27 protein-coding genes (1 of these 27 running past the window's edge) are annotated in these 45,794 nt (G+C 74.5%); 12 read left to right on the top strand and 15 right to left on the bottom strand.

Translation table 11 applies throughout. From position 1 onward, the window contains the following. Together IH50_RS43335 and IH50_RS0122480 are read left to right on the top strand one after the other, a co-directional pair. A partial coding sequence (locus IH50_RS43335) for an acyl carrier protein (protein WP_030865151.1) occupies nucleotides 1-375 on the top strand: 375 nt, incomplete at its 5' end. Further along, nucleotides 375-6,176 (top strand): type I polyketide synthase, encoded by a 5,802-nt coding sequence (locus tag IH50_RS0122480; protein ID WP_324617148.1) that lies wholly within the window; start codon nucleotides 375-377, stop codon nucleotides 6,174-6,176. The genes IH50_RS43335 and IH50_RS0122480, both read left to right, overlap by 1 nt. Before the next feature lie 692 nt (nucleotides 6,177-6,868). On the opposite strand, the gene IH50_RS0122475 is transcribed toward IH50_RS0122480, so the two are convergent. The 9 genes from IH50_RS0122475 to IH50_RS0122435 all read right to left on the bottom strand — a co-directional run bounded on the left by IH50_RS0122475 (nucleotide 6,869) and on the right by IH50_RS0122435 (nucleotide 22,125). After that, nucleotides 6,869-7,720 carry an ABC transporter permease gene (locus IH50_RS0122475; RefSeq protein ID WP_051767414.1) on the bottom strand — a complete coding sequence of 284 codons (852 nt, stop codon included), beginning with the start codon at nucleotides 7,718-7,720 and terminating at the stop codon, nucleotides 6,869-6,871. 31 nt (nucleotides 7,721-7,751) lie between these two features. Continuing rightward, the gene (locus tag IH50_RS0122470) at nucleotides 7,752-8,777 is read right to left on the bottom strand and encodes an ATP-binding cassette domain-containing protein (protein WP_030865143.1); all 1,026 of its coding nucleotides are present in this window, start codon (nucleotides 8,775-8,777) and stop codon (nucleotides 7,752-7,754) included. A 124-nt stretch (nucleotides 8,778-8,901) separates the two neighbouring features. Next, a complete protein-coding gene (locus IH50_RS0122465) occupies nucleotides 8,902-14,172 on the bottom strand; it encodes a type I polyketide synthase (RefSeq protein ID WP_030865138.1) in 5,271 nt (1,756 codons plus the stop codon). 208 nt (nucleotides 14,173-14,380) lie between these two features. After that, nucleotides 14,381-16,705: an aminodeoxychorismate synthase component I gene (gene pabB, locus IH50_RS0122460; RefSeq protein WP_078914065.1), complete on the bottom strand. Its 2,325-nt coding sequence runs from the start codon at nucleotides 16,703-16,705 to the stop codon at nucleotides 14,381-14,383. 157 nt (nucleotides 16,706-16,862) lie between these two features. Next, nucleotides 16,863-17,633: a thioesterase II family protein gene (locus IH50_RS0122455; protein WP_030865130.1), complete on the bottom strand. Its 771-nt coding sequence runs from the start codon at nucleotides 17,631-17,633 to the stop codon at nucleotides 16,863-16,865. A 407-nt stretch (nucleotides 17,634-18,040) separates the two neighbouring features. After that, entirely contained in the window at nucleotides 18,041-18,235 is a 195-nt protein-coding gene (locus IH50_RS0122450; RefSeq protein WP_030865127.1) for a ferredoxin, read from the bottom strand. 89 nt (nucleotides 18,236-18,324) lie between these two features. Continuing rightward, nucleotides 18,325-19,506: a cytochrome P450 gene (locus tag IH50_RS0122445; RefSeq protein WP_030865125.1), complete on the bottom strand. Its 1,182-nt coding sequence runs from the start codon at nucleotides 19,504-19,506 to the stop codon at nucleotides 18,325-18,327. Nucleotides 19,507-19,609: 103 nt separating this feature from the next. Next, nucleotides 19,610-20,668, bottom strand: a complete 1,059-nt coding sequence (locus tag IH50_RS0122440; RefSeq protein ID WP_030865122.1) for a DegT/DnrJ/EryC1/StrS family aminotransferase — start codon at nucleotides 20,666-20,668, stop codon at nucleotides 19,610-19,612. 80 nt (nucleotides 20,669-20,748) lie between these two features. Further along, nucleotides 20,749-22,125, bottom strand: a complete 1,377-nt coding sequence (locus tag IH50_RS0122435; RefSeq protein ID WP_030865119.1) for a glycosyltransferase — start codon at nucleotides 22,123-22,125, stop codon at nucleotides 20,749-20,751. A 343-nt stretch (nucleotides 22,126-22,468) separates the two neighbouring features. On the opposite strand from IH50_RS0122435, the gene IH50_RS0122430 reads away from it, so the two are divergent. From IH50_RS0122430 to IH50_RS0122405, 6 genes are all read left to right on the top strand, one after another. Beyond that, nucleotides 22,469-25,378 (top strand): ATP-binding protein, encoded by a 2,910-nt coding sequence (locus IH50_RS0122430; protein WP_051767411.1) that lies wholly within the window; start codon nucleotides 22,469-22,471, stop codon nucleotides 25,376-25,378. Then, nucleotides 25,365-28,259 carry a helix-turn-helix transcriptional regulator gene (locus tag IH50_RS0122425; protein ID WP_078914069.1) on the top strand — a complete coding sequence of 965 codons (2,895 nt, stop codon included), beginning with the start codon at nucleotides 25,365-25,367 and terminating at the stop codon, nucleotides 28,257-28,259. Before IH50_RS0122430 ends, IH50_RS0122425 begins: the two co-directional genes overlap by 14 nt. A gap of 4 nt (nucleotides 28,260-28,263) precedes the next feature. Then, the gene (locus IH50_RS0122420; RefSeq protein ID WP_030865111.1) at nucleotides 28,264-31,071 is read left to right on the top strand and encodes an ATP-binding protein; all 2,808 of its coding nucleotides are present in this window, start codon (nucleotides 28,264-28,266) and stop codon (nucleotides 31,069-31,071) included. 507 nt (nucleotides 31,072-31,578) lie between these two features. Continuing rightward, nucleotides 31,579-32,262 (top strand): PAS domain-containing protein, encoded by a 684-nt coding sequence (locus IH50_RS0122415; RefSeq protein ID WP_107062109.1) that lies wholly within the window; start codon nucleotides 31,579-31,581, stop codon nucleotides 32,260-32,262. An 85-nt stretch (nucleotides 32,263-32,347) separates the two neighbouring features. Next, nucleotides 32,348-33,121, top strand: a complete 774-nt coding sequence (locus IH50_RS0122410) for an aminotransferase class IV (protein WP_030865105.1) — start codon at nucleotides 32,348-32,350, stop codon at nucleotides 33,119-33,121. A gap of 124 nt (nucleotides 33,122-33,245) precedes the next feature. Beyond that, nucleotides 33,246-34,451 carry a glycoside hydrolase family 64 protein gene (locus tag IH50_RS0122405; protein ID WP_030865104.1) on the top strand — a complete coding sequence of 402 codons (1,206 nt, stop codon included), beginning with the start codon at nucleotides 33,246-33,248 and terminating at the stop codon, nucleotides 34,449-34,451. Nucleotides 34,452-34,511: 60 nt separating this feature from the next. Here IH50_RS0122405 and IH50_RS0122400 read toward each other — a convergent pair whose 3' ends face one another. Next, nucleotides 34,512-37,133, bottom strand: a complete 2,622-nt coding sequence (locus IH50_RS0122400) for a SpoIIE family protein phosphatase (protein ID WP_078914068.1) — start codon at nucleotides 37,131-37,133, stop codon at nucleotides 34,512-34,514. 122 nt (nucleotides 37,134-37,255) lie between these two features. On the opposite strand from IH50_RS0122400, the gene IH50_RS0122395 reads away from it, so the two are divergent. Together IH50_RS0122395 and IH50_RS0122390 are read left to right on the top strand one after the other, a co-directional pair. Beyond that, on the top strand, nucleotides 37,256-38,353 hold the full coding sequence (locus IH50_RS0122395; RefSeq protein ID WP_030865100.1) for an AI-2E family transporter: 1,098 nt from the start codon (nucleotides 37,256-37,258) through the stop codon (nucleotides 38,351-38,353). A 35-nt stretch (nucleotides 38,354-38,388) separates the two neighbouring features. Next, entirely contained in the window at nucleotides 38,389-39,612 is a 1,224-nt protein-coding gene (locus tag IH50_RS0122390; RefSeq protein ID WP_030865098.1) for a cysteine desulfurase-like protein, read from the top strand. Between the two features lie 133 nt (nucleotides 39,613-39,745). Here IH50_RS0122390 and IH50_RS0122385 read toward each other — a convergent pair whose 3' ends face one another. From IH50_RS0122385 to IH50_RS0122375, 3 genes are all read right to left on the bottom strand, one after another. Then, a complete protein-coding gene (locus tag IH50_RS0122385; protein WP_030865096.1) occupies nucleotides 39,746-41,662 on the bottom strand; it encodes an AMP-dependent synthetase/ligase in 1,917 nt (638 codons plus the stop codon). An 88-nt stretch (nucleotides 41,663-41,750) separates the two neighbouring features. Continuing rightward, nucleotides 41,751-43,307, bottom strand: coding sequence for a vWA domain-containing protein (locus tag IH50_RS0122380; RefSeq protein ID WP_030865094.1), 1,557 nt, complete (start codon nucleotides 43,305-43,307; stop codon nucleotides 41,751-41,753). A gap of 284 nt (nucleotides 43,308-43,591) precedes the next feature. Beyond that, nucleotides 43,592-44,242 carry an FMN-dependent NADH-azoreductase gene (locus IH50_RS0122375; protein ID WP_030865093.1) on the bottom strand — a complete coding sequence of 217 codons (651 nt, stop codon included), beginning with the start codon at nucleotides 44,240-44,242 and terminating at the stop codon, nucleotides 43,592-43,594. 130 nt (nucleotides 44,243-44,372) lie between these two features. Here IH50_RS0122375 and IH50_RS0122370 point away from each other — a divergent pair, with 130 nt between their 5' ends. Next, nucleotides 44,373-44,744: a winged helix-turn-helix transcriptional regulator gene (locus IH50_RS0122370; RefSeq protein ID WP_030865090.1), complete on the top strand. Its 372-nt coding sequence runs from the start codon at nucleotides 44,373-44,375 to the stop codon at nucleotides 44,742-44,744. Between the two features lie 18 nt (nucleotides 44,745-44,762). On the opposite strand, the gene IH50_RS0122365 is transcribed toward IH50_RS0122370, so the two are convergent. Beyond that, entirely contained in the window at nucleotides 44,763-45,308 is a 546-nt protein-coding gene (locus tag IH50_RS0122365) for a DoxX family protein (RefSeq protein ID WP_030865087.1), read from the bottom strand. Between the two features lie 127 nt (nucleotides 45,309-45,435). Here IH50_RS0122365 and IH50_RS0122360 point away from each other — a divergent pair, with 127 nt between their 5' ends. Further along, nucleotides 45,436-45,762, top strand: coding sequence for a hypothetical protein (locus IH50_RS0122360; protein ID WP_030865086.1), 327 nt, complete (start codon nucleotides 45,436-45,438; stop codon nucleotides 45,760-45,762). Nucleotides 45,763-45,772: 10 nt separating this feature from the next. Here the strand turns inward: IH50_RS0122360 and IH50_RS0122355 are convergent, their stop codons facing one another. Continuing rightward, nucleotides 45,773-45,794: the final stretch of a winged helix-turn-helix transcriptional regulator gene (locus IH50_RS0122355; protein WP_030865083.1), read on the bottom strand. It continues 371 nt past the right edge of the window; the window shows 22 of its 393 coding nt (coding positions 372-393); its start codon lies off the right edge, out of view — the gene reads right to left on this strand; the stop codon is at nucleotides 45,773-45,775.

Below are 45,794 nucleotides of genomic sequence, written 5' to 3'. Positions count from 1 at the left end.
GACCGGCCGGAGGCCACGGTCGTCCCGCTGCGGGTCGACACCGTCGCCCTGCGCACCCGTACCGACGAGGTGCCCGCCCTCCTGCGCGCCCTCACCCCGGCGACACGACGGCAGGCGGCCGCCGCGGTGACCGCCGGCCCGGCGGAGGAGGAGGCCCCCGCCCGGCGGCTGGCCGCCCTCCCGGCCGCCGAGCGGCACCGCACCGTCCTGCGGCTGGTGCGTTCGCAGGTGGCGGCGGTGCTGGGACACGGTTCGGCCGAGGCGATCGGACCCGACCGTGCCTTCCAGGAGCTGGGTTTCGACTCGCTCGCCGCCACCGAATCCGCCGCGCGCTCCGGTCGATCCCGACCCGGCGTCTGCGGGACGCGGGCCTGATGGACGTACTCCTCGAACTCGCCGACGACGACGGCGCGGTGCCGGCGCACGCGGAGGCCCTCGCGGACCCGGAGGAGCGGGACACCGACCCGTACGACGCACCGGACGGTCCCGTCGACACCGGTCAGCGCACCCAGGACGTCCCGCTCACCGAGGCGTCCGAGGCCCCCGGCAACGCCACGGCCCCCGACGCCCTGCGCGCCGCACGCGCGGAGACCGCGCGGCTGCGCCGGGACAACCGGCGGCTCACCGCCGCCCGGCACGAACCGATCGCGATCGTCGGCATGGCCTGCCGCTACCCGGGCGGAGTGACCTCGCCCGAGGACCTGTGGCGGCTGGTCACGGACGGCGCGGACGCCATCACCCCGTTCCCCGAGGACCGGGGATGGGACCTGTCGATGCTGCGCGACCCGGAGTCCGAGCGACCCGACGGCTACTACGCACGCGAAGGAGGCTTCCTCGACGGGGCGGCCGACTTCGACCCCGGGTTCTTCGGCATCTCGCCCCGCGAGGCCCTCGCGATGGACCCGCAGCAGCGGCTCGCGCTGGAACTGTCCTGGGAGGCACTGGAGCGGGCGGGCATCGACCCCGGCTCGCTCAAGGGCAGCCGCACCGGTGTCTTCGCCGGCGTGATGTACCACGACTACCCCGGCAGCGACGGCAACGGCAGCGTCGTCACCGGCCGCATCTCCTACAAGCTCGGCCTGGAGGGCCCGGCGGTCTCCGTCGACACCGCCTGCTCGTCCTCCCTCGTCGCCCTGCACCTCGCGGTCCAGGCGCTGCGGCAGGGCGACTGCTCGCTCGCCGTCACCGGCGGTGTCACCGTGCTCGCCACGCCCGGTGTGTTCGTCGAGTTCGGCCGGCAGGGCGGGCTCGCGCCCGACGGACGGTGCAAGTCGTTCGCCGCGGCGGCCGACGGCACCGGCTTCTCCGAGGGCGCCGGCTTCCTCGTGGTCGAGCGGCTGTCCGACGCGCTGCGCAACGGGCACGAGGTGCTGGCCGTGGTCCGGGGCTCCGCCGTCAACCAGGACGGCGCGAGCAACGGGCTCACCGCCCCCAACGGCCCCTCCCAGCGCCGAGTGATCCGGCAGGCCCTCGCCAACGCACGGCTCGCCGCCGACCAGATCGACGCGGTCGAGGCGCACGGCACGGGCACCACGCTCGGCGACCCGATCGAGGCGCAGGCGCTGCTGGCCACCTACGGCCAGGACCGGCCCGGGGAACGCCCCCTGTGGCTCGGCTCGGTGAAGTCCAACATCGGCCACACGCAGGCCGCCGCCGGCGTCGCGGGCGTCATCAAAATGGTGATGGCGATGCGGCACGGCGTACTGCCCGCCACCCTCAACGTGGACGCGCCCAGCGACCAGGTCGACTGGACCGCCGGCTCCGTCGCGCTCCTGACCGAGCAGCGGGAATGGACCGCCACCGGCCGCCCGCGCCGCGCCGGCGTCTCCTCCTTCGGCATCAGCGGCACCAACGCCCACGTCATCGTCGAGCAGGCACCCGCCACCGCGCCCACGGCCCCCGCCGTCCCCGACGGGGCGGACGACGCGGGTCCGGTGCCCGCCCCGGTCGTCGTACCGTGGCTGCTGTCGGCGCGCGACCAGGACGCCCTGCGCGCCCAGGCCGGACGCCTGCTGGCGCACGTCGAGGAGGCCGGCGCGGACGCGCCGCGCCCGCTCGACGTCGCCTACTCGCTGGCGACCACCCGCACGGCGTTCGAACATCGCGTCGCGGTCGTCGGAGCGGACCGCGACGGGCTGCTGGCCGCCCTGGGCGCGGTCGCACGCGGAGAGGAACCGGCCACCACGGCCCGCGAGGGACTGCTCGCCGTCCTCTTCCCGGGCCAGGGATCGCAGCGGCCCGGCATGGGACGCGACCTGTACGAGCGGTTCCCGGTCTTCGCCGAGGCCTTCGACGCGGTCTGCGCCGGGCTGGACGAGCACCTGGAACGGCCCCTGCGCGAGGTCGTCTGGGGCGACGACGAGGACGCCCTGAACGCCACCGCCTACGCTCAGGCCGCCCTCTTCGCCCTCGGAACGGCGCTGTACCGGCTCGCCGAGTCGTTCGGCGTCGTCCCCGAGTACGTGGCGGGACACTCCGTCGGAGAGATCACCGCGGCCCACGTCGCCGGGGTCTTCACCCTGGAGGAGGCCTGCGCGCTGGTCGCCGCCCGCGGCAGCCTGATGCAGGCGCTGCCCGCCGGCGGCGCCATGGCGGCGATCCAGGCCACCGAGGCCGAGGTGCTGCCCCACCTCACCGACGGCGTCGGCGTCGCGGCCGTCAACGGCCCGGCCTCCGTCGTGGTGTCGGGTTCCGGGCCGGACGTCGAGAAGGTGACCGCGGTCTTCCGCGAACAGGGCCGCCGCACCACCGCCCTGCGGGTGTCGCACGCCTTCCACTCCCCGCTGATGGAACCGATGCTGGACGACTTCCGCGCCGTGCTGGAGCGGCTGTCGCCCCGGCCGCCCGCCCTGCCCGTGGTCTCCAACCTCACCGGGGCCCTCGCCACCGCGGAGGAACTGTGCTCCGCCGACTACTGGGTACGGCACGTCCGTGAGGCCGTACGCTTTGCCGACGGGGTGAACACCCTGCACGAGCAGGGCGTCACCAGGTTCCTCGAACTCGGACCCGACGGCGTCGCCTGCGCCATGGCCCGCGAGACCCTGCCCGACACCGCCGTGACCGTCGCCGCCCAGCGGCGCACCGCCCCCGGCGAGACCGCCCTGGTCGACGCCCTCGCCCGGCTCCACGGACACGGCGTGACCGTCGACTGGGCCCGGTTCTTCGCCGGCCTGGGCGCCCGCCGGACCGCCCTGCCCACCTACGCCTTCCAGCGGCGCCGCTTCTGGCCCGCGGAGATGCGCCAGGGCGCCGGGGCGGAAGCCGCCGGGCTGACGCCCGCGGACCACCCGCTGCTCGGCGGGGCCGTGGAACTCGCCGGATCCGACGGCCACCTGTTCACCGGACGGCTCTCGGTCGCCACCCACGGCTGGCTCGCCGACCACGTCGTCATGGGCGCCGTCCTCGTCCCCGGCACCGCCCTGCTGGAGCTGGCGGTGCACGCCGGCACCTCCCTGGGCTGTGAACTGGTGGAGGAACTCACCCTCGCCGCACCGCTGGTCCTGCCCGCCCGCGGCACGGTCCGGCTCCAGGTCGGCGTCGGCGCCCCCGACGACACGGGCCGCCGCACGCTCGGCATCCACTCCCGGCCCGCCGACGACCCCGCCGCCACCTGGACGACCCACGCCGAGGGCGTCCTCGTGACCGGCCCCGCGGCCCCGGCCGCCACGGACTTCGACGCCTCCGTCTGGCCGCCCGAGAAGGCCGAACCGCTCGACACGGACGGCCTGTACGAGCGCTTCGAGGACGCCGGGTTCGTCTACGGGCCGGTGTTCCGGGGCCTGCGGGCCGCCTGGCGGCGCGACGGCGAGGTGTTCGCCGAGGTCGCCCTGCCCGACGGCGCCGACGGCGGCGCGTACGGTCTGCACCCGGCGCTCTTCGACGCCGCCCTGCACGCCACCGCGCTGGCCGGCCCGGCCGCCGACGGCGACGCGACGCGGGACGGCGACGAGCCGCAGGGCGGAGGGGTGCCGTTCGCCTGGAACGGCGTGTCCCTGCACGCCGTCGGCGCGTCCGCCGTCCGTATCCGGCTCTCCCGGGCCGACGACGGCACCCTCGCCGTCGCCGTCGCCGACACCACCGGCGCACCGGTGGCCACCGTCGGCTCCTTGGTGACCCGCCCGATCTCCGCCGCGCAGCTCGGCACCACGGCGGGCCCCGACCGGGACTCCCTGTTCGCCCTGGACTGGGTCCCGGCGCCGGAACACGTCCCGGGCACGCCGTCCGCCGCGCCCGAGGCGCGGACCGCGCGGATCGCCGTGATCGACCCCGACGGCACCCCGGACGGCACCTCGGACCCGGCACTCAAGGACCTCACCGCCGACCGGTACGCCGACCTGGCGGACCTCGCCGCGGGCGCCGACGGGCCGGTACCCCCGGTCGTCCTCCTGCCCGTCCGTACCGGCACCGGCAGCGGCAGTGTCGGTCACGGCGGCACCGGCGACGGACGGACCGCGGGAACGGCCGACCCGGCGCGCGCCGCGCACACCGCGACGGCCCAGGTGCTCGCCACGGTGCGGACCTGGCTCGACGACGACCGGTTCGCCGCCTCCCGCCTGGTCGTCCTCACCCGAGGCGCCACCGACGGAGCCGACCCGGCCGCGGCCGCCGTATGGGGCCTGATGCGCGCGGCCCAGGCGGAACACCCCGGCCGCTTCACGCTGCTGGACCTGGACGCGGACCTCACCGGCACGGGCGACGCGGACCACACGGGTGCGGCCCTTCCGCCCGCCGTGCTCGACCCCACCTCCGACGAGCCGCAACTCGCGGTGCGCGAAGGCCGCGTGCTCGTGCCCCGGCTGGTCCGGGTCCCGGCACCCGAACCGCGGGAAACGGACGACCGGGACACCGACGGCACGATCCTCGTCACCGGGGGCACCGGCGGTCTCGGTGCCGCCGTCGCCCGCCACCTGGTGGCCGAACACGGCGCGCGGAGCCTGCTCCTGGTGAGCCGGCGCGGCCCGGCCGCCGACGGCGCCGGCGAACTCGCCGCCGACCTCGAGGCGTCGGGCGCCCACGTCACCGTCGCCGCCTGTGACGTGACGGACCGCGCCGCACTCGACCGGCTGCTGGCCGGGATCCCCGCCGACCGGCCGCTGCGCGCCGTGATCCACGCGGCGGGCGTGCTGGACGACGGAATGGTCGGCTCCCTCACCCCCGAGCGGCTCGCCACCGTCCTGCGCCCCAAGGCGGACGCCGCCTGGCACCTCCACGAGGCCACCGCGGGGCTCCCGCTCGACGCCTTCGTGCTGTTCTCGTCGGTGGCCGGCACGCTCGGCAACGCCGGACAGGCCAACTACGCGGCGGGCAACGCCTTCCTGGACGCCCTCGCCCGGTACCGCCGCGACCTCGGACTGCCCGCCCTCTCCCTCGGCTGGGGCCCCTGGACCCGGGGCAGCGGCATGACCGGCGAGCTCAGCGAGGCCGACATCGCGCGCATGACCGGCGCGGGCATGCCGCCCATGTCCCCGGAGCAGGGCCTGGCCCTGTTCGACGCTCTCAGCGCCGCGGACACGGGAGCGGCGGTCCTGCCCGTACGGCTGGACCTGGGGGCCCTGCGGGCCCTCGGCGAGGTCCCGCCGCTGTTCCGGTCGCTGATCAGGGCGACGTCCCGCCGCGCCGCCCCGGCAGCGGGAGCGCAGGCCGCGGACCTCACCCGGAGGCTGTCCGGACTCACCCCGGCGGAGGGCCGGGAGGCGCTCCTGGAGCTGGTGCGCGGCCAGATCGCCACGGTCCTCGGACACGTGGACCCGGCCGACGTCGAACCGGACCGGCCCTTCCAGGACCTCGGCTTCGACTCGCTGACCTCCGTCGAGCTGCGCAACCGGCTCGGCGCGCTCACCGGCACCCGCCTCCCGGCCACCCTCCTGTTCGACCACCCGACGCCCGGCGAACTCGTCGCCCACCTGTACGCACGCATCGCCCCGGCCCCGGCCGGCGGACCGGAGGCGGTTCTGGCGGAGCTGGACAGGCTGGAGAAGAGCATCGCGGGTGTCGAAGTCGGCGCCGAACTGTTCGAACAGGTCGCGGGCCGGCTGGAGGTGCTCCGCAGCAAGTGGCAGTCCCTGCGCACGGAGTCGTCCGCGGCGTCCGGTGAGGAGGACGACGGGTTCGACTTCGAATCGGCCACGGACGAGGAGGTGTTCGACATGCTCGACAACGAACTCGGGCTGTCGTAACGCCGCCCCGCCCGGTTCCACCCACCCGCCCGCCCGGCCTTCAGCCGGGCGGGCGGTGTCGTTCCGGGCAGCCGGCCCGCGCGTCGGACCGGCGCGTCCGACGCCGTCCCGCTCACCGGTCCTGCCGGGGATCCGGCCCGTTTCCCCCTCGGCGGATGCCCGTCCGGAGGCGGTACGGGCAGCCGCCTCACCCGCTGTTCAGCGGTTTTCCGGCCACGGCGACCTCCCGCCTGGCCTGTTTCGCCCTACCGGATGACCGAAGCGGGCACCGGGGCGGGCGGCGGGCGGACACGCGTCCCGAGGGCGCCGGCCCGGTGCCGTACGGGCCGAATGCCCGGCGGATTCCCGGACGGAAGCGGACATGCCCAGGGTCCCTGACGGTCACCGCCGGCCTCGTCCGGCACCTCGAACCGCCCCGCACCGCCCCGTACCGCCTCCGACCGCTCCGCGCCGCCGAAGAACGCTCCGGACGTGCCCGTTCGGGCGCCGTGCTCTGCCCGCTCCCACATGTCCGCAGCTCATCGGCTCACACCGGACCGGGGCCCCGGCGCTTCGCACACCCCCCGGTGTCCGCGGGACACCCCGGCACCTCGGCCACCCCGGAACCCCGCAGCACCGGACGCGAAAGGCCCGTGAGCGCCGGAAGGCGCCCACGGGCCGGTTCCCCGCACCCGGGGGAGTGGTGCGGGGGTTCAGAGGGGCCGGCGGAAACCGGCCAGCGCGGCGAACGCGCCCGCCGCGCTGATCACCGCGCCGATGACCAGCGCGGGAATCGCGTGGTCGAGGCCCGGCACGTCCAGTGCGAGGGCGCGGGTGGCGTCGATGGCGTAGGTCAGGGGGTTCACGTGGGCGACGGCCGCCAGCCAGCCCGGCAGGTCGGCGACCGGCACGTACGCGCTGGACGCGAACATCAGCGGGAAGATCACGATCAGGGCGAGGTTCTGCAGCGGCTCGGCCCGCCGCAGCCAGGCACCGGCCGCGATGAAGGCCCAGCCCAGCGAGAAACTGATGAAGAGCGTGAGCCCGGCGGACAGGGCGATCTCGGCGACGCCCCCGTTGGGGGAGTAACCCATGACCGTCATCGCCAACACCATGATCACGAGGATCTGCACGGCGCTGCGCACGAGCCCCACGAGGCTGCGCGCGACCAGCAGGGCCCCGGGGTGCACCGGCAGCGAACGCAGCCGAGCCACCACGCCGTTGCGGAGGTCCTCCACCAGCCCCACCCCGGACTGCATCGCCGACTGGGCGGCGTTGTCCACCAGGACGGCCGGCAGCACGAAGTCGAGGTAGCTGACACCGTCCGGGAAGTGCGGGGGCATGCCCATCTTGCTGAACACCTGGGTCAGCACGAACAGGATGACCACCGGCTGGATGAGGCCGAAGAGGACGATGCCCGGGTCGGTCACCATCGCCCGCAGCGACCGTCCGGTCAGCACCCACACCTGAGCGGCGAACGAACTCCCGCCGAAGTCGGGTGCCTGGAGGACGACGGCCGGGGGAGGAGCGTCCGGGCGCGCGGCGGGAGTGAGGTGCTTGGTCAAGAGGTCCTCCACGGAGGGCGTCGGGCGGCGGTCACGCCGGGGTCCTGGCGTGCTGCTCGGCGAGGGTCAGATACACGTCGTCCAGGCTCGGCTCGCCGAACGTCAGCTCCGTGGCCTCGACACCCGCGTGGTCCAGCGCGCGGACGACGTCGGCGATCTCCCGGGTGGTGTCGATGGGGACGACGAGGCTGCGGGTGCCCTCCTCGCCGCCGACCGGGGCGAACCCGGCGCCGCGCAGCGAGGCCCCCGCTCTCCCGGGGGCGTCGTCACCGTCCAGCGTCAGGGTCACGGTACGGCGGCCGACGGTGGCCTTGAGCTCCTCGGGCGTGCCGGAGGCGACGACCCGGCCGGCGGAGAGCACCGCGATCGTGTCGGCGAGGCGGTCCGCCTCCTCCAGGTACTGCGTCGTCAGCAGGACGGTGGCGCCCTGCCGCACCAGGCCCTCGACGATCTCCCACAGCTTCAGCCGGCTCGACGGGTCCAGACCGGTCGTGGGTTCATCGAGGAAGATCACCTGAGGACCGCCGACCAGGGACACCGCGAGGTCCAGCCGGCGCCGCAGACCGCCCGAGTAGCCGTCGGCGCGCCGGTCGGCGACCGTCGTCAGCTCGAACAGCTGCAGGAGCTCGTCGGCGCGGGAGCGCGCGGCCCGGCGACCCGCCCCGAGCAGCCGGGCGATCAGGACGAGGTTGTCCCGTCCGCTGAGCCGGCCGTCCACGGACGCGAACTGGCCCGTGAGGCCGATGCGGCGGCGGATCTCGAAGGGGTCCCGGGCCACGTCGTACCCGGCGACCGACGCCCGGCCGGAGGAGAGCGGCAGGGCGGTGGTGAGGATGTTGACCAGAGTGGTCTTGCCGGCTCCGTTGTGGCCGAGGAGGGCCAGGACGGTGCCCCGGCGGGCACTGACGCTGACCGAGTTCAGTGCGTGGACCGTGCCGTACGACTTGCTGACGGCGTCCGCCTCGATCATCAGATCGCCGGAGCCGGAGCCGGAGCCGGAGCCGGAGCCGGAACCGGAACCGGGCTGGGGAACGGGGGGCATGACGAGCCCGCTCATGAGGTGATCTCCCGCTGGTGGATGTATGGATGCGCGCGAAGTGGAGGACCGGCCTCCGGCCCGTCCGCAGGTGCCGCCGCCCGCCGGTGCGGGCGGCGCGGCGCGGACGCGTGCCGTACCCCGCCTACCGGTCGTCGCCCCCGTCCATGAGGCGGAACAGGTCCTCGTCCGAGGCGTCCTCCAGGTCCAGCGGCCCGTCGGCCGGTTCCGTGACACCGGCGCGGGTCTGGGGCCGGCGCGCGGCCAGCGTCCTCAGCCGGGCCGCCGTCCCGGAGTCGAGGCCGGCACCCGACGTGAGCAGCGCCTCCAGCGCGTCGACCAGGGCGCCCACGTCCCGGACGCCGGACGGCCCGGAGCGCCGGAGCGTGTCGCACACCAGCCGGGCCACCGCGGCGGGGGAGGGATGGTCGAAGACCAGGGTCGGCGGCAGCCGGACCCCGGTGACGGCGGTGAGCCGGTTGCGCAGTTCGACGGCGGTCACGGAGGTGACGCCCAGTTCGGTGAAGGCCAGCCCGGGACCGGCGTCCGGCGGCAGCTCCCCGCCGATCACGGCCGCCAGCTCGCCGCGCACCAGGTCCGTCACCAGGGCCTCGCCCTCCGCCTCGGTCAGACCCGCCAGCCGTTCGGCCAGCGCCGGCGCCGCGTCCGCCGCCGGCACGGCCTCGGGGCTCGCCACGGTCACCGTCCCGGCGGGCACCGGGGCCAGCCAGTACGACTCGTGCTGGAAGGCGTACGTGGGCAGCGGCACCGCCCGGGCGCCGGGCAGCACCGCCCGCCAGTCGACCGGCAGCCCGTGCGCGTGCAGCCGTACGGCGGCGGCGAGCAGGGACCCCTCCTCGTCCTCCCCGCCCCGCAGCAGCGGCTCCACCACCGGCCGGACGCCCGGCTCCCGCGGTCCGGGCCGCGCCTCGAGGCACTCGTCGACCATGGGGGTGAGCGCGGCCTCCGGGCCCAGCTCCACGTAGACGCCGGTGCGCGCGTCGGCGAGCACCCCGACCGCGTCCGCGAACCGGACCGCCTCCCGGGCGTGCCGCACCCAGTGGCCGGGGTCGCGGGCCTCCTCGGCGGTCAGCGGGCGGCCGGTGACGCCGGAGACCAGCGGCAGGCGGGGGCCGGCGAAGGACAGGCCCGCCACGGTCTCCCGGAACTCGGCGAGCACCGGGTCCATCAGCGGCGAGTGGAAGGCGTGGCTGACCATCAGCCGGCGCGTCTTGTGCCCGGCGGCGGTCAGCTCGGCGGCCAGCTCGTTCAGCGGATCCTCCGCGCCCGACAGCACCACCGACCGCGGGCCGTTCACCGCGGCGACGGCGATGGCCTCGGAACGGCCCTCCAGCCACGGCAGCACGTCGTCCTCGGAGCAGCGGACGGCCACCATCGCGCCGCCCGGCGGCAGCGACCCCATCAGCCGGCCGCGCGCGGCGACCAGGGCGCAGGCGTCCGGCAGGTCCAGCACGCCCGCCACGTGCGCGGCGGCGATCTCGCCCACCGAGTGGCCCACCACCCGCGCGGGCGTCACCCCCCAGGAGACAAGCAGCCGGTACAGGGCGACCTGGAAGGCGAACAGGGCGGGCTGCGCACAACCGGTGCCGTGCAGCAGCGCGGCCTCCTCGCTGTCCGGCCCGGCCCACATCACCGAGGTCAGGGGGCGCTCCAGCAGGGGATCGAGCTCCGCGCACACCTCCCGCAGCGCGGCGTCGAACACCGGGAACGCGGCGGCGAGCGCGCGGCCCATGCCGGGCCGCTGACTGCCCTGCCCGGTGAACACGAACGCGGGCTCGGGCTCCGGGGAACCGCCCGCGCCCCGGCCCGCCGCCCCGGCGGCCCCGTCCCGTGCGAACCCGGCGGCGGCCGCCGTGAGCGCGGCCCGGTCGGCGCCGGTGAGCACCGCCGTACGGCCGTGCAGGGAGCGGGTGGTGAGGAGGGAGTAGGCGATGTCGCGGGCCGGCACCTCCGGATGCGCCTCGGCGTACCCGGCCAGCCGCCGGGCCTGGCCCCGCAGGGCCGCGGTGTCCCGCGCCGACACCAGCCACGGCACGACGGCCCCGCCGGCCTCCGGGACGTCCCGCCCGTCCTCGCCCGCGTCCGCCGGCCCGCCGTCCCGCCCGGCCTCGGCCGGGGCCTCCTCCAGGACGAGGTGGGCGTTGGTGCCGCTGATGCCGAACGACGAGACGGCCGCCCGGCGGGTCCTGCCCGCCCCGGCCGGCCACTCCCGTGCCTCGTTCAGCAGCCGGACGGCGCCGGAGGACCAGTCCACCCGGGAGCTGGGGGTGTCCGCGTGCAGGGTGCGCGGCAGCACTCCGTGCTCCAGCGCGAGGACCATCTTCATCACCCCGGCCACGCCGGCCGCCGCCTGGGTGTGGCCCAGGTTCGACTTGACCGAGCCCAGCCACAGCGGCCGCCCCTCGGGACGCTCCCGCCCGTAGGTGTCGAGCAGCGCCTGCGCCTCGATCGGGTCGCCGAGCGGCGTACCGGTGCCGTGCGCCTCCACCGCGTCCACGTCCGCCGCGGTCAGCCCCGCGTCGGCCAGCGCCCTCCGGATGACCCGGCGCTGGGCGGGACCGTTGGGCGCGGTCAGGCCGTTGGAGGCGCCGTCCTGGTTGACCGCCGAGCCGCGGATCACCGCGAGCACGGGATGACCGTTGCGCCGGGCGTCGGACAGCCGCTCCAGGAGCAGCAGACCGGCGCCCTCCGACCAGGCGGCCCCGTCGGCGCCCTCGCCGAAGGACTTGCAGCGGCCGTCCGGGGACAGGCCCCGCAGCCGGGAGAAGCCCACGAACGGCGCCGGTGTCGCCATCACCGCCACGCCCCCGGCGAGCGCCAGCTCCGACTCCCCGGACCGCAGCGACCGGCACGCCAGGTGCAGCGCGACCAGCGACGAGGAGCAGGCCGTGTCCACCGTCAGGGCGGGACCGCCGAGGCCCAGGGTGTACGAGATCCGCCCGGACAGCGCACCGGCGGAGGTGCCCACCGGGAGCAGCCCCTCCAGTTCGCCGGAGGGGTCGGTCGCGCCCGTCGCGTAGTCGTGGTACATGGCACCGGCGAACACACCGGTACGGCTGCCGCGCAGCGTCAGCGGATCGATCCGGGCCCGCTCCACGGCCTCCCAGGCGAGCTCCAGCAGCAGCCGCTGCTGCGGGTCGGTGGCGAGCGCCTCCCGTGCCGACATGCCGAAGAAACCGGCGTCGAAGTGGGCGGCGTCGCGCAGGAACCCGCCCTCGCGGGCGTAGGAGGTGCCCGGGTGCTCCGGGTCGTCGTCGAAGAGGGTGTCCAGAGGCCACCCGCGGTCGGTGGGGAACCCGGACACGGCGTCCACGCCGTCGGCCAGCAGCTCCCACAGCGCCTCGGGGGAGGCGATGTCCCCGGGCAGCCGGCAGGCCATGCCCACGATCGCCACGGGCTCGTCGCCGGGCACCGGGCCGGGCGGCGGTTCCTCCTCCCGGCCGTTCAGCCCGGCCAGTTCCCGGGCGAGGGCGGCCGGGGTCGGGAAGTCGAAGGCCACCGCGGCGGGCAGCCGGAGCCCCGTGGTCTCGGCGAGCGCGTTGCGCAGCCGCACCGAGGCCACCGAATCGAGGCCGTGCGCGCGGAACGTGACGTCCGGTCCGATGGGTTCCGTGCCGTCCGCGCCCCCCGCGCCGAGCACTTCGGCGACCGCGGCGACGACCAGGTCGAGGGCCGTGCGTAGGTCCGGGCGGGGCGCGTCGGCGGGAACCGGCACGGGGTGCGCCGCGTCGTCGGCCAGGATCCGCTCCAGCGCCAGCCGGTTGATCTTCCCGGCGGGGGTGCGCGGCAGGGCCGGCAGGACGACGAGCTCGAGCGGGATCTTGTACTCGGCGACGCCGCGTTCCCTCAGGAACGCCGTCACCTCACGCAGGCCGACCGGGCTCACGGGGACGCTCCCGGCGTCCGGCGACGCGTCCGATGAGACATCCGGCGAGGCGTCCGGCGACGCGGTCACCACCAGGCAGGGGTACTCCCCGAGCCGCGGATCGGGCTTGGCGACCACCGCCAGCGGACCGATGCCGGGCAGGTCCGCCAGCAGGCCCTGGATCTCCACGGCGTTGAACTTCCGCCCGCCCACGTTGATCAGTTCGGCGGAGCGGCCGTGGAACACCACGAGACCGTCCGCGCCGATCGAGGCGAGGTCACCGGTGCGCAGCCAGCCGTCCTCGGACACCACCGACCGGGTCAGCTCCGGCTCGCCGTGGTAACCGCGGAACATGCTGGGACTGCGGTAGTACAGCTCCCCGGCCTCACCGGGGGCACACGGCCGTCCGTCCTCGCCGAGGACGCGCAGCTGCGCGCCCCGCACCGGCCGCCCCACACTGCGCGCGGCGACCTCCGGCGGGTCCCCGGCCAGACTGCTGGTGCCGTTCCCGGCCTCCGACATGCCCCACACCACGACCAGCGCGGTGTCCAGGGTCTCCCGCACCTCGCGCACCAGGGCGGCGGGCAGGGCGGCGCCGGCGGTCAGCACCCGATCCGGGCGGAACCCCGCCCCCGACTCCGACTCCCGGACCCGCGCCACCACGTCGTGCAGCTGCGCCGGCACGGCGACCACCACGCTCGGCCGCTCCGACCGCGCCAGCTCCAGGAAACGGTCCACGTCCCACGAACCCAGCAGCACCTGACGGCCGGAACGGAACAGCGCCGAGTACATCGACTGCAGCCCGAAGCAGTGGGTCAGCGGGCACGCCGTGATCAGGGTGCCGCCGAACGGCCCGGCGCTGTCCTCGGTCGCCGCGCGGGAGTTGGTGAGCAGCGAGTCGTGGGTGTGCAGACAGATTTTGGGCCGCGCGGAGGTGGTGCCGGAGGAGGGGAACAGCAGGAACGGCGCGTCGGGCCGCACCTGAACCGGCCGGGGCCGCTCACCCGCGCAGCGCGCCAGCAGGCCCCCGACCGTCTCCGCGCCGTCCGCCGCGTCGTCGCCGGCGACCAGGACGGCGCGCAGCGACGGCAACGCCTCCCGCAGCACCGCCGTGCCGAGCGGGCCGTCGGCGTCCTGGACGCCCGGCGGCAGCGCGAGCACCGTCGGGCCGACCCGCTCCAGCAGGGCCCGTACGTCGGCGGGGGTGTTGCCCCGGTGGACGGGCAGGGTGACGGCGCCCACCGACGCGGCCGCCAGGTGCAGCGTGACGTACTCCCAGCAGTTGGGCAGGTGCAGGGCGACCACGTCGCCGGGGCCGACACCGGCCTCCTGGAGGCCGTGGGCCAGCGCGTCCACCTCGGCCCGCCACTGCGGCCAGGTCCGGGTGCGTTCGCCGTCCACCAGCGCCACCGCGTCACCCCCGTCGCGCACGGCCGCGGCGAACACGTCGGGCAGGGTGAGGCCGTCCAGCCCGCCGTCGGCGGCACCGGGCGGCTGGATCACGTAGTCGTCAGCGTGGACGGGCACCATCACTCCCGGGGGTGTCGAGCGTTTCCGGCGAAGGGGAACCCGTCCAGGCTGCTGCCCGGCACCCCGGATTTTCCCTAGACATGGCCTGCCGCGCGCATACGGGAGCCGGGAGAGGGGGACAGCTCATCAGCCCGCCGACCCGCCGACCCGCGGGCACAGCAACGTCCCGGCGGAGCCACGGGGCTCCGCCGGGACGCTCCGTCAGGGGTCAGCCGGTCCGGGGGGCCATCCGTCCGTCCCGCGACGTCCCCGGGGCGGCGGGGGCCGCCGTACCGGCCCCGGCCGCCGCGCCGCCCGCGCCGTCCGCGTCGTCGTCCGCGAGGTCCACGCGTCCGGGGAACGCGGTGCCGAGCAGCCGCAGCAGCGGCGCCGCCTTCACCGCCGTCTCCTCGAACTCCGCCGCGGGGTCCGACAGCGCGATGACGGCGCCGCCGACGCCGTAGCGCAGCCGGTTCCCGCTGAGCACCACCGTGCGGATGACGATGCTCAGGTCCACCGCCCCGGTGAGCGAGAAGTAACCGATGGCCCCCGAGTACACGCCGCGCGGACCGCCCTCCAGCCGGTCGATGATCTGCATGGTGCGGATCTTCGGCGCCCCCGTCATCGAACCGCCGGGGAACGCGGCGCGCACGGCGGCGACCGGGCTCAGGTGCGGGCGCAGTTGTGCCCGTACCGTGCTCACCAGCTGGTGCACCGTCTCGTACGTCTCCACCTGGAACACCGGGTCCGCGACGACCGAGCCGACCTCCGCGCACCGGCCGAGGTCGTGCCGGACCAGGTCGACGATCATCAGGTTCTCGGCGCGGTCCTTCTCGCAGGCCGCCAGGTCCTCCGCGAACCACGCGTCCTCCCGCGGGGTGGCGCCGCGCGGCCGGGTGCCCTTGATGGGTTTGGACTCCATCACGCCGTGCCGGTCGATGCGCAGGAACCGCTCGGGCGACGTGCTGAGCACCGCCATCGGCCCGAAGTGCAGGAACGCGGCGAACGGCGCCCGGCTCACCCGGCGCAGACAGCGGTACGCCTGCCACGGGTCCAGGTCGGTGTCCGCCTCGGCCATGTTGGTCAGGCACACCTCGTACGTCTCACCGGCCGCGATCTCCTGCTGGCAGGCGTCGATCAGCTTGAGGTAGGCGTCACGGTCGTGGCGCAGCACCACCGGCCCGGTGCCGCCGGCCGCGGGGGGCTCGCAGGGCTCCGGTTCCCAGCCCGCGACCGTCTCCAGGGCGGCGGCGGACGAGGCGAGCCAGGACCGCGCGGCCTCCTCGTCGCCGTCCTCGGCCAGGGCCAGCAGATAGGTCGTGTCGGTACGGTGGTCGAGCACCAGGGCGCGGTCGGCGAAGACGAGGACGGCGTCGGGGTCGGGGGAACGGTGCGCCGCCTCCCCGTCGCACTCCGCCTTCAGTTCGTAGCCGAGGCAGCCGACCCAGCCGAGGGCGAAGTCGAAGGGCAGCTCGGGCACGTCGGTGCTCAGCGCGGCGAGGTCCCGCTCCAGCCAGGACAGGAAGGCCGACCGTTCGACGCGGGTGGTGCCGCCCCCGGTGACGGTCACGGTGCCGGCCTCCACGTCCGCCGTGGCGACCCGGGCCAGCGGACCGGAGGCGTCCCCCATCACGGACAGCTGTCCGAGGCGTCCGCCCGGCCGGCTGCTGTCCAGCCAGAACGGATGGTCGCCGGTGCGGAACAGCCAGTCGAAGGCGACCTCCGCGTCCCAGCGGGTGCGCAGCCGCTCGGCGAGGACCCGCAGCCGCCGGGGCGAACCGCCCTCCGCGGCCCGGTCACCGGCCGAACCGCCCTCCGGGGCCCGGTCACCGGCCCCGGTACCGGCCGTCACCGCCGCCCGCCCGCCGCCCGCGCCCGTCGTCGTGCCTCCGGCCGCGCCCGTGGGGTCGGGGGAGCGCCGTTGTTCCGGAACGCTCCGCGGGCCGGCCGGCCCGCTCGCGCCGGGGCGAGAGCGGCCGTGCCGCTCGGTCAGCCGTCGGAAGTTCTCCAGCAGCCGGTGGCCCTCCTGGGTGCCGATGGACTCAGGATGGAACTGAACGCCCCACAGCGGCAGACTCCGGTGGCGCAACGCCATCAGCACCCCGTCCGGCGACCACGCCGTGGCCTCGAGCTCCGGCGGCAGCTCCGTCACCGCGAGGGAGTGGTAGCGGACCACCTCCAGCGGCTGCGGCAGCCCCTCGAACAGCCCGGTGCCGTCGTGCCGCACGGCGCAGGTCCTGCCGTGACGCGGCTCGGGCGCGCGCCCCACCGAGGCGCCGTGGGCCAGCGCCATGCCCTGGTGGCCCAGGCACACCCCGAGCACGGGCAGCCGGCCCTCCTCGGCGATGCCCGCGCACAGTCCGAAGTCGGCCGGCCGGTGCGGTGTGCCGGGGCCGGGGGAGAGCACCACGTTGTCGAAGGAGCCGAGGAGCCCTGGCCGCCACGCCGGGTCGTCGTTGCGGATCACCTCGGGCTCCCGCCCGTTGACCCGGGACAGGTAGTGGAACAGGTTGTAGGTGAACGAGTCGTAGTTGTCGACGAGCAGTGTGCGCATGAGCGTTTCCTTGTCCAGGAGGCGCGTGAGCGGAAAGTGACGGGGAACGTGACGGACGCGGGTGACGGTCCGGCCGTGTGCGGGCTCTCCGGTGGTGGGTCGACCACGACTCCTGCGCCGGCCCGGGTGGCGCCGTCCGGCGGCACCCGGGCGGACGTCAGGACGCCGGGGCGGACCGCGCCAGGCCGAGGGCGTCGGCGATCTCGCCGTTGACCGCGGTCAGGTGCTGGGTGAGGAAGAAGTGGCCGCCGGTGAACACCCGCAGCCGGAACGGACCTTCGGTGTGGTCCCGCCACCGCTCGGCCTCCTCGACCGTGGTGAGCGGGTCGCCGTCGCCGGTGAGCACGGTGATCCCGCAGCGCACCGTGCGCTCCGGCGGGCAGGAGTACGTCTCGATGGCGCGGTAGTCGCCGCGCAGCGCCGGCAGGGCCATGCGCAGGATCTCCTCGTCGCCGAGGACACCCGCCGCGGTGCCGTTCAGCCGCTTCATCTCGGCGACGATCCCGTCGTCGTCCCGCAGGTGCACCTCCTCGGCGCGCGTGGTCGACGGACCGCGCCGGCCGGAGGCGATGACGGTGCGCGGCCCGGCGTCCTTCTGCTCCAGCCGCCACGCCGTCTCGAACGCCAGCGCCGCGCCCATGCTGTGCCCGAAGAACACGCACGGCCGGTCGTCCAGCGCCAGCAACCGCTCGGCGATCAGGTCGGCCAGCCGGCCGAGGTCCTCCACGCAGGGCTCCTTGCGCCGGTCCTGACGGCCGGGGTACTGCAGCGACAGGACCTCGGCGGCCGGGGCGAACCGAGCCGAGACCGGGTGGTAGAAGCTGGCCGAACCGCCCGCGTGCGGGAAGCAGACCAGCCGTACCGCGTCGGCGTCGGCCGGGTGGTAGCGCCGCAGCCACAGGGCCCCGGTGTCGTCAGCGGTGGTCACGGTGTGAGTCCCTTCGGTGATGCCGTGGCCGGCGGTGTTCCGCCGGCCGGGCGGGTCCGCGGCGGTCCGCACGGGCGCACCTCCCGTTCGCGGACCGCCGCGGCCCGCTGCGCCCCGGCGGGAGGCCCGGGCCTCTGGCCCCGGACCTCCCGCACGGGAGCCCCGTGCCGGGACCGGCCCCAAGGGCCCGTCCCGGCACGGAAGTCCTTCCGACCTCCACCACCACACGTGCGTCTGCCACATGTGTGCCTGCTACATGTGTGCCTGCTACATGTGTGCCTGCCACATGTGTGTCTGTCACACGTGCGACAGACACACGTGCGGCGGACGCACGCCGTGCCGTCCGCACGGCTCGGACCGAGGACACCGCGTGTCCCGCCGGGCCGCGCGTGCCCGTCCGGGGGCGGTCAGTCCTCATGGACGGTGATCGAGCCGGACGGACACAGGTCGCCCGCGGCACGGACCCCGTCCGTGTCCACCTCCCCGGGCTCCTTCACCAGCAGGGTGACGATCCCGTCCTCGTCCTGGTCGAAGACCTCCGGCGCGTTCAGCGCGCACTGGCCCGCTCCGACGCACCGCTCGCTGTCGACGGTGACGCGCATGCTCGTTGCTCCTCGTGGGGGTGGGTACTCGGGCGACGGTGGGACCGGGTGCCGCCGGGACCGTCCGGCGGCACCCGGAGCCGGTGGCCTTACCAGCGCACCGGCAGCTCGTGGAGTCCGAACAGGATCCCGTCGTACTTGAAGGCCAGCTCCTCCTGCGGAACGGCCAGCTCGAGCGTCGGGATGCGTTCGAACAGCTTGCGGTAGGCGATCTCCATCTCGACCCGGACCAGGTTCTGGCCGAGGCACTGGTGGACGCCGTAGCCGAACGCCACGTGCCGGCGCTCGGAGCGGTCCGGGTCGAAGGCGTGCGGGCAGCCGAACACCTCGGTGTCGTGGTTGGCGGCCGCCAGCAGCGGGACGATGCCCTCGCCCTTGCGGATGAGCTGCCCGGCGATCTCCACGTCGTCGACGGCGACCCGCAGCGCCACCATGTCGGCCACCGAGTGCAGCCGCAGCAGCTCCTCCACCAGCCGCTCGTTGCCGATCCACCGCGGGTTCGTGAGCAGGGTGACCACACCGAGGCCGATGTTGTTGGCGGTGGTCTCGTGCCCCGCGATCAGCAGGAGCAGCAGCACGCCCGACAGCTCCACGCTGGTGAGCTGCCCGGTGGCCAGCAGCCGGCTGATCAGGTCGTCGCCGGGCCACTTCTCCTTGATGGCGATCAACCGGTTGATGTAGCGCAGCAGTTCCCGGGTGGCGGTGGCCCGCTCCTCGTCGGTGGAGGTGCGGATGGCGACCAGGGTGCGGGTGCGGGACTCGAAGAAGTCACGGTCCGCCGGCGGCACCCCGAGCAGCGAGGAGATCACCAGGGACGGCACCGGCAGCGCGAAGTCGGCGATCAGGTCGGCGTGGTCGCCCGCGGCGAGCATCGCGTCGATGCGCTCGTCCACGGTGCGCTCGATCGCCGGGCGCAGCTCGCGGACGCGCCGCACGGTGAACTCCGGGATGAGGACCTTGCGGAACCGGTCGTGCTCGGGGGAGTCCAGCCCGACGAACCAGCCCGGGATCTGGTCCTGCTTGGGCACCCCCATCGTCTCGCCGACGTTGGGGAAGCCCTCGTTCTCCGGGTTGGCGCTGATCTTCGGGTGGGTCAGCACCGCGCGCACGTCCTCGTGCCGCGTCACCAGCCAGACCGGCACCCCGTTCGGCAGGTGGGACAGGACCAGACCGTTCTGCTCGCGGTGGCTCGCGTACTGGGACAGGGGCAGCGGTTCCTCCGGTGTGCGCCGGGGGAAGCCGACCACCGTGGGGCCGGTGCTGGTCGTCATGTCCGTTCCTTCTTCCTCTTCCTGAGGTGTCCAGGTGTGTCCAGGGGTGCCGCGCGGTGCCGCGGCGCGTACGGGCGGCCGGTCCGCGGACGCGTACGGGCGGTCAGTCCGCGGAGTAGAACTCCCGGACGGCACCGATCACGTACTCCTGGTCGGCGGCGGTCAGTCCGGTGTGGGTGGGCAGGTACAGGCCGTCCTCGCTGAAGCGGTGCGCGTTCAGGGACGGCCACACCGGGTCGAGGTAACCGGGCTGCCTGCTCATGGGCTTGAAGAACAGCCGGGTCTCGATGCCCCGTCCGGCCAGGTGGGCCCGGAGCTCCTCGCGGCGCTCGGCACGCAGGTCGTACATCCACAGCACGTCCCGCGGCGGCATCGACGTGATCCCCGGAACGTCCTTGAGTCCCGCGTCGTAGCGGGCCTCGATCTCCCGGCGGGCGGCCAGGATCTCGTCCAGCCGCTCCACCTGGGCCAGCGCCACGGCGGCCTGCATGGCCGTCATGCGGAAGTTGTAGGCCAGCTTCTTGTGCAGGAAGCTGTGGTCGCGGGTGAACGCCATGGCCCGCAGGTGCGCGAGCTGTCCGGCCAGCCGCGGGTCGTCGGTGAGGCAGATCCCGCCTTCGCCCGCCGTGATGATCTTGTTGGCGAAGAGCGAGAAGCACGCGATGTCCCCGACCGGCCGCACCCCGTGTGCCTCCGCCGAGTCCTCGACCACCCGCAGGTTGTACTGGTGCGCGATGTCCATCACCGCGTCCATGTCGCAGCGGCGCCCGTAGACGTGCACCGGCATCAGCGCCTTGGTGCGCGGGGTGATCTTCTCCTCGATCAGGGAGACGTCGATGTTCAGGTCGTCGCCGCAGTCCACGAAGACGGGCGTCGCCCCGGTGTACGTCACCGCCCAGGCGGAGGCCACCATGGTGAACTCCGGCACGATCACCTCGTCGCCGGGACCGATGCCCAGCGCGCGCAGCGCCAGGGTCAGCGCGGCCGTGCCGGAGGAACAGGCGACGCCGTGCGCCACGCCGTTCCACTCGGCGAACGCCTCCTCGAAGCGCCGTACGTAGGGGCCCTGCGAGGAGATCCAGCCGCCGGTGACGGCGTCGGTGACGTACTCCAGTTCGCGCCCGCCCAGAGTGGGCCGGGAGACGGGATGGGTGAAAGACATGCGTCCTCGCTGCGGTGGTGCGTGCGATGGCTGGAAGAAGGGGGCGGACGGTCCGGCACCGGCCGGCGGGCGGCCTGGCGTCATGGTGTCGGCAGCAGGCCCAGGATCAGGTCGGCCGCGGCCTTGCGCCCGCCGGCCGCCCGCTGGAGAGCGCCCAGCCGCTCCGCCCGCTCACGGAAGGACGGGTCCTCGACGACCCGGGTCAGCTTGTCGACGACGTCGTCCGGGTCGACGGTCCCCGGCCGGTCCAGGGTGAGGCTGATGCCGAAGTCGCGGCCGCGCACCGCCTGGTCGAAGCAGTCCACCCACAGCGGCCGCACCACCTGCGGCTTACCGAAGTAGACGCCCTCGTGGTAGGCGTTGCCGCCGCCGTGCGAGAAGAACACCGACACCTTCGGGTGGGCCAGCACGTCCAGTTGGGACGGCACCCAGCTCTCCACCCGCAGATTGCCGGGCAGTGAGGCGGCCGGCGGCAGCAGGTGCTGCTGCTCCTTCGGCAGCTTCCACAGGAACTGGTGGCGGTCCGACATCCGGCGGGCCACCTCCACCAGCGCCGCGACCTCCTCGCGGGTCAGCCGGGTGATGGTGCCGAAGCCCATGTAGACCACCGACGACTGCCGGTCCAGCCAGCCGCCGAGGTCCTCGTCGTCCGGGCACTCCGGCAGCGGCGGCAGCAGGGCGCCCACCAGACGGAGCTTCTCCGGGACGTCGAAGGGGTAGTCCAGCTCCGGAATGGAGGAGCACAGCACCATCTCGGCCGCGTCCACCCGGGTCATGGAGTTGGGCGGGGCGATGCCGAGCTCCTTGCGGATCGCGGCGTCCTCCTTGAGCACCTTGCCCATCGACGGGTGCAGGAACATGAGGAGCGTCCGCCACTTGAACAGGGTGTTCGCCAGCTTCTGCCGGGGAGTCATCTCCAGCGGCAGACCGGAGTTGGGGACCGGGAAGTTCTTCGGGGTGTAGGACGCGCCGAACGGGTTGTGCGAGGTCAGCACGTTGCTCGGGACGAACGGCACCGACAGCACGTACGGAATGCGGTGGGTGAGCGCCAGGTCGACACCGAAGCCGCTCACGCAGTCGATCACCATCAGCGCCGGCCGCACCTCCTCGACCACCTTCTCCAGGGCGCGGTACTTGCGCGCCTGGAGCGCCGGCCGGTACGACTGCCGGACCACGGCGCGGTGCGCCTTGAACCGCGAGGACTGCGTGACCTCCCGGTACACGGCGTCGTCCCAGGTCACCGCCGACAGCTCGGACACCACCTCGCCCAGCGAGGCGAACGACACCGCGGACTCGGCGGCCAGTGCCGCCACGTCGTCCCGGCGGTGCTCGTCGGTGGCGAACCACAGGTCGGGCACACCACGCCGGGCCAGTTCCCCGGCCAGCACCAGCAACGGGTTGAGCAGTCCGCTCTCGGGGAGACCGACGAAGAGGATCGGCCGTGCGGCGGAGTCCATGAGGGCCCTTTCACGAGGTGACTGCCGAAGTCGCCGGCCGGCCGCGCGGGCACGGCCGGCAGGCGGACAGGCAGGACGGAGTTGTCCGTGTGCGGCCCGTCGGCCGGGGCCCGAGTCGGGCGGCGCCGACCGCACCCCATCTTGATCTCACGGCCGTAACCAGGAAATCCTTAGACTTGCCCCGCGAGCCGGACGGAACACCGGGCGCGGGGCACGGGGCCGACCCGCGCCGGGGCGACCGGAGTTGCCTGTACGGTGGGCGCACCGAGCGTTCCGTATGTGCCGACGGGGGGCTGTCCAGCGGAGCGTTGCCCCGGCCTCAGCACCACGCAAGGGAGACCACGTGACGAACCGGGAACGGGGGACCGGCCCGTCCCTTCCCCTGGTCGGCCGTGAGGCCCTCCTGCGGACGCTCGCCGCCGAAGCCGCCGCCGCCCGTGCCGGTCAGCCCCGGCTGATCGTCCTCGACGGGCCGGCGGGGGTCGGCAAGACCTCACTGCTGAGGGCCGCCCTCGGCGCCGGCGGGGCCTGCGACGGCATGACCGTGCTGTACGGGTCCTGCAGGGCGATCGACTCCGGCAACGGATACAGCGGTGTACGCGCCCTGTTCGGGCCGCTCGGCCTCACCGCCCGCCGCGGCCGTGCCACGGCGCTGCTCGAAGGAAGCGCCCGTCACGCCCTGCCCGCCCTCACCCCCGGCCGCGTCGACGGGGACACCGCACCCGGCGCCACCTATCCCGCGCTGAACGGCCTGTACTGGCTCGCCGCCAACCTCATGGCGGACCGCCCCCTGGTGCTGGCCCTCGACGACGTCCACTGGTGCGACGAACGGTCCCTGCGCTGGCTCGACTTCCTCCTGCGCCGCGCCGACGGAATGCCACTGCTCGTCGCGCTCGCCCAGCGCACCGCGTCCGAGCGTACGGCCGGCCCGGCCCTGACCGACCTGGTGGCCCACCACCGGCCCCTGACGCTGCACGTGCCGGCACTGTCGGCCCGCGACGTCGAGACGCTCGTCCGCCGGACCTTCCCCGAGGTCCCGCCGCGGCCGTCCTTCGTGGACACCCTCACCGCCGTGACCGGCGGCAGCCCGCTGGAACTCCAGCGGATCCTGCACAAGTTGCGCACCGGCGGGGTGAGTCCCGACGACACGGGCGTCCGGCGGATCACCGAGCTGGGCGGACGGGTCGTCGCCGGCTCCGTGCACGAGGCACTGCACGGTCAGCCGGCCGGAGTGCGCGAGGTGGCCCGGGCCCTGGCCGTGCTCGGTCCCGAACGGACCGAACACCTCGCCGCCCTCGCCGGGGTGTCCGCCGTGCAGGCCGAGGAGGCCGTGGACCTCCTGCGCCGCTTCGCCCTCGTCCAGTCCGACCGGAGCGAACTGGTGCACGACATGGTGCGTGCGGCGATCCTCTCCACGCTCGGTCCCACGGCCCTGGCCGATCTGCGCACCCGGGCCGCGCAACTGCTCAGCGACGTCGGACGCTCCCCCGAGCAGATCGCCGGCCAGCTGCTGCTCCTCCCGAGGGCCGACCAGCCGTGGATGACCGCCGTCTTCCTGGACGCCGCCACGCAGGCGGAGCAGCGGGGAGCCCCGGAGGCCGCCGCGCGCTACCTGGAGCGCGTCCTGGAGGCCGGGCCCGACACTCCGGAGATCCGGATGCGGCTCGCCGAAGTCCTCTCCGAGACGGACCCGGCCCGCTCCCTGGCACTGCTGCACGAGGCACTGGCCCTCGCCGGCGACGTCCGCACCCGCGCGACGGTCGCGGTCCGGCTCGCCCTGATCTGCCTGCGCGTCCAGCGGTCACCCGAAGGCGCCCGCGTACTGACCGAGGCCCTGGACGCCCTCCACACCGCACTCGGCACCGACCCCGAACCCGCCGACCGCGAACTCCTCACCACGGCCGAAGCCACCCTGCTGATCGTCGGTGCCGACGAGAAGAGCACCCTGCCCGCGGTGCGCGAACGGGCCGCCCTGCTGACCCCGCCGCCGGGGGACACGCCCGCCCAGCGCCAGCAGCTCGCCATGCTCACCGTGCTCACCGCGATGGACGGCCGTTCCGCCGCCGAGTCGGTCCGCCAGGCCCGGCGTGCCCTGCGCTCCCCGGGCGCGGCCCCCGGCGCGTGGTCGCTGCTGCCCGCCTCCCTCGCGCTCTCCCTCGCCGACGAGACCGGCGAGGCACTCGACGCGCTGGAGACGGTGCTGCGCGACAGCCGGCGGACCGCGGCGGTGTGGACGTACGTCCTCGCGCTCTCCACCCGCGCCTTCGTCCACCTGGACCGGGGCGGCGTCCTCCAGGCCCTGGCGGACGCCCAGACCGCCCTCGACCTGCTGGAGGAGGAGAGGAACTGGGGCGAGGGCGCCGTCCAGCCGCAGATCGCCTGCGCGCTCGCCCTCGTCGAACGCGGTGAGCCCGGCTGGGCCGAGGAGATGCTCGGCACCATCAAACGCCCGCGGATCGAGGACTTCGCGTGGGAGTACCACTGGTACCTCATGGCGCGGGCGCGCGCACGGTACGCGCACGGTGACTCGGAGAGCGCTCTCGAACTGCTGCGTGCCTGCGGGGACTCCCTGGCCCGGACGGGACTCGCCAATCCGGTCCTGGCCCCCTGGTGGTTGGACGCCGCCTGTCTGCTGGCCGAGTCGGGCCGCTTCGAGGAGGCCAGGGCGGCGGCCGACCACGGTGCCGGACCCGCCGAACGCTGGGGAACCCCGCGTGCCCTGGGCTACGCCGCCCTGGCCCGCGGTGTCGCCACACCCGGCCCGGAAGGAATCGTCGGGCTCCGGGAGGCGGTACGCCGGCTGGCGGACTCGCCGGCCCGCGCCGACCACGCCCGCGCGCTGCTGCTGCTGGGGCGGGCCCTGCTGGCGGACGGCGCACCGGGTGAGGCACGCGAACACCTGCGGGACGCGGTCGCGCTCGCCCGCCGCTGCGGCTGCGTGGCGCTCGCCCGGCGGGCCCGCGAGGAACTGGTCGGGGCCGGCGGCAGGATGCGGGAGGTCACGGTGTCACCGCTGGACATGCTGACCGGCACGGAACGCACGGTGGCCGCGCTGGTCGCCTCGGGAGTGACCAACCGGGAGGCCGCGGAGTCCTTGTTCGTGACGGTGCGCACGGTGGAGCTCCACCTCACGAGCGTCTACCGCAAACTCGGGATCACCCGCCGTGCCGAACTCGCGGGCGCCCTGCACGAGGACACCCCGCTCCCTCCCGGCCTCCGCGAGGGGCACACCGGACCCGATGCGACCCGGTGAGGCCACGCCGGCACAAGGCGATCCGACGAACGTCCCGGGCCGGGCGGACGAGGAAGGACACGGGCGTCCCCACGGCGACCAGCCGGCACTCGCCGATCTCCTCCTCCTGGAACGCGACCGTGAACAGGCCGTGCTGTCCGCCGTGATCGGGGAGCTGCGGTCGGGCCGCCCGGCCCTGGTCACGGTGACGGGCGAACCCGGGGCGGGACAAGGCGAGTTGCTGCGCTGGGCGGCCCGGCACGCCGCCGAGCGGGGACTGTGCGTCCTCACGGCGCGCGCGACACCCGCGGAACGGGACCTGCGCTACGGCGTGGTCGGCCAACTGCTGTCGGGGCACCAGAGGTTCGCCGACCAACTGCCGCATCTCCTCCTCGACCAGGGGGGACCCGGCCGGTTCCCCGGGCTCACCCGTCTGCTCACCGTGGCCCGTGAGCGGCCCACCCTCCTGGTGGTGGAGGACATCCACCAGCTCGACCCCGATTCGCTGCGCTGGCTGGAGGCCCTGATACGCCGGCTGCCCCGCGCGCCGCTGGCCGTGCTCACCGGCAGCATCCGCACGGCGGACATCGGTCTCGACTGGTGCGCGGGCAACCCGCTCACCGGCTCGGCCACCACCGTCGAACTGGCGCTGCCCGGCCTCACCCGCACCGGGACGGCCGACGCCGTACGGGCCTTCTGCGGCGCCCTCGGCGACCGTTCCTTCGTCGCCGCCGTCGCCGACGCGACCGGGGGCAACCCCGCCGTCGTACGGGACACCCTGCGCCGCTTCTCCCGAGCGGGGCACCCGCCGGACGCCGGCCACGTGGGGCACGTCCGTGCCCTCGCGGCCGAGGTGACCGGCGAGCACGCCGCCGCGGCGCTCGACGGGGTGCGGGACCCCGTCGCCCTCGACGTCCTGCGCGCCCTCGCGGTCTGTGACGACCTCCTCGACTTCCCACTGGTCCTGACCCTGGGCGAGCGGGGTGCCCTGTCCGAGACCCGGCTCCGCGCCGCCCTGCTGGACAGCGGCCTGGTCACCGTGCGCGACGGCCGGTTCCGGGTGCGCGGTCCGGTCGTGCGCGCCCGCGTCATCGAGGGGATGTCCATCGCCGAGCGCGCCGACCTGCACGCACGCGCCGCCGAACTGGCCCACCGGGCGGCCGCGGACGACCAGGGCATCGGCGACCTGCTGCTGCCGGCCCGCCCGGTCGGCGCCCCGTGGGTGGTGGACACGCTGTGCCGGGCGGCGGCCGCGGCGCTCCGCGGTGGCCGCCGCGACCGTGCCGCCGCCTACCTCTCCCGCGCCCTGGCCGAACCACTGTCCGAGGAGACCCGCATCCGTGTCCTGCTCCGACTGGCCCGCGTGGAACTGGTGATCGCGCCCGTCGCCGCCGGGCGCCGCATGGGCGGCATCATCCGCGAACCGGGAGAGGCGGCCGCGGACTTCCGGGCGCGGGCCGGCGACCTGTGTCTCCTCGGCGGAGACACGGACACCGCCCGGCGCGCCCTCGCCGAGTTCCTCGCCGGCCGCCGGCCGGACGAGGCGCGGGGGACACCGCCCGGCCCGGAGGCGGCGGAAGAGGCCACCGCCCGGCACGAGGAACTCACCGCCCTGTTCCGGGTGACGCAGCCGTTGCGCCGGACGCCCGGCGAGGTCGCCTTCCCGCCCGCACCGGAGCTGCCCCGTACCTCGCGGAACCCGGCCGTGAACGGCGTGCGGGCGTGGGAGACCGCCGTACGGGGTGTTGACTGCGAGGAGGCCCGACGGCAGGCCCGCACGGCCCTGGCCCCCGATCCCTCAGGCCGGCTCCCGCTCACCGTGCCCAGGCTGCTGGCCTGCCGTACGCTCCTGCTCACCGAGGACGGGGAGGAGGCCGAGACGCACCTGTGCGCCCTGCTGGCCGAGGCCCACCGAGCACACTGCTCCGTGTCCGTCGCCCGGGTGCTCGCCCTCCGCGCCGAACTCCACCTGAGGCACGGCCGTCCCGACCTCGCTGCCCGCGACCTGGCCGCCGCCGACCGCGAACTGCCCCCGGACAGCAGGCACCCGCTGTCCTACCCCTACTGGACGGCGCTCGGCATCCTCACCGACCTCGCCGACGGCCGGCCGGACCGGGCGCGGGCCGCCGCCGGGCGCCCCGTGCCGCCCCCCGCCGAGGAGTCCGTGAGCGGTGCCCGACTGCTGTTCGCCCGCGGCCTGCTGGCCCAGGCCGACGACGACCCCCACCAGGCCCGGTCGCTCTTCCGGACCTGCGGGCGCTGGCTCCTGCAGTACGGCTGGACCAACCCGGCGCTCCTTCCCTGGCGTTCCGGGGCCGCCGAGGCGGCCCACGCCCTCGGCGACACCGCACAGGCCCTGAGGCTCGCGCGGGAGGAACTCGAACTCGCCGAACGCTGGGGCACGCCCGGCTCCATCGGCGCGGCCCAGCTCTGCCTCGCCACGATGAGCGGTGAGGACCGCGTCCAGCGGCTCCGGTGGGCCGTCGACAGTCTCGGCCGGGCCCCCTCCCGGACCGCCTACACCCGCGCGGTCGTGGCCCTGGCCTCCGCCGAGAGCGGCGAGCCCGACCGCGCGACGGCCGTCGCCGCACCGGCGGCCGACGGGGCCGGTAACGGAGGCGCCGGACCGTACGGCGTCGTGGCACGGCGTCCCGGTGTCTCCGCGCCCCCGCCCACGGGGGCCCTCGCCGACGCACCGCCGTCCGCGTGGCGGAGCCTCTCGCCGGGGGAGCGGGCCGCCGCCGCGCTCGCCGCCCAGGGGCTCGTCAACCGGGAGATAGCCGCCGCGCTGTCGGTGACCACCCGCACCGTGGAGCTGCGCCTCAGCGGTGTCTACCGCAAGCTTCGCATCCGGGGGCGCGACGAACTGCGCGCCCTGGTCCAAGGCACGCAGGAGGACTGACCGCATGCTGCTGGAGCGCACCACCGAAACGTCCCTGGTCGACGCGGCGCTGACCGCGGCCGGCCGGGGCAGGTCCTCCCTGATCCTGGTCACCGGCCCGCTCGGCATCGGGCGGTCGGCCCTGCTGAGGTCCCTGCCCGCCCTGGCCGACGGCCACGACGACATCCGGGTGCTGCGGGCCAACGCGGCGCCCATGGAACAGGACTTCGCCTTCGGAGTCGTACGGCAGCTCTTCGAGAGCCTGCTGTCCGGCTCGTCCGAGGACACCCGCGCCCGCTGGATGGACGCCCACGCCTCCTTCGCCCGGCACGTCTTCGCCGACGACAGCGCCTCGCCCGGAGCGGACCAGGCCGCCGCGGCCACCGAGGCGGTCCTGCACGGTCTGCTGTCCCTCCTGGCCAACGTCAGCGCCGACGGCAGACTCCTCGTCCTCGTCGACGACCTCCAGTGGTCCGACGTGCCCTCCCTGCGCTGGCTCACCTACCTGGCCAAACGGCTGCACGGCCTGCGGGCCGTCGTCGTGTGCACCCTGCGCGACGGGGACCCCCGCACCCATCACACCCTGGTGCGGGAGGTCAGGGAGGCCGCCACCCAGTCCCTGCGGCCCGCGTCGCTCAGCCTCGCCGCCACCCGTGAGCTGGTGCGCGCACACTTCGGTGAGCCCGGCGACGACACCTTCGTCCACGCCTGTCACGAGACGGCCGCGGGCAACCCGCTGTTCCTGATGTCCATCCTGCTCGGCATGGAACACGCCGGCCTGCGGCCGCTCGCCGAACACGCCGACCGGGCACGCTCGCTGCGCCCCTCGCAGCTGCGGAAGCGCCTCGCCGGGATCCTGCGCACCCAGGCCCAGCCGGTCCGCGACCTCGCGGCCGCCATCGCGGTACTCGGCGACCACGTCGACCCTGACAACGTTGCCCGTCTGGCGTGCCTCGACCCCGTGGGCTACACGGCGGCGCTGCGCACCCTGGCGGCCCTCGGGCTCGTCGCCGCGCCCGGCGAGCCGCGCTTCGTCCACCGGGTCGTACGGGACGCCGTGGAGTCGACCCTGACCATGGTCCGGCGCGAGCAGCTCCACGACGAGGCGGCCGCGCTGCTCTACGCCTCGGGCCGCCCCGCCGAGCAGGTCGCCGCGCAGCTCATGGCCGTCGTCACCCGTCACCAGCCGTGGACCGTGGACGTCCTGCGGTCCGCCGCGGACACCGCCCTGCGCCGCGGCGCCCCCGACGCCGCGGTCCGCTACCTGCGGCGCGCCCTTCTCGACAGCGCCGCGCAGGGCGTCGACCGGGCCCGCCTGCTCGTCGAACTCGGCACCGCCGAGCGCGTCTTCGACCCATCGGCCTGTGAACGGCACATCGCTCAGGCGATCGGTCTGCTGCCCGAGGCGCGGGACCGTGCCGCGGCGGTGCTGCGCATCGCGCCCACCCCCCTCGGGCCCGCCCCGTCCGGCGTGGTCGACCTGCTGCGCCAAGCCGCGGAAGGACTCGGGCCGGCCGCCGCGCTCACCGGGACCGATCGCGACCTGGCCCTGCGCCTGGAGGCCCGGCTGCGCCACTGCGCCTACGAGAACCCCTACGAACTCGCCGACGCCACCGAGCGCCTGCGGCGGCTCGGCTCCGCACCGCCGCTGGACACCGGCGGCGAGCGGGAGCTGACGATCGCGCTGCTCCTCGCCGCCACCTTCGGCGCCGGCCTGCCGGCCGCGGACGTGGTCCGCCGGGCGGAACACGTCCTGGACCGGGAGCCGGCGACCTCCGCCCGCGTCCAGTCCACCCTTCCCCTGGTGGTCATCACCATGGTCGCCGCCGACTCCGTGGAGGCGCTCGACTCCTGGCTCGCCGTCGAGTACCGGGCCCGGGAACGGCACACCACGCCGACCGACGCGCTGGTGCACATCGAAAGGGCCCTGATCCACATCGCCCGGGGCCGGCTCGACCAGGCCCGCGAACAGTCCGAGACCGCCCTGCGCATGACCGAGGCGGACCGGCACGGTCTCGGTACGGTCGCCACCCTCGCGCACGCGATGGTGGCGCTGGAGACCCGGGACCCCGCCCTGGCACGGCGCGTGGTCCGGCGCGCCGAACGGATCCGCGGCGAGGAGCTGACCGTCACCGCGATGCTGCGTCTGCTGCAGGCCGCCGGTGAGGTGGCGGCCGGCGACCTCACCGGAGCGCTGGACTCCCTGCGGTCCTGCGGCCGCCGCCTGGACGCCGCCGGCTGGCAGAACCCGGTGCTGTTCCCCTGGCGGCCCTGGGCCATCGGGGTCCATCGCCGCCTCGGAGACCTCCGTGCCGCGCGTTCCCTCGCGGAGGAGGAGCACGCCCGGGCCGAACGGTGGGGGGCACCGGTGGGTCTGGGCCGGGCGCTGCGCCTGCGGGGCCGGCTGGAGGAGGGCGGCCGGGGAACGGCCCTGCTGCGTCAGGCGGTCACCGTACTGCGCGGCTCCGCCCATCAGCTGGAACTGGCCCGCGCCCTGCTCGCGCTCGCCGAACGCCTGGGCGGGGGAGTGGAGTCGGAGGCCCTGGCCCGGGAGGCCGCCACGCTGGCCACCGCGTGCGGTGCGCCGTGGCTGGTGGAGCGCGCCGCCGTCGGCGGCGGGCCGCCGCTCTCCGCCGTCCCCGCCCCGCAGGCCGTTCTCACCCGCACCGAACGCCGGGTCGCCGCCTTCGCGTGCGAGGGGCTGACGAACCAGGAGATCGCCGAGACCATGGGAGTCAGCTCCCGGGCGGTGGAGAAGCACCTCACCCATTCCTACCGGAAACTCGGCATCGCCGGCCGACGGGAACTGATCGCCCTGATTTCCGGAACATAAAAGGTATCCGACTTCAGAGAGCAAGCCCTTTCCGAACGCCCGGAAACGGTGTGTGGAATTCCCTCACCGTGCCCGGGCGTTTCCGTGTGCCGGGCTCACGGTGTGGCGGAGCCCCGCCCGCGGACCGCCCGCCCGCCCACGGCGGGCCCGGCCGCCCCCTGTGGGACCGCTCCCATCGACCCAGAGCGCCGACCGCGCTCCTCTGCATGCTCCCACCAGGGGTTTTCTCGCGGCATGAGTGACCTGCCCGCTCGCGGACGCCACGGGCACACCGAACCCCGGGCACCGGACTCCTTCGGTGCGGGACCGTACCTACCGAAGGGTCGACCACAGTATTGGCGGGCCGGCCCCGCTCCACATTGACCCGCGGATACCCGTCTCCGTAATCTCCGCATCATTCACTCACCGGCACGGCTTTCCAGAGGGATCGGGCACTTCCGAGCCCTCTCCGAAAGACGTCCGTGTTCTTGGTTCCCTCGCCGCACCACGCAGAAGGGTCTGAGTCCCTTGACGCTCTCCCCCCACGACCTCGTCATGGATCGTCCGCTCGCCGCCGACGGGCCCGAAGGGCTGGACGCCGCGGCCGCCGGCGTCCACGGTTCCCCCACCTCGGTGGCCTGTCTGGACCCCGCCCTGACCATCCAGCAGGTCAATCAGGAGTTCGACCGCCGGTTCGGCGGTCCCGCGGAGGAGCTCTGCGGCCGGCCCTTCTGCGACCTGGTGCACCCCAGCGTCCGTCAGCCCCTGATGCGGCAGTTCTCACGCGTGCTGGAGGGCAAGGGGCACCGGTTCGCCACCGAGGTCATCACCGTGGGCCAGGACACCGCGCACACGCTCCCGATGACCGCGATGGCGGTGCGCGGCAGCCACATCCCGGACGTCGCCGCGATCCTGGTGATGCTGCCCGCGGCGGACGAGGAGAGCCCGGACTCCGGGGTCGTGGTGCCCCGGAAGAAGCTTCTCAGCGAGGTGGACGCCCGCATCCTCGAAGGCATAGCCGCCGGTGTCTCCACCGTGCCGCTCGCCTCCCGCCTCTACCTCAGCCGCCAGGGAGTCGAGTACCACGTCTCCGGTCTGCTCCGGAAGCTCAAGGTGCCGAACCGGGCCGCCCTGGTGTCCCGGGCCTACTCCATGGGCGTGCTCAAGGTCGGCACCTGGCCGCCGAAGGTCGTCGAGGACTTCATCAAGTGACCCCGGTACCCGTCGGCCGGGACACGTTCCGCCGGGGCGGCGACCGGTGACCTCTCTCTCCCCGGCGGGTGGCACGGTGGACTCCATGACCGAACTGAACGGCTCGCCCGCCGACCCGGAGGCGCTGCGGGCCCTGGCCCTGACCAACTACGGCCACTTCACCACCATGGCGGTCGAGGACGGCCGGGTCCGCGGACCGGAACTGCACCTCGACCGTCTGGCCCGGGACTGCCGTGTCCTCTTCGACGCGCCGCTCGACCTCGCACGGGTGCGGGCCTGGGCGCGCCGGGCGGTGCCGGCCACGGGCCGGCGCACCGTACGGATCACCGTCTTCGATCCGGCCCTCCACCTCGGCACCATCGCGCAGGACGCGGACCCGCGGGTGCTGGTGACGGCCAGGCCCGCGCCCGCCGCCGGGGCGGAGCCGCTGCGGGTGCGGTCCGCCGTCCACCTCCGGGACCTGCCGGAGGTGAAGGGCGTCGGACTGTTCGGCGTGCTGCGGCTGCGGCGCGAGGCGCGGCGGGCCGGCTTCGACGACGTCCTGTTCACGGACGGCGACTCGACGGTGCTGGAGGGCAGTACCTGGAACGTCGGCGTCGTCCGTGAGGGCCGGGTGGTCTGGCCCGACGGCCCGGCGCTGGCGGGCACCGCCCGCGAGCTCCTGCGCCGCGCCGGTGCCGGGACGAGCGCCCGCGTCACCTTGCCCGAACTCGCCGAGTGCGAGGCCGTGTTCGCGACCAACGCCGCCGTCGGGGTGGTCCCCGTCACCCAGGTGGACGACCTCGTGTTCCCCGCCGACCACCCGGTGGTGACCGGCCTCGCCGAACGCTACGCGTCGCTCCCGGCCGAGAGGCTGTAGTCCGCACGCGCCCCGGCACGGGGCGCGTGCGCGCCACATGGTTGACAGGTGTACATCAAAGCGGAACGCTTGAGAGCGCTCTCATTCCCTTCCCCCCACCGACGAAGTCGAACGGAGGCAGAGCATGCTCCGATTGCTCGGACGCCGCGTCCTCACCGCGGGGACGGCCATCGCCGCGGTGATCGCCGGCTCACTGCTCACCGCGGGGACGGCCGCCCCCGCCCACGCGGCGGTCCCGGACACCATCCCCCTCAAGATCACCAACAACTCGGGCCGCGGCGACCAGGTGTACATCTACAACCTCGGCACCCAGCTCTCGACCGGCAGACAGGGCTGGGCCGACGCGAGCGGCACCTTCCACCCCTGGCCGGCCGGCGGCAACCCGCCCACTCCCGCGCCCGACGCCTCGATCACGGGCCCGGCGGCGGGACGGTCCACGACCATCCGCGTCCCCAAGTTCTCCGGCCGCATCTACTTCTCCTACGGTCAGAAACTCGTGTTCAAGCTGACCACCGGCGGACTGGTGCAGCCCGCCGTGCAGAACCCGTCGGACCCCAACCGGAACATCCTCTTCAACTGGTCCGAGTACACGCTCAACGACGCGGGCCTGTGGCTCAACAGCACCCAGGTCGACATGTTCTCCGCGCCCTACTCGGTGGGTGTGCGGCGCGCCGACGGCAGCACGACGAGCACCGGCAGGCTCAAGCCCGGCGGCTACAACGCGGTCCTCAACACCCTCAGGGGGCAGTCCGGAGGCTGGGGCAACCTGGTCCAGACCCGCTCCGACGGCACCGTACTGCGCGCGCTGTCCCCGCTGTACGGACTGGAGACGGGCGCCCTGCCGGCGTCGGTCATGGACGACTACATCAACCGGGTCTGGCGGAAGTACTCCGGCTCCACCCTCACGGTCACGCCCTTCACCGACCAGCCCGGCGTCAAGTACTACGGCCGGGTCTCGGGTGACGTCATGAACTTCACCAACGCCTCGGGCGCCGTCGTCACCAGCTTCCAGAAGCCGGACGCCTCCTCCGTCTTCGGCTGCCACCGCAGGCTCGACGCCCCGAACGACCAGGTACGCGGCCCCATTTCGCGCACCCTCTGCGCGGGCTTCAACCGCTCCACGCTCCTGACCAACCCCAACCAGCCCGACTCCGGCTCCGGCGGCTTCTACCAGGACTCCGTCACCAACCACTACGCCCGCGCCGTCCACGCGCAGATGGCCGACGGCAAGGCGTACGCCTTCGCCTTCGACGACGTCGGCAACCACGAGTCGCTCGTCCACGACGGCAACCCGAGCGAGGCGTCCCTGACCCTCGACTCCTTCAACTGACCGGGCCGGTGGCGGCGCCCGGACCGGAAGCGCCGCCACCGGGCCACCGCGGGACACCGGTCAGCGCGCCGGTACGGGCCGCACGGCCAGGACGGCGATGTCGTCGTCGCTGTCGGCGCCCAGCCCGATGAGCAACTCGTCGCAGAACACGTCGAGCGGCTCCCGGGCCAGCGCCGCGGCATGCCGGCGGAGCCGCTCCATGGCGTCGTCCAGGTGTTCTCCCCGGCGTTCGATCAGTCCGTCGGTGTACAGCAGCACCGTCGCGTGCGCCGGGATCGCGTCCCGGGCCCGGGGACGGGACACCCGGGGATCCACCCCGAGCAGCAGCCCCGAGCCGCCCTCCAGATAGCGGGTGCGGCCGTCCGGTTCGACGAGCAGCGGCGGCGGATGCCCGGCGGAGGAGTGCATCAGTTCCCAGGGGCCGTCCTCACGGCCCTTGACCAGGGCATAGATACAGGTGGCGGTGGACTCGGGATAGAGGCTGTGGCTCGCCATGTCCAGGCGGCGCAGAACGGTCTCGGGCGGCTCCTGACGGTCCACGGCGATGCCCCGCAGCATGCTGCGCAGCTGGCTCATGGCGATGGCCGCGTCCAGGTCGTGCCCGGTGACGTCGCCGATGACCAGCGCCGTGTCCCCGCCGGGCAGGAGGAAGCCGTCGTACCAGTCACCGCCGACCTGCGCGGTGGCGGAGGAGGAGGCGTAGCGGGCGGCCAGCCGCAGATGACCGACCTCCGGCAGCCTCGGCAGCAGCGACCGCTGGAGACGTTCGGCGATGTTGCGCGTCTCCTGGTGGAGACGGAGGTTGTCCACGCCCAGGGCGAGACCGCGCACCAGGTCGTGGACCAGCGGCAGATCCTCTTCCGTGAACGGCGTCCCGGGTCCGCGGCGGGCCACCGTGAGGGCGCCGATGATCTGCCTGCGGGCCCGCAGCGGGGCGACGACCGCGCTGTCCGCGCCCATGATCCGGAACAGCCCCAGGTAATGGGCGTCCAGAGGGCTCGCGACCTGGCTGGACGGCGGCGGCCCGGTGAGCAGCAGCGGGCCCGCCCCGCGCAGCGCACGGGCCAGGGGACCGCGGGCGGCGTCGGACACCGGCGGGAGCCGGCCCTCGTACTCCTCGGGCCGGGGGCCGCGGGGCGAGCGGTGGGTGAGGGCGACCCGCTCCACCTGGCCGCTCTCCGTGAACAGGTCCACCGCGCACCAGTCGGCCAGCCGCCGGGTGATGATCCGGCCCACCCGCTCCAGCCCCTCTTCCAGGTGCGGGGCGTTGCTCAGCGCGGCCGATGTCTCGGCCAGCAGCGACAGCCGCTCCAGCGTGGGCCGGTCCGCGTCCCGGCCGGGGTCGCCGGCGGCCGGCGGGGGCAGCCGCTCCGGTTCCTCCTGTGCCGGGGACCGGACGCGGCCGGGCAGGTCCGTGGCGGGGCCGGGAACGGCCGCCCGCGGGGCGAGCTGGGCGACGAAGACGGTACGGCCGTCGGCCGTCTCCTGCGGCTGGATGAACAGCCGTACGGGGATCAGCCGGCCGTCGCGGTGCAGCGCGGGCAGCGGCACCGAGCGGCCCAGGATCCGGGGCTGCCCGCTGAGCAGCAGGGACGTGAACGCCGCGACGTGCCGTCTGCGGAGGTGTTCCGGGACGAGGGTGGTGAGCGGACGCCCGACGAGGTCGTCCACGTGCCAGCCGAGCAGGTCCGCCGCCGGCCCGTTCGCCGCGATGATCCGGTTCCGCTCGTCGGCGGCGATCGTCGGAGTCCTGCTCGCCTGCACCTGCCCGGCGTCCCACGCCACCAGCTCCGAGGGGCTGGTGCCCGGATCCCCGGGCATCACCGTCCACGCCGTAGGGGGCGCCCCCGCCAGCTGGCCGACGATCTGGTCGAACAGCCACTGGTGGAAGAGACGCTGCCGCGGCAGCGCCGGGAGCGTCAGCAGGAGCTCCTCACGGGCGCTCTCCTCGACCAGGTCGAGCACCGCGCGCAGGGTCTGCACCGACGGCTCGGCGTCCGGCGGCACCGACAGGGGCAGTGAGCGGATCGCCTGCCCGGCGGGCTCCCGCCGCAACACGGCCGTCAGGGACGCGGTGATCAGCTGGCTCGTGTCCAGCGCGACGGCCAGGTCCTTCGGGGGCACACCGAGATCGTGGCCGGCGGCGACGGCCAGGGTCACCTCGCGCAGCAGGGCGTGCCGGTGCTGCTGAGCCGCCGCGTAGAGTGCCGCCGGCACGTCGAGCAGCGTCACCGTCGGTCCCGGCACGGAGGGTGCCTCGGCGGGCTCCCAGCCGTCCGGACGCCGGGGCGGCCCCTCGGGCCGCAGCTCGAACCAGACCGTCTTGCCCCCGGCACCGGTCTCGACGCCCCGCCGGGACGACAGTCCGGCGATCAGCGGCAGACCCTGCCCCGTACCGGCGTAGGGCGGGCATCCGTGCCGCACGAGCCCGCGGTCCGGCCGGCGGTCGCCGACCCGCACATGGACCGTGCCGTCGTCGACACGGACCGTCACCTCGGCCTCGGTACGGGCATGCAGGACGACATTGGTGACCAGCTCACTGACCAGCAGCTGAGCCGTGTCCACCAGGTCCGGTGCGGCACCGTCGAGGGCGGCCCGCACGAACCGCCGGGCCTCCGCCACGCTCTGCGGCGCCGGAGGGAACCGACGCGACGGTGTCCCGCGGGCATCGAGGTCGGCCATGACCTCAGTCTGCCTCACCGGCCCCGGCCGTCCCCCGGCCGACACGGTGGAACCCCGCCGGACGTCCTCCCGGGCGGATCCCGGGGGATCACCGTGCCCGGCGGGCCCCATAAGGTGCCCTCATGTCTGCCACGTTGAACGCGGGGAGAACCCGCGCCGCGCTGCGCACGTCGGCGCGCGTCTCCGGTGAGCTGCTGCTGGTCCTGGTGGCGGCGGCGGTGGTGCTGTGGGTGCTGGGCCGGATGTGGTCGGTGGTCTGGCCGCTGATAGTCGGTCTCCTCCTCACCACGCTCACCTGGCCCCCGACCCGTTTCCTGCGCCGGCTCGGCCTGGCCCCCGCGCTCGCCGCCTCCCTGGTGACCGTGCTGTTCCTGGCGGTGGCCGCGGGCACCGCGGCCCTGATCGCGGTACCCGTGGCATCGGAGGCCGGCGAGCTGACCGACGGGGTCGTCGAGGGCGTCCAGAAGCTGCGCGAATGGGCCGCGGGGCCGCCGCTGAACATCGACGACGCCCAGATCGCGGATGCCTTCGACACCGCGACCGCCCGCATCCAGGACAGCGCCGGGGCCATCGCCACCACCGCCGTCACCGGCGTGAGCACCCTCTTCAGCGGTGTGGTCACGGCCGTCCTCGCGCTCTTCCTGATGTTCTTCTTCCTCAAGGACGGCCCGCGCTTCCTGCCCTGGCTCGGCCGGCAGCTCCCCGGCCGGCTCGCCGCGGACGTGCCCGCCGTCGCCGAGCGGTGCTGGCTCACCCTGGGCTCGTTCGTACGGTCCCAGGCGCTCGTCGGCCTGATCGACGCCGTACTGATCGGCCTGGGCCTGTGGATCCTGGACGTCCCCCTGGTGCTGCCGCTGTCGGTGCTGACCTTCGTGTCCGCGTTCGTGCCCATCGTGGGCGCCCTGTTCGCCGGCTTCGTCGCGGTGCTGATCGCGCTGGTGTCCAACGGCCTGACGGACGCGCTGCTCGTGCTGGCCGTCATCGTCGTGGTGCAGCAGCTCGAGGGCAACGTGTTCCAGCCCATGATCCAGAGCCGTGGTCTCGGACTGCACGCGGCGGTCGTCCTGCTGGCGGTGACGCTCGGCGGCAGCCTCTCCGGCATCGTCGGCAGCCTGCTCGCCGTACCGGTGGCCGCGCTGATCGCGGTCGTCTGGAACTATCTGCGCGAACAGCTCTCCGACCCGCCGCCCGCACCGCCGGCCGACGGCTCGTCCGCCTGACCGGCACGCCCCCTTCCGCACCGACAGGAGCCCCCGTGACGTACGACCTCACCGCACTGCGCGCCCAGGTGCCCGCGCTGGCCGCCGGCACCGCGCACTTCGACGGCCCCGGCGGCACCCAGACGCCGCTGCCCGTCATCGAGGCGATCGCCGCCGCGCTGTCCCGGCCGCTCTCGATCCGCGGCGACGGCCTGCCCGGCGAGCGCAACGCCGAGACCGTCGTCGTCGAGGCCCGGCGCGCCATGGCCGACCTGCTGGGCGCCGACCCGGCGGGCGTCGTCTTCGGCCGCAGCGCCACCCAGCTCACCTACGACTTCTCCCGCACCCTCGCCGCGACCTGGTCACCGGGCGACGATGTGGTCGTCACCCGGCTGGACCACGACGCCAACATCCGCCCCTGGACGCAGGCGGCCGAACGGGCCGGCTGCACCGTCCGGTGGGCGGACTTCGACCCGGCCACCGGAGAACTGACCGCCGACGACATCCGCGACCGACTCTCCGGCCGCACCCGGCTGGTGGCCGTCACCGCGGCCTCCAACCTGATCGGCACGATGCCCCCGATCGCCGAGATCGCGCGGATCACGCACGAGGCGGGCGCCCTGCTGTACGTCGACGGCGTGCACTACGCCGCACACGCCCCGGTCGACGTCGAGGCGCTCGGCGCGGACTTCTTCGTCTGCTCCCCGTACAAGTTCCTCGGCCCTCACCACGGCGTCCTGGCCGCCCGCCCCGCACTTCTGGAGACACTGCGCCCGGACAAACTGCTGCCCTCCACGGACGTGGTGCCCGAGCGCTTCGAACTGGGCACGCTGCCCTACGAGTTCCTCGCGGGCACCCGTGCGGCGGTCGACTTCCTGGCCGGGCTGGGCGACGGGCCGGGCGGCAGCCGCCGGGAACGGCTCGCCTCGGCGTTCGAGAGGATCGAGGAACACGAGGGCGTCCTGCGCGACCGGCTGGAGAAGGGGCTGGCGGCCCTGCCCCGGGTCACCGTCCACTCCCGGGCGGCCCGGCGCACCCCGACCCTGCTGCTCACCCTCGGCGGCCACCGCACCGAGGACGCCTACCGCTTCCTCGCCGGGCGCGGCGTCCACGCGCCCTCCGGCAGCTTCTACGCGCTGGAGGCGTCCCGCCGCCTCGGCCTCGGCGACGCCGGCGGCCTCCGCGTCGGTCTGGCCCCCTACACCAGCGGCGAGGACGTCGACCGACTGCTGACGGGCCTGTCCGACTTCCTGGAGCGGGGGACGGACGCGCGGGGGTGAGGGCGGCGGCCTCACCCACGGCCTCCGCGGCGCCACTGCCCCGTGGGCCCCGGTCCGGCCGGCGTCCCCGCCCTCCCGCCGGCGCGGCCCCACGTCCGCGGGTGCCCCCTCCGTGTCCCGCGGGACGCGGAGGTCAGGAGTACAGGGCCGCGATCTCGTCCGCGTAGGCCTCCTGCGCGGCCTGCCGTCTGACCTTGAGGGACGGCGTCAGGAGCCCGTTCTCCTCGGTGAACTCGCCCTCGATCAGGGTGAAGGCGCGGATGGACTCCGCGCGGGAGACGGCCTCGTTGGCGTAGTCGACGGCCTTCTGCACGTCGGCGCGCATCCGCGGGTCGCGGACGACCTCGGACATCGGGGTGCCGGCGGGCAGCCTGCGCACCGCCAGCCAGTGGGCGACCGTCTCGGGGTCGAGGGTGATCAGCGCGGCCACGAAGGGGCGGTTGTCGCCGACGACGAGGCACTGGCCGACGGGCGGGCGGCTGCGCAGCCGGTCCTCCAGGACGGCCGGGGAGACGTTCTTGCCCCCGGAGGTGACGAGGATGTCCTTCTTGCGGCCGGTGATGGTCAGATAGCCGTCCTCGTCGAGGGAACCGAGATCGCCGGTGGCGAACCAGCCGTCGTCGAGCGCCTCGTCGGTGGCGGCCGGGTCGTTCCAGTACGACCCGAAGACGATGCCGCCCTTGATCCGCACCTCGCCGTCGTCGGCGATGCGGACCGCGGTGCCGGGGACCGGGAGGCCGACCGTGCCGGGGCGGGGGCCCAGCGGCGGGACGACGGTGGCGGCGGCGGTGGTCTCGGTCAGGCCGTAGCCCTCGTAGATCATGATGCCGGCCGCGTAGAAGAAGAGGTTGAGGTCCCGCTCCAGCGGGGAGCCGCCGCTGATGGCGTACCGCACCCGGCCGCCGAGTTCCTTGCGGACCCGGCGGTAGACCAGCAGGTCGTACAGGGCCCAGGCGGCGTACAGCCCCGGGCCGGGCCCCTTGCCGCGGCCCAGGAACCTGTCGAGGCGGGCCGCGCCGAAGCGGACGGCGACGCGGTGGGCGCGTTCGAAGGAGGCGCCCCGGCCGATCTTCTCGGCGGTGGCCCGGCCGGTGTCGTGGATCTTCTCGAAGAGGTAGGGCACGCCGACCAGGAACGTCGGGCGGAACGACTTGAGGGCGGGCCGGAGTTCGGCGGGCCTGATGCTCGGGAAGTGGCCGGTCTCGATGCGGGCGAGCAGACAGGCGATCTGGATGGTGCGGCCGAGGATGTGGGCGAGCGGGAGGAAGAGCAGGGTCGAGGCGGCCTGGCCGGTGACCTCCTCGAAGACCGGGTGCAGCAGCTCGACCGTGTTGGCGGCCTCGGCGTACAGGTTGGCGTGGGTGAGGACGCAGCCCTTGGGACGCCCGGTGGTGCCGGAGGTGTAGCAGACGGTCGCGACGGTGTCGGGGGTCAGGGCCGTACGGCGCTCGGTGACCTCCTCGTCGGGGACGTCCCGGCCGAGCGCGGTGAGGTCGGCGAGGGCGCCCGTGTCCAGCTCCCACACGCGCGGGGGCTCCGGGTGGGCGGCGGTCCCGGCGGCGACGGCGGCCGTGTTCCGCGCGGTCTCCGTGACGACGTACCGGGCACCGGAGTCACGGACGATCCACTCCACCTGCTCCGCCGAGGAGGTGGGGTAGACCGGCACGACCCGGCCGCCGGCGGACCAGACCGCGAAGTCCAGGACCGTCCACTCGTAGCGCGTACGGGACATCACGGCGACCCGGTCGCCCGGTTCAAGGCCGGCGGCGATCAGCCCCTTGGCCACGGCGGTGACCTCCCGGGCGAAGGCCGCCGCCGTCACCGGGCGCCAGGTGCCGTGCTCCTCGCGCCGCAGCACCACCGCGTCGGGGGCCTCGGCCGCGTTGGCGAACGGGATGTCGGCCGTGCTGCCGGTGGTCCGCCGCGGGGCCAGGGCCGCCGTACGAGCCTCACGGACGACGCCGTGTCCGTCCCTGACAGTCTCGGCCCCGGTCCGGTTCGCCGGACCCGTGCGTCGTGTCGCCCGTTTCAGATCCCTGTGTACGCCCATGACGGCTCCCGGTCGCGGCTGGTGCTGCCGTGCTTACTTACTCGGCAGTAAACTTACCCGCGCGTAGGAATCAGTCAATGGGCGGGGGTCAGTCCAGCCGGTTCGCCGTGCGGATCGCCTCCGCCAGCCCGCGGACGTCCTCGTCCTCCGTCCGGTCCGCCAGGTCACCGGCCCGCTCGGAGAGTTCGCCGAGGCCGGGGGCGCCCGGCAGTGCGCTGTAGCGGTGGTCGTACGAGCGCAGGGCGTCGGCGAAGTAGGCCGCAGTCGCGGTGACCGTCAGACCGCGCCGCGCGCTCCATACGGAGTCGGCGAGACCGTCGGCCTCCAGGTCGCCCGTCTCCTCGTGCGGGGTGCGGCTGCCGGGGTCGAGCCAGCGCACGGTGGCCGTGGCGAGGTGCCCGTCGGCCCCGGGCCGGGTGCGTACGGCGTACAGGGCGGTCACGGTGTGGCCGGGTCCGACCTCGCCGCCGTCCACGCGGTCGTCGCGGAAGTCCTCGTCGGCGACCCGCCGGTTGTCGTAGCCGACGAGCCGGAACTCGGCGACCGTCTCCGGGTCGAAGGCGACCTGCGCCTTGGCGTCACGGGCCGTCAGCCCGATGTTGCGGGGGAGCTGCTCGCAGAACACCTCGCGGGCGTCCTCCTCACCGGACACGTACACCGTGTGGCCGTCGCCCTCGTCGGCGAGCCTCTCCATGAGCGCGTCGCCGTAGTCGCTGCCGACACCGACGCCGAACAGGGTGATGCCGTGCTCGCGGCGGGACTCCGCGATGCGTTCGAGGATCGCGTCGGCGTCCGCGTCACCGGTGTTCGCGAGCGCGTCGGAGACGAGCACGACCCGGTTGGTCGCGCCCTCGCGCAGCCCCTCGACGGCGGTCTCGTACCCGGTCTCCACGCCCGCGCCGAGGTTGGTGGAGTCGGTCGGCTCCAGGCTGTCGACGGCGTCGTGCACCTCACCCCGGTTGCCGCCGAGCCGGGTCATCGGCAGGACGGTCTCGGCCTCGTCGCTGAAGGTGACGACGGCCACCGAGTCGTCGTCGCGCAGCCGGTCCGTCATGGTCGCGAGGGCCTCCCGCGCGAGGTCGAGGCGGCCCGGTTCCGCCATCGACCCCGAGACGTCGATGACGAACGTCAGGGCGACGGGCGGGCGTTCACCGTCCGGATCGGCGGCCCGGGTGGCCAGGCCGACCCGGACCAGCGACCAGTCCTCCTCCTCGGTGCGGGCGCCGTCCACGGTGACCGTGAAGCCGTCGCCGCCGGGACGCTCGTAGTCCTGCCGGAAGCTGTTGACGAACTCCTCGGGACGGACGGCCGACGGATCGGGCAGCCGGCCCTCGGCGAGGGCGCGGCGGGCATAGCCGTACGAGGCGGTGTCGACGTCCAGCGCGAAGGTCGACAGATGGTCGGGAGCGGGGGCGACATCGCGGGAGTCCCGCTCGCCCTCGTCCCGTTCACCGTCGTACCGCCCTCGCGGGCCCCGGTCGGGGGCGGGCAGCGGCGCCGGGCCGTCGCCCCCGCGGTCGTAAGAGGCGTCGCTCGCTCTGGAGCCGTCGCCGCTCCCCGCGCCGCAGCCGCCCACCAGCAGGCAGCCCGCCGCCGCGAGCGCGAGCAGCGCTCCGGCCGGCCGCCGTGTCCCGTGCCACTTCATCGTCCGTGTCCCCTCGGTCGGCTGACATCGACTTCGGTGACTGTGACGGCGCGGCGGACCGGAACGTGCGGTACGGAGCGTTGCGGATGGGTCTCGAAGAGGGCACGGAGCGGGCCCGCCGAGACCGGTAGGTGATCTTCCGTTGACCCGAGGTCTCCCGCCCTCGCCGCCGGAACCGCGCCGGACCTGGGCGAACGGCGCGACCACGGACGTTATGCCGGGTCCTGCGCCGGCCGGCCGCGCGGACCGCGGCCGTACCGCACTCCCTGGAGGGCGCCGCCGGGTTACGCCGCCAGCCGCTCGGCGAGGGACTTGGCCCTGACGGCGGCGTCGTGGTGGGCGCGCTCGCGGGAGCTCTCGAAGAGCGGGATCAGCTCGGCCATCGCCGGGTTCTGTGCGGCCATGGTCAGCTCCGGGACGATGAAGTCGAGGTCGAGGCCGAGGAAGTCGGTCAGCACCGCCCGCAGGTAGTTCTGGACGTACTCGTAGCCCTCGCGCGGGGTGCCCGGCGCGTAGGAGCCGCCGCGGCTGGCGATCACGGTGACCGGGGTGCCCTTGGCGGAGGGGTTCTCGCCCGCGGTGCGGCCCATCAGGATCACGTTGTCCAGCCACGCCTTGAGCGTGGAGGGGATGGTGAAGTTGTACATCGGGGCGCCGATCAGCAGCGCGTCCGCCCGCTCGAACTCCTCGATCAGCTCCAGGCGCCCGGCGAAGGCGGCGGCCTGCCCGGGAGTGTGCGCGGCGGGGTCCGCGAAGCCCGCCGTGTGGGCGTCGGCGGTGAGGTGCGGAACGGGGTTCGCGGCGAGATCGCGGTAGATCACCGTGCCCTCGGGGTGCTGCTCCTCCCAGGTCTTGCGGAAGGTCTCCGCCACGGCGCGGGATGCGGAGGCGGACGCCGGGAGGACGGAGGAGTCGATGTGCAGAAGGGTGGCCATCAGGGGTTTCTCCCATGGGTATAGAGGCGGAGGCATCACGACGCCGCCGCTGAAGTTTCGTACTCGACTATGAATAACACAGGTACTTACTTTTTTTCATCCCCTTGTGGGGGCGTAGTACCCTGGACGCATGGCGGGCGAGCAGGTGCATGGGGCAGAGGCGTGCAAGAAGGTGGACGGCGGCATCACCCGCGTCTTCCAGCTGCTCGGGAAGCGCTGGACCGGACCGATCGTGGCCGTGCTGGTGGAACAGCCGGCGTACTTCGCCGATCTGCGCCGGGCGATTCCCGGCATCAGCGAGCGCATGCTCTCCGACCGGCTGACCGAACTGGGTGCCGCGGGACTTCTGGTCCGCGAGGTCGACGAGGGACCGCCGCTGCGGGTCGCCTACCGTCTGACGGAGTCGGGCGCGGCGCTGGGACCCGCGCTCAAGGAGCTCGGCAAGTGGGCCGAGACGCATCTGCCCGAGGGTGGGCCCTGTACGGAGGCGACGGGCTGCTGAGGCCGCCGGCCCCGCGGCCTACTCCTCGAACAGCGTCTCCTGCTCGCCCTCCTTGGCCTTCCGCAGCCGCCGGACGCGCGCTCCCACCGCCGTCGTCGTGACCGCCGCGGTCACCGCGAAGGCCGCCGGGATCATCCAGTTCCGGTTGGCCGCGTGGCCGAGGGCGTGGTCCAGGGAGAGCCGGCCGGGACCCGTGACGGCGAGTCCGGCGGCCGTCAGGCCCAGGGATGCGGCGTACTCGAAGCCGCCCTCCTGGTTGAAGAAGCCGTTGGGCGCGTGCACGGCGGACGCGCCCGCCATCGCGCCGGCCGCCGCGGCGCCCGCCGCCGGGGTGGCCAGACCGAGCGCGAGCAGCACGCCCCCGCCGGCCTCGGCGAGGCCCGCCGCCATGGCGCTCGCCTTGCCGGGCACGTAGCCGATGGACTCCATGAACTGTCCGGTGCCCTCGAGGCCGCCCCCGCCGAACCAGCCGAACAGCTTCTGCGCGCCGTGCGCCGCGAGCACCCCGCCCGTTCCCAGCCGGAGCAGCAGCAGGCCCAGATCACGTCGGTCGTAACAGGTCACGTCGTCTCCCGGGGCAGTGGCTCGGCCCGACCACCGTCGCACCCCCACCGCCGGTCCGGCGCGCCACCGGTCGCCGTTCGGGTGACGCGGGTGGCGGGCTCCGGCGGCCGGTACGACGCTGGCGGACATGACGATTCAGAGCACCCGTCTCAGTGACCCCGTCGTCCGCGCCTTCGTCACGGCTGTCAACAACCACGACCGGGACGGTTTCCTGTCCCTGCTGGCACCCGGCGCGACCATGGCGGACGACGGCTCCGAGCGCGATCTCACCGAGTGGATCGACCGGGAGATCTTCTCCTCCCACGGGCACCTGGAGGTCGACAACGAGTCCGGCGGCGGCCGCCGCCTCCTCGCCCGCTACCGCAACGACACCTGGGGCGAGATGCGCACCCGGTGGTCCTTCACCGTCGACGACGACGGCCGCATCTCCCGCTTCGAGACCGGCCAGGCCTGACCGTCCGGGGCTACCGAGCGGGGTCCTCGTCG

This window comes from Streptomyces sp. NRRL S-37 (genome assembly GCF_000721605.1).
GTDB lineage: Bacteria > Actinomycetota > Actinomycetes > Streptomycetales > Streptomycetaceae > Streptomyces.
The sequence above is the reverse complement of the archived record's forward strand: the minus strand, read 5'-3'. Positions and strand labels throughout refer to the sequence as shown.

Bases quoted from the DNA above. Each gene is read 5' to 3' on its own strand.
- IH50_RS0122370 (WP_030865090.1), top strand. From the start codon at position 44,373: ATGGCGGGCGAGCAGGTGCATGGGGCAGAGGCGTGCAAGAAGGTGGAC.
- IH50_RS0122400 (WP_078914068.1), bottom strand. From the start codon at position 37,133: ATGGCCGACCTCGATGCCCGCGGGACACCGTCGCGTCGGTTCCCTCCG.
- IH50_RS0122410 (WP_030865105.1), top strand. From the start codon at position 32,348: ATGACCGAACTGAACGGCTCGCCCGCCGACCCGGAGGCGCTGCGGGCC.
- IH50_RS0122470 (WP_030865143.1), bottom strand. From the start codon at position 8,777: ATGAGCGGGCTCGTCATGCCCCCCGTTCCCCAGCCCGGTTCCGGTTCC.
- IH50_RS0122465 (WP_030865138.1), bottom strand. From the start codon at position 14,172: ATGGTGCCCGTCCACGCTGACGACTACGTGATCCAGCCGCCCGGTGCC.
- IH50_RS0122375 (WP_030865093.1), bottom strand. From the start codon at position 44,242: ATGGCCACCCTTCTGCACATCGACTCCTCCGTCCTCCCGGCGTCCGCC.
- IH50_RS0122440 (WP_030865122.1), bottom strand. From the start codon at position 20,668: ATGTCTTTCACCCATCCCGTCTCCCGGCCCACTCTGGGCGGGCGCGAA.
- IH50_RS0122445 (WP_030865125.1), bottom strand. From the start codon at position 19,506: ATGACGACCAGCACCGGCCCCACGGTGGTCGGCTTCCCCCGGCGCACA.
- IH50_RS0122480 (WP_324617148.1), top strand. From the start codon at position 375: ATGGACGTACTCCTCGAACTCGCCGACGACGACGGCGCGGTGCCGGCG.
- IH50_RS0122435 (WP_030865119.1), bottom strand. From the start codon at position 22,125: ATGGACTCCGCCGCACGGCCGATCCTCTTCGTCGGTCTCCCCGAGAGC.
- IH50_RS0122405 (WP_030865104.1), top strand. From the start codon at position 33,246: ATGCTCCGATTGCTCGGACGCCGCGTCCTCACCGCGGGGACGGCCATC.
- IH50_RS0122395 (WP_030865100.1), top strand. From the start codon at position 37,256: ATGTCTGCCACGTTGAACGCGGGGAGAACCCGCGCCGCGCTGCGCACG.
- IH50_RS0122360 (WP_030865086.1), top strand. From the start codon at position 45,436: ATGACGATTCAGAGCACCCGTCTCAGTGACCCCGTCGTCCGCGCCTTC.
- IH50_RS0122420 (WP_030865111.1), top strand. From the start codon at position 28,264: ATGCTGCTGGAGCGCACCACCGAAACGTCCCTGGTCGACGCGGCGCTG.
- IH50_RS0122385 (WP_030865096.1), bottom strand. From the start codon at position 41,662: ATGGGCGTACACAGGGATCTGAAACGGGCGACACGACGCACGGGTCCG.
- IH50_RS0122450 (WP_030865127.1), bottom strand. From the start codon at position 18,235: ATGCGCGTCACCGTCGACAGCGAGCGGTGCGTCGGAGCGGGCCAGTGC.
- pabB (WP_078914065.1), bottom strand. From the start codon at position 16,705: ATGCGCACACTGCTCGTCGACAACTACGACTCGTTCACCTACAACCTG.
- IH50_RS0122425 (WP_078914069.1), top strand. From the start codon at position 25,365: ATGCGACCCGGTGAGGCCACGCCGGCACAAGGCGATCCGACGAACGTC.
- IH50_RS0122380 (WP_030865094.1), bottom strand. From the start codon at position 43,307: ATGAAGTGGCACGGGACACGGCGGCCGGCCGGAGCGCTGCTCGCGCTC.